We start from the raw sequence: 53,861 nt of genomic DNA on the forward strand, positions 1-53,861 counted from the left end.
GCAGCTCGGTGAGAAGCATGCCCTTGCCGAATGGCTGGATGATAACCTCGCGGCCACGCTGGAAGAGGACGACACAGGATCGCGCCGCCACCCGTTTGTTCTTCATGGCTTCTCGAAGGACGTTGAACGCCTCGGCTGAGGCTTTGTCCGCAGGGATGAGGTAATAAGGCTTTTCGAGATAGCGCGTGTCGATCTCGGAGACCGGCACGAACTCGTCGATCTCTAACGTATGTTGTGAGGTCAGTTTCAGCGCCTTGATCTCGTCGGGCTCGATCTGAATAAATTCGTTCTTGCCGGTCTCGAGACCTTTGACCTGGCCCTCGGCTTCCACCGTTTCGCCGGTCTCCTCATCGACATAGGCACTTTTCACCGGCAGGCCGTCCTTCCGGTTCAATATCCTGAAATGGATTTTCGACGCCTCGCTGATGGCGCCAACGATCTTGACGCCACAGGAGACCGAACCGACCTTCATGAAGCCTTTCCAGACGGCGCGCGGCGCTGCCATCGACCTCACTCCGCCGTCCGGCCACGCTTAGCATGCACCGGCGGGTCGTCATTTTCGTCCTGATTGGGTCGCGGCGCCTCGCCGGGCAGTTCATCCGGATCCGGCTCCTTCACCGGCTCCGGCTTCCAATTTGGGGCGGGCATCGGCGTATCGCGATCTGGATCGGGTTGTCTGGGATGGGGCATCGAAGCCTAATTCCGTTGATATCCGCACAACTCATGTCCACAAGCATGGTTCCGAAACCCCACACCCAGTCCGCGACGCTGTGGCTTAGATTTCGAGCAGCGCGTAGGGACGGCCTGTCGGCTTCGCAACATGCATGGCGACGTTGTAGACCCTTGCCCCGCCGGGGGTCTGCCCTTCGTACGAACCGCGATGGGCATGCCCGTGCACCACGGCGCTCACCTTGAAGCGATCGATCGTTTCGGCCAGGCGCGAGGAGCCGAGGAACGGAAAAATTTCCGGCGGCTCTCCCGCCACGGTCTCCAGCACCGGGGCGTAGTGGAGGACGACGAGCGTGCGCTTGGCGCGGACCTGCCGCATGGCATTCTCGAGCCGCATTGCCTCGTTGACGCTCTCTGCCACCATGGCCTTGATGGCCGGCTCGCCGAAGGAGCCGAGCATCCTTGGACCGAACCCCCCGACAAAACCCTTCACGCCGACGAAGCCGACATCGTTCAGTTCTACTGCCTGGCCATCGAGAAGATGGATCCCCGCCTGTCGGAGCGTTCCAGCGATCTGCTCGACACAGCCGGATTCGTAGTCATGGTTGCCGAGAACCGCGACCACGGGAATCGAGCACGCGCGCAGATCCTCGGCGAGAAGTTCCGCCTCACGCGGTTTTCCGAGATTGGTGAGGTCGCCTGGAAGAACCAGGACGTCGGCTTCGCGCGATATCTCGCCGAAGAGGTCGCGGTAGGAGGTCTGGGCATCCTCCTGGACATGCAGGTCGCCCATGGCGGCGACCTTGATGAGCCCGTTGTCGTTCGGTTTCGCCGGTTGAGTTCGCTCAGGCATCGCGCATTTCTCCAACACCGCCGACGCCGGCAAACCCCCATTCCTTGACGTCGATCTCATAGTCGACCTGCGACAGCAGCCGGCCGCGGCAGATCTTCATTCTGGGTGATGGCAACTGCCTTTGTCGCGCAAGGCGGGCGAGCAGTTCGTCAAGCAGCCAGTCGGGAACGCGATCCCGCTCGCTGGGATAAATCCATCGGAAGCTGAGCAATTGCATGAGCAGCACTTCCCAATGGATATCGAGATAGGAAAGCAGCCTTTGCCAGTCGATCTGATCATGCGCCTTGAGGATGGTGTGGGCGATGTCGGCTCCGTCGTGGCGGCCTCTGTCCTGGATGAAGCATTTCGACCAGATGAGCTCCGTCGGGCCGATGATCCTCACCCGGCTACCCAGAAGCTCGACTTGACGGGCATGCTCCAGCCACTGGTCCCCGACTTGCATCGTGCTGCTTGCCGACGCGAAGATCACGTCGAAAAAGTGCTTTCCCTCGAAGACCTTGCCAAGCCACCGGTCATCTCGGATCTCGACCGCATGGCCGAGATCCTTGAAATGAGCGAGTATGCGTGCGCAGTCCCCCGCCTTGCAAAAGATGTCCAAGTCCTTGGTTTGGCGAACGACGCCGGTATAGGCACTCACGGCGTAGGTTCCCGCGACGAGGAAGGGAATGTCGGTGGCAGCGAGCTCACGGATTGCATGCGTGTAGAAAGCTTCCGCCTCGGCGCTTTTCAACGTCGGCTCGGCTTTCGCATCAATCACGGGAAGCGATGCCGGCAGACCCTGCATCTCGTCATTGGTCATGAACCGCTGCTCCGATTTCGGACCTTGTCCGCCTGGTTCGATAACAGTCGGCAGCCCTGTCGTGTTCCTCCGTCGGAGATGTGCGAGATGACTCGGCAAGCCCCACCAATGCCGAAAATCAGAAAGGGCGCTGTGCTCGCCCCCTCCGAATTGCGTAAAACAGTGGCTTGGCAGACAGCTATTCTGACGCACTAGTCCTTTTGCTCGCGATACAGGCGCTCGGTCGCCCGGTCGCTCTCGCGCCGTTCGACCGGACGCTTATTGCGGCGGGCGGCAAGCGCGTAGACAATCACAAGCAAAAGTATGACCGGTCCGCCAATCACTGCGAACGTCCATAAATCGGTTCCGAACATGGCCGCCCCTTCCTGATTTGAAGATACTCTTGGAGCTTCGTTGCCGGTCTTTGGCTAACCGGTGAGGCCGACAAACGTTCCACTCTCCAGGTTGCCTACATGCGCTCAGGCGAGCTGCGACCTTGACCGACCGATAGCTCTACTGTCGATGCCACTCACAGGCTGCAAGTTCCCTGGCCAGCTGTTTTCGCTCTCGGGATGACACTATTTGGTGCGTCTCCACGGTCGCGGATCGCAAGCAGGCTCTGCCGCGTGGACGATCTCAAACCGGCGTGACGCTCCAATCAAAGTGTCCTCCGAACCGTACATTCCAATGATCGTAATTTCGAACTGATGGATTTTCTGGCTCAAGCTTGCTCCGCCGAAGTTCTCGTCACCGGTCTCTTCATGGAGCGCGTAGTCAAGAATGCCTTCGAAGCTTCCCATGTCGATGAGTTCTCCGGTGCCAAGCGGGCCCTGGCGCGTCGTGTATTTCCAGCCAGACGGTCGCTTGGAATTCCTGAGATCTTCGGCGTCTGAGATGAATATCCGATGTCGGCCGAGCGGTGCTCCCAGATCGACCATCACGCTTTGAATAAAGACCGCGCCTTCGCTCATGTTGGTGACGAAGCATCGCGCCGATAGCTCCCGCCCTTCACCCCAGTTGATCAACAGTTTGGGCGTTCTTCGTCGCTGGTGACTTCGCCAGAAGATGTGCAGATAGATGGACCAGATCACAAGCATGCCTATGCTGGCAAACGCGGAGATAAGGGGCGCCTTGCTTGCCAGCCATCCAAACGTCTCGTACAACTGAAGTCGAATAGTGAGTTGCCATTTTTGTTCCATGCCGGCGCGGCCGACGCTGGCAAACTCTGCGGCTGGGTGTCACCGGAATGAGCGCAAGCTCCGGAGACGGCAGAGCTGTAGCTGGCTGCACCAGCGGGGCGTTTCGGTACCAGCGGCTTTCCTGGACGCCACCGAGCTCGGATGCGCCAATCAAAGACAGATCTTGTAGGCGCATGCCTCTATGGCACGGGCTCCTGGACGACGCGTCCGTTCTCCAGACGGTCCAAGATCCCATCGTAGAGCGCGATCGGCGGATGTCCGCCGGGATCCGTCAACACATCGAGCAGTGCCACGGTCTCCGACTTCGCCGCGCAATCGAAGGCGGTTTCAAGGTCGCGCGCTCGTTCAACGCGTACACCATAAGCGCCGCAGGCGCGCGCGATGGCGGCGTGGTCTACGCTACTGAGATGCCCGGCTGCGGTGTAGCGGCCGAACTTGGCCGTTTCGGCATCCTTCTGATAACCGAGAACGCCGTTGTTGAGCACCACGACGGTCACCTTGATTCCGATTCGCACGGCCGTTTCGATCTCCGCCCAAGCATGGGCGAAGCCGCCATCGCCAACGACGCAAAAGACGTCCGCATCGGGACGCGCCAATTTGGCGCCTAGCGCGAGCGGCAGACCCCACCCGAGGCCGGCAAGTCCGCGTGGCGAGATTACCCGCGTCGTCGGACGGCGTGTGCGAAGCTGACCGGCAACCCAGTTCGACGAGTAGCTGGCATCCGCCGCCACCACAGTCTGGGGCCCTAGTCGCTTCTGTATCGCCGCGAGGACGCGTTCCGCACGGATCGGCTCAGCGTCGGCCAGGAAGGGCGCACGTTCACGCTCGAATGCTTCCCAAGAACCTGCCACACGACGCTCGATGGAGTCACGATCTCGGGTGTGGCCGCCGAGCGCATCTGTGAGCGCATCAAGAGTTGCGCGAGCGTCTCCGACGAGCCGCACCGCTTCGTAGTTGCGGCCGATCTCCTGCGGATCGATGTCGATATGGAGCACCCGTGCGCTTCCAGAGATAAGCGACCAGCGGTCGGTGCCGTCCTCATTGGTGCGATTGCCGACCAGCAGCACAAGGTCCGATTGCTGTACGAGTGGCTTGGTTTGGCTCCCAAGCCCACCCGGGCCAGTGAGGTTGCCTATCACGCCCATGGCGAGCGGATGCGTCTCGGGAATCGCGCCCTTTCCCATGTTCGTCGTGGCGACCGGCGCGGCGGCTTTCTCGGCGAAGCGGAGCAGCGCCTCGCCCGCGCCTGAACCGTGCACCCCACCACCGGCGATCACCACGGGAAATCGGGCATTGTCGATGAGTGCCGCCGCTTCGGCGATCATGCGGTCCTCAGGGCGCGGCCGATCGAGCGGCGAATTCCCGAGCCGCAATTCGCGCCGCCCCGGCTTGCCACCACGGGCCTCGTGCAGATCGGTGGGCAACATCAGCACCGCGGGTCCGGGTTTGCCGCTGGCGGCCGCAATGAAAGCTCGATCGAGATGATCCTCGACCCCGTCCACACTCTCCAAGAGGTGAAACCACTTGGTAACCGGGCCGAACAGCGCTCTATGATCATATTCCTGAAAAGCGTTCTTGCCGATGTGCGCACGGTCCACTTCCTGCATAATGGCGACAATGGGCGTGCCCGCCTTCATGGCTTCGCCGAAGGGGGCGACGGCGAGCGTCGCGGCCGGTCCGTTTTGGCAGATCATCACCGGCACTCGGCAGGAGACGCGAGCGTAACCGTCCGCGATCGCCCCGCCCGTATTCTCCTGGCGATACGTGATGTTGCGGATACCACGGTCTTCACAGGCGAGCGCCAGCGCGGTCGGAACGCTTTGTCCCAGAATGAACTCGACGTCGTGCCGGATCAGCCCGTCGGCGATTATGTCGACTATCTTGCGTTGCGTATCCAGTGTCATGACACATGCTCCACGATTGCGCACGCATCGATCCCAAGAACCTCCATAGGATCGAGTGCATTCCGAAGTTATGGGCCGAGCCGTTCGCAGGCCGAAGCCGAAAGCGAAAGGAAGTAGGTCGTTATCAAGGCGCGACGCCTCGGCAGTTGATCCTGCTCTCGGCGGAAGAGGCATTCCCGGCTATCGTGCGGAGCGCTGAGAATGGGGCTTTCGCCATCAAGAGCTAACTTCGATCGCCAACGCATGTTCCCCCGGACAAGGGACTATCCAACTGTAACGTTGTCACGTTATCGCGAACAGCTGACCGATATTCAGGATCTGTCTTTTATAACGGTCGAGCGTGGCCGGTGGCTTCTCCCTACGGTCCGGACGCTTGCGCCGCTCGACCATCGCTTACTCCTCCCGGCAGCCGACGCGCGAACTGCGCGCGGCTGCCATTGGAACAAAGCCGTGAGACGGTTGTTCGGCTCCAGTCCATCGAGAGAGGAGCTTCAATAATGAACGCGCGGACACTTCTCGGGCTGGTGGCCTTTGCCATAGTCTCGCTGGCTTTTCCGGCAGCCGCTGCCGACAACGCGCAGACCTTTGTCAACAAGGCCGCCGTCGGCGGATTGTTCGAGGTGGATTCGAGCAAGCTGGCCCAGGACAGGGCCAAGGACCGGCAGGTCAAGAATTTTGCTGAGAAAATGGTTGCCGATCATGGCGCAGCGAATGAGAAGCTGAAAAAGCTCGCCACGGAGCAGAAGCTGCAGGTGCCGGCTGAGCTCGACGCCGCGCGTAAAGGCGACGTGGAAAAACTGCAGAACACCACGACAGGTTTTGACCAACCTTACGTCGAGATGCAGCGCAGTGCGCACGCCGATGCGGTCAATCTCTTCCAGTCCTATGCCAAGGATGGCGACAACCCCCGTCTTAAGGCGTTCGCGGCGGAAACTCTGCCGACCCTAAAGATGCACCAGGATATGATCGAGAAGATCGCGGCAGCGAATGCAGCCATGCCGGCGGTCAAGTCGGCATCGACACCCAAGCCGCCTGCGCCGGTTCCGGGCGCCAACAGCTTCACCGAATCCCAGGCAAAAAACCGCATCCAAGACGCCGGCTACACCGACATCTCGTCACTCGCCAAGGACGGCCAGGGCATCTGGCGCGGTCAGGCGAAGAAGGACGGCAAGAGCATCTCCGTCGCGCTCGACTATCAGGGCAACGTCTTTGCCGGCCAGCAGTAATCATTACAGGAGTCACCAAGATGCAAACGATCACCGCGCTGTTCGACGATTATGACGATGCCGCCGATGCCGTGGGGGAACTGGAATCCATGGGCGTGCCGACATCCAATCTCAGCATCATCGCAAACAATGCCGATGGCCGGCATTCCACTGCGGCGGAAGATGCGGCCAGCGGAGCCGGCATCGGGGCGGTCGTGGGGGGCGCCGGTGGCTTGGCGACCGGTCTCGGCGCCATGGCGATACCTGGCGTCGGCCCAGTTGTCGCGGCCGGTTGGCTGGCGGCGACCGCCGCGGGCGCGGCCGCCGGAGCCGTCGTGGGTGGAGCGGCCGGCGGCATCATCGGCAGCCTTATGGATGGTGCCGATGTGTCGGAACGCGATGCCCATGTTTATGCCGAAGGCGTTCGCCGCGGCGGCACGCTAGTCACGGCTCGCGTCGAGGACGACCTCGCTCCGCAGGCACAAGCGATCCTCAACGACTCCAGATCCGTGGATGTCACCGCGCGACGGAACGAATACCAAGCAGACGGCTGGACACGATTTGACCCGGCGGCCGGCGATTACCGCCAGCAGAACAAATAGGGTCGGCGTGAAACGAGTGCTGTGGCCCCTCATACTGACTGTCGTGGTCCTGCTGGCGTGCTACGGGGCGTTTATCTACGTCGAACGAGGCTGGCCTACGGCACCGCTGAAGCGCACGCCCGAGCAGAACTAGGGTGGTAACGCGCCGCAAGATACTTCTCCGGCGGCCGGCATAAACAAGAACCCGCAAGACAGCAACAAAATGCCAGGCAATCAATGAGCTTCAGGCGAGCGAGTGCGTTCGCCTCAGCGCCTGGCCGTTCGGTCATCCGCGCTCGACGAATTTGTTGAAACGGCTGGGGACACCCTCCGGGGTTATATCCTGATGCAGGAAGGCAAGCTCGTTATCGTCCAGAATGGTGAAGAACTCTTCCCATCCGACGGGTTCCAGATCGTCTTCGCGCTCACCGAAGTCCACACGCAGCATCGCGCCCTGTCCTGCAGTCCGCGCGACCGCAGGTCTGCCTCCGCGGGCTTCAATCCACGCCCGGATCACCTCGTGATTTGTGGTTTTCAATGGCTCGCTCATAGCGAATCCTTTCCGACCTTGAACCCCATTCCCGCCGCTCTCCTCGTCAGCGAGTAAGACTCAATCCGTGTCGGGCTGGCTCGTTCCCGGCGGGTCGTTTAAAGCCCTGTTGCGGCAGGCAACAATGGGTCACGGCGGGCTCGAAATGAGCCCGGATGTCACGGCTATTCGGAGGTTCGGACCTTTGGCGGGCACCTATTCTCTCGAGCATTATTGGCTCGAAGCAATCAAAAACTCCTCTAGCATTTCGCCTACCTGCCTTGGTGCCTCACGCGCTGGGAAATGACCGACGCCAGGGAGAAGCCGACGGTCATAGCCGGCGATAAAATGGCGCTCCTTACCTTCCGAACTTTTGGCGAGTACAACATGATCGTCCTCGCCGTGGAGCGTCAGCGTCGGCACCGAGATGGTCTTAGCGGCGATCTGTCTGCGGGCCAGTTCTGCGTAGCGCGGATCAGGCTCCGCCTCACCCCACCGGACGCGGTAGGAATGCAGCGTCACGTCGGCCCAGTCAGGATTTTCGAAGGATATCGCCACCTTGTCGAAAAGCACGTCGTCAAACCATCCGGGAGGGCTCCAGCTCTCCCACTGGAAGCGTGCGAACGCGCGACCGTCTTGCCGGACAATTTCCTCGCCGCGGTTCGTCGCCATGAACCACTGGTACCAAAATGCCCTTGCCTGTTCCAAGGGCGGCGTCGCGGCTGCGCCGGGCTGCCATCCCAACGACATCGCCGCGCAACATGTGATCCTCTCGGGAAAAACCGAGGCCAGCAAATAAGCAATCCGGGCACCCCAATCGTGACCGACGACAGCGAAGCGCCTGATGCCCAGCGCGTCAGCCAGATCGAGCGCGTCCTGCGCCATCGCAGCGATCTCGCCGGAGCGCATCGTCTCCTTGGAATGGAAAGCGGTTTGCCCGAATCCACGCAGCCAGGGCGCGAAGGTGCGGAACCCGGCGACCTGAAGGACCGGTGCTACATCCGCAAAGGTGGTTGCGTCATCCGGCCAACCATGAAGAAGCAGGACGGGCTGACCGTCCTCTGGGCCACCGGCTAGATAGGCAACCCGCAGAAGCGGTGTGTCGCAGAAGGAAAGCCTATTCATGAAATGCTCGCGAAGCCTCGGACTGCCATACGATACGGCTTTGCCACGCAGCACAACCCAATGCGGACGGGATTGTTCCAAACGCCGATCGCAGGGTTGCGTGACTAAGGGAACCAACTGCCGACCTGCTGGTTCGGGGGCATTCAGCGGAGCCTTGCCATGCCAAATGCAGCGGAAATTCTCGTCGATACTCTAATTGATTGGAACGTCGGGGTCATATTCGGCCTGCCTGGCGACGGCATCAACGGCATCATGGAGGCGCTGCGGAAAAAGCAGGACCGAATTTCCTTTATCCAGGTGCGTCATGAGGAATCCGCTGCGTTCATGGCCTGCGCCTACGCCAAATGGACCGGAAAGCTTGGCGTATGCCTTGCGACGTCCGGACCCGGCGGTGCCCACCTTCTGACCGGGCTCTATGACGCCAAGTTGGATCAGGCTCCAGTGCTCGCAATTACCGGGATGCAGTTCCATGATCTCATCGAGACATTCACGCAGCAGGATGTCGACCTCACCCGTGTCTTCAATGATGTCGCCGTCTACAACGTCCAGGTTTCGGATGCGGCGCATATGGAGAACGTGGCAAGCCTTGCCTGCCGCACCGCGCTTGCCCGAAGGGGTGTCGCCCATCTTTCGATCGCCAGCGATATCCAGGAGCAGCCTTCCGAAGCGGCCAAGCGTTCAAAGCGCAACCGCCCGGCGCATACGCCGCAAGACATGTTCGTTCCTCATTGCGTCGCCGACGAAGAGGAATTGAACAAGGCAGCAGCCATCCTGAACGGCGCTAAGCGCGTGGCCATCCTCGCGGGACGCGGCGCGATGGGAGCCGCGTCCGAGCTCGAGGAAACCGCAGGACTGCTGCAGGCGCCGATCATCAAGGCGCTGCTCGGCAAAGCCGTGCTCCCGGACGACCACCCCTACACCACCGGCGGCATCGGCATCCTGGGGACCTTGCCGTCGCAGGAAGCAATGGAAACCTGCGATGCCGTTCTCATCGTCGGCTCGACGTTTCCTTACATCGAATATTATCCGAAGCCGGGGCAGGCGCGCGGCGTTCAGATAGACTGCGACGCGCAGCGTATCGGTTTGCGGTTCCCTGTCGAGGCCGGCCTGGTTGGAGATGCAGCGGAAACGCTTCGTGCACTTAACCGCAGGCTCACGCCGAAGGCCGACGGCGCTTTCCTCGCCGCGGCGCGAACCGCGATGCAGGAATGGCGGGCGATGATGCGTCAGTCCGAGGACGGCGAAGGCCATCCGCTTAAACCGCAACTGATCGCCCGCGCATTCGGCGAACGGCTGGCCGACAACACGATATTGGCTGCCGACTCCGGTCAGAATACCGAACTTGCTGCGCGCCATGTCGACCTCCACGACGGCCAGGCCTTCGGCGTCTCCGGCGCGCTGGCGTCCATGGCCTGCGGCCTGAGCTACGCGATAGCCGCCGGCATTGCATTTCCCGGCAGGCCGATCGCTGCAATAGTGGGGGACGGCGGCTTTGCCATGCAGCTCGGTGAGTTCTCGACAGCCGTGCGCTATGGCATTCCGCTAAAGCTGCTGGTCATCAAGAACAACATGCTGAACCAGATCGCCTGGGAGCAGATGATGTTTCTCGGTAATCCGCAATTCGGCTGCGAATTGCAGCCGATCGACTTTGCCAAAGCCGCCGAGGCGATGGGTGGCAAAGGTTTCAGCATCGAGCGGGCCGACGAGGTCGAGCGCGTTCTCGAGCAAGCCTTCGCCGCCGATGGGCCGGTCGTCATCCAGGCGCTCGTCGATGCATATGAGCCGATGATGCCGCCGAAGATGCCGCCCGATTACGCCAAGAATTTCCGCAAGGCGCTGCCAAAGACCCCGGGGCGCGAGCGAATTGAGGAGAACGTCGCGCGGGAGCCTGCCAAGACGATGATGGAGGCCGAGAAATGAGGTTGCCGCAGCCGCTTGCGATTCCAAATTTCTGCTGAGGATGAACATGCTCGACTCGGGCCGGAGCATACTGCGAAGGGCGTCCCAGAGACCTACCCTTCGGCGTCCAGCTCAATGGATGCGTTCGACTTCGGGCCGCTGCGGAACCTTCGGCGCATCTCCCGGTTCGTCAAGCATATGCAGCGAGGAACGGCCATGATCAAAAACCAACACCCGAAATCGAAAAAACCTAGCGACGCCGATATCGGCAGCGACCCCGGCATCGGAACCTCCAAGGGCACCTTCAAGGAAGGCGACGAACTGGAGCGAGGCGAGAACACGATCGAAGGCGACGTCGAGAACGACACCACCGATACCGGCGGAATCAACCCGCGGCAAAAGGTGCGGACGAATAAGTGATGCGGCAGGCGAGCACTACGACTTTTTCACATAAGCGCCCTGCTGGCGGCCGCCCTTGGGCGCTTTTGCATCATTCGACCGCTCGGCGACCGCTGGGCCGGCTCCGGAACTTTTTTCGGCGGCCGGACTGGGTGTAGCCCGCCCCGGCGGATTTTGGCTTTCGGACTGCAAGGTCTCGTCTTCCACCTCGCCCTGCTTGCGGGTGAGGCCAAATCGATCCTGTGGCTTTTCGTTGTTGGCCGCGGCCTGCGAAAACTGGTCTGAAGGGTCTGGATCGGAGTTAGGCGGGTACTTCCTGGCACCGGTCTCGCGGCGATTATCTTCCTTGCTCATGGCTTCCTCCGGGTGATCTGAAGGATAACAAGATCATCGCAAGAGCGTTCCTCGGCGAGGCAATCTGTACCCAGTCATATCCGATGGAACAAACACGTAGCTTCTCAATTAGGCGCCAGTAAGCGGCGGGTCAGGCGCGTGGAGCAAGCAGCCATGGACAGGGAAGAACGCATCAGACGTCGCGCCCACGAAATCTGGGAGCGGGAGGGGCGACCGGAAGGGCGGCAACAGGAGCATTGGGATCAGGCGGTTCAGGAGATCGAATCTGAAGGCTCGGAAGCCGAGCGAGGTCCCGTTGTACCCGACCCGACCGTCGGCGCAGCCTCGGACCCAAACAAGCCGGGTGGCTAGCGGCCCCCAAACGGAAGGACCTCCGATGTCGCGGATCGTTGCATGGGCTACAGCCGTAGCAGTCGTGCTTGTACTGATAGCCGTCTGGGCTTGGGTGGCTCGTGACTCCAGACACGCGCCCGGCCAGCAGCCTTCGCCCCACTCGATCAACCAGAGCGGTTGATGCCGGCCTCAATGCGACCGCGGGCTTCCTCAGCGTGTTGCCGTCTCACCTGCTTTGTTTCGCCTAGCTTTAGGAGGAACCAGCCGGCCGGAGTTGGCCCGCAGGCCTCTGAAAAACTCCTCCACATAAGGAAGCAGTTCGAACAGCAGAATCACGGTCATCACCGTTGCAATATATGCCACGGGCAGTTGCTGCTCCTTCCAGGCGAGGCCGAAGCGAGCCCTGTCAGGCCCAAATCCGAACAGCGCCAGGAATTGGCCCCAGTGCAACGAAACCACGCTGACCAGCCCCATCAGCGGGATCATCTCGAGGAAACTGTGAACGTGCTGTTCGACCGGGCTTACCGTGCGCGCGGTGGTCGCGTAACGAACGTCCCATATGGCGGTCGCTTCATGGACGAGAAAAACGATCATCATCACGGCGATGATCAAGGCATTAACCTCCAAGAACATCGCGGCGAGCAAAGGAATGCCGACTTCGACGAACATCAGCAGATGAATCAGTGATTCCTTCGCGCCAGTCGTCGATTCGATATGCGTCGCCCGATGGCAGAGCCAATCGGCAAATCCAGCAATCAGCCAGACAGGCAGTACGAAATACATCAGAATCACCACCACAGGATCGCTCAGCATTGAGCTGCGCTCCGTCTCTGACCCATTCGCTTTTTTTCATGAGCTCTCATGCTGGCGTCATTGCGTGCCTGTCTTGTAGATAAATGGTCTAAGGCTGCGAGCTCGCACACTGGACTGCTTCGGAGACTAGTCGACCCCACGATGACAAGGTCGATCAGCAATCGGAACCGTCCTCATCGGGCTTGCGGCACAATTGAAAACACCGCTGCCGGGATCAGTTTGCGGCATTAAGGTCGAAGCACCGCTGGCGACGGCGGTGGGCGATCGCCTACCGATAGCTTTTGGACAGTCAACGCACGAAGCGGCTTCGCAGCCAAGCCAAAATCCGGTTGCCGACGGCGATCCGGCGGACGCGCCCGGCAGCCCAACTGGCTTGCATGGTGGCGCCGGCATGGCAGCTGCAAACGATTTCATGCAATTCCCAATCCGAAAGTTGGAAAAAGCTCTTCGCTTCGCCGTAAGTGTCCGATTGTAGGCCGGAGGCGCGCAGCAGCGGGTCCTCAAATGCGACCGTAAGCGGGGATCCGGCCGCTCGCGCTTCGGCCCGGACTCCTGGATAAAGGTGCTCCGTACCGACGAGCGCTGCGAGACAGCGTAAGGGATTCTGGTCAAGCAGTTCCGCCCAGCGCTCCAGCCGCTGTGCTCTTGTTGTGAGCGGTGCTGGCGCGAAAGGACTGATACCCGCGACGGAGTGTAGTTCGTTGAGCGTCTGGTGCTTCATGATCGGCTCCTGTTCATCTCTGCGGTTCTAGTCCGCGCCGCTCAAAGGGACTGCGGCGCGGCCGGATCGACGTTGCCACCGATCTCCCACAGCTACCGTGCAGCAAATGCCTGCATCGACACGAACTAGCAGTCTTCTTCAATGTTCCCGAGATGTCGCAATTTATGTCGCGCCTTGGGCTACGGCGGCACTTGCGTCATCGATGGCGCGTACGGAGATTCGAATGGATTTAAGTTCGGGGTTGACCTTCAATCATCTGAATTGCGAGCGTGACCAGATCCTGGATCGACGTCGGCTTCGGCAGATATGGCGCGTCGTGAAAGGCGGGCGCCTGGAATTCAGGGTCATAGCCCGAATGCACGATGAAGGGCACATTCAGCGCTTTGAGACGGTTGGCGGCAATGCCTCGCTGGCCGTCCAGCAGCTGTATATCGATAATGGCCAAATCCGGCCGATGGTCGGCCAACCAGGTTTCGGCTGCTCGCTCCGAGGCCACGCAGGCGACGTCGAAGCCGCCGTCCATTAGTCCATTCGCCACGTCCGAAGCGATCAGATATTCGTCTTCCACGATCAGTGCCAAGGGCGCGCTCATGTCGCCCTCCTTAGCGTTCACTGCTTCCTGCGGCCCTAACAAAACAAAGACCGGCCGGTTCCATGAAGGTGGACGTGCGGCCGACTCGCGGTCGCGGAGCGGGCAATCTCTAACCCTTCCGACGCCGGGCTTCGAGGGTTTGCCGGGCGCGGAAACGGAGTACACCCTGTTGCGACGCTTCATCGGCCTTGCCTACCGGATTAGGGCCGGCCTGAATCGGGGCGCCATCCCGGGCCTGGCGGAGCACAACCACTCCAGACGCGGCCGAAGCAAGCCGTGTCCTGAGCAGGCGGGCAAGCTTGGGGTGCAGCCCGTCGCCTCTGGGAGCGGCCATCGCGTTCAGCGAGAGGAAGGGAAGCATCCTTTGTCCTTTCTTCAGCTATGCAGCCCGGTCCTCATTCCGCCGCCGCCTTTTCACGTCTTGCCTCATCGAAGTCGACCGATGACACTATCTTGCCGCTTCCGTCCGGAATCCCGACGGCCCAGCCCTCCTGCCCGCCTACGGCAGTGTCATCGAGCAGATCGATTGCCGACCGCAGCGCCTCGTCATGCGCAGCCTCAAGGCTCGCCAGTTCCACGCCCTGGAGCCGCCGCACGCTGCCGTTGTCGCGATATTCGACCGTGAAGGCACCCTCGGTCCTGGCCGGTAAGGCAGGCTCGCCGAGGTGGCGGCGGCTGCTGTTCCTCACCGATCGGTCATCGGTGTTATCGAAGACCGCACACTGGACCATCATCTCTCTGGCTCGGGCGATAAGCGCGGCTCCATCAAGCGCTGGGCGCCGGTTGGATACGACTATCGTAACCGCAATCTTTTCGCCGCCCTCGCCGAGAAATTCGACCATCATACCTTCCGGTTCAGCATGTATTTCGGTTCCGAGAACCTGCATCGCCGCTCGTCATCTTTATATCATCAAGGTTAAAGCGGGCTCATCCAAATGGTTCCGGCCGCGCTTAAGATGGTCGCCCGCAAACTGGCAGATAAGCTAGAAAGCGAGTTCCTGCGCGACAGCACTTTCGTTGGCTCTCAGACCGCCATTGGAACAGCGAAGCCGCACAGTTGTTTGGTTAGGAAGGAGAGCTTCCGATGACGAGCAAGCGAACACCTGCGGAGGATCGAGGCCAAATCCAGGCAGGCATGACTGGAGACAAGACGCCTGGGTTCGATCCGGCAGCCGCGCCTCAGGAAACGGATGCCGAGGCCGGCGACGCCGCCGATACGACTGGTCCCGCTACGCAGCATGAACCGAAATTCACAAACCAGGCGAGCTTCGCCAACGCGATGCGGCGCCCGGAGAATGCGTCAGGCCTTCAGCCTGGAACGAAGGGACCTGTGCTGGTGATTGCGGCGCTCGTGATCTTGGCGGCCGCCGCGTTCCTGCTCGCTGCACTGCTCGGGTAGTTTATGCGGGTGGCTCGCCAAAAGGACGTGGCGCTCAAACAGCGAAGTATCATCTTGCGACTTTGGTGGCTGAGGAAAGGTGATTTTAATGTCAATAGTGAAAAAGCTCCTTCGTCATCTATGGCGACGGAAAGTCCAACGGTCGGCTGACCCTTCTCCGGTCGACGCGATCGTGCGGCTGTTGCGCGAAACAAAGGACAAGGAGTTGCACGGCGACGAAGGATAGAAACTTCGATCCTTGTTGCGTGCTGGCGTTCGGAACAACGGCCCGCCGAGCAAGTTGGACAACAATGATTCACTTCTGGAACGACCGTGACCGCGCGGAAGATCGACAAGAAAGGCGGTGAGCGCACATCGGCTGCAGCGCGCGAGTTGTTGGAAGCAGACGACGAATAACGCATCAGGCAATGGCGGCTCGGCTGCAGCGTCTGGCAACGCCGGCGACAATCGGTAAAATTGTCGGGAACCGTGGCTGTGGCGAGACGTTGGTATGCAGCAGTCCATTCTCTCCTGGTAGGATGTAGCCGCTCCTTCAGATCTCAGGACAGCCCGTCGCCAATCTCTCCCGAGTGGCGGCGGGCTTTCATTAACTAGACCTAAAGTCCTTAATGCAGGAGCCCAAAGAAGGGGCATATTCATCGGTTGTCCCCTTATCAAAGAGGGCAAGGTGCTCGGCCTGCCAAGCCCACCCCACCGCAGGAAGATTTGAGCAGCAACCTCTCTCATTTCTCGGCCGCTGGATCTCCCGGTCCAATCTCGGCCTCGTCAAAGATATGCTCGAGGATGATCCCTAGGATTTGCAACCTCACCGACTCGCGCGCATCCGGCTGGATGAACGGCATGAGGAGATCAACTGTCTCTGTGACTCGCCGTGGCAGATCAGCCTTCGGGTCGGTCAAGCGACTCCCATGGTCGTAGATGTTTTCGGTGAGCTTCTTGTCCAGATCCGAAAAGGTGCCCATGGATGTAGCTCCGCGTTAACGGCGGAACGGCCGGGGCTGAAAACGGTTCCCGCCCATCAACGGGCCGCCTCTGGCGGACATCTCAGTCTTCGAGAAGGCGGTTGGCTCGAAGTCGAGCAAGGTCGATCCCGCTTGATGCACTGCAGCAGCAGCCGATGCGAGGTCAAGAGCTCCGGCTGCGCTCGACGAATTTGTTGAAACGGCTCTTTCCTCCACCGCCAGCTTCGTCCTGATGGAGAAAGGCGAGGTCGTTCTCGTCGAATATCCGGAAGAACTCATCCCACTCGATCGATTCAAGCGCTTCCTCCGGTTCGCCGAAGTCGATGCGCAGGATGCCGCCCTCGCCTTTCGTGCGAACCACAGCAGGTTGGCCGGCCCTTTCCTCAACCCATTTGCGTATCTCGTCGTGATTGGTCGTCGTCTTCGCTTCGGACATGGCTTTGCCTTTCTCGCTGCGGGATCGATGCGGTCCTAACAGCTCGCCGAAGGCAATGTTCCAAGGTGTGCGCCAGCACGGTGGTCTCCGGTTGCGTGGGGAACTTTGTTGAAGCAGGGAACAAACCTTTTGTACCGCAGTTCGGTAGCCCAACGCCAAGTCCGCAAGGAGTTCTCGTGAAACGTGTATTGGTTACGGGGGGCTGCGGTTTTATCGGCCGGCATGTCGCCCAGGAACTTATCGAACATGGCTATGACGTGCGCATCCTGGACGCGCTCCTGGAGCAGGTGCACGGCAGCGAAGCCATCAGCATCCCACCCGGCGCCGAGCTGATAAGGGGTGACGTGCGCGATCGAGACGCGATTGCCGAAGCGGTTTCCGATGCTGATGCCGTCATCCACCTCGCCGCCGAGGTCGGTGTCGGCCAATCCATGTACGAGATCGCCCGTTATGTCGGCACCAATGACCTCGGCACTGCCACGCTACTAGAGGCATTGATCAAAAACCCGGTCGAACGGATCGTCGTCGCGTCGTCGATGAGTATCTACGGTGAGGGGCTGTACGAGACCCCGGACGGCCAGCGCATCGAGGATGCCCGTCGCAGGCCGCTCGACGTCCGGGCCGGCCAATGGGATCTGCTGTCGCCGACGGGCGAAACGCTGTCGCCGATCGCCACCGACGAGGAGAAGCAGCCCGATCTCGCCTCGATCTACGCGCTGACCAAATATGCACAGGAGCGCGCCGTGCTGATCTTCGGCCAGGCCTACAATGTGGATGCCGTGGCCTTGCGCCTGTTCAACGTCTTCGGCGCCGGACAGGCGCTCGCCAATCCCTACACCGGCGTGCTCGCTAACTTCGCCTCGCGCCTTGCCAATGGTAAACGACCGATGGTGTTCGAGGACGGCAAGCAAAGACGCGACTTCGTCCATGTGCGCGATGTCGCTCGGGCTTTCCGGCTGGCGCTGGAGCAGCGACAGGCGGCCAGCCACGCCATCAATATCGGCAGCGGGCGATCCTACACAATCAGCGATGTCGCCCGCCTGCTTGCCGAGGCGATGGGCATTCCGAATCGGCCGCCCGAAATCCTTGAGAAGGCCCGCTCCGGCGACATCCGAAACTGCTTCGCCGACATCGGCAAAGCGCGCGAGCTGCTCGGCTTCGAACCCAGCCACAGGCTAGAGAACTCGCTCGGTGAATTCGCGGCATGGGTTCGCAACAGTGTCGCCATCGATCGGGGCGGCGACATGAAGCGCGAGCTTGAAGAACGGGGGTTGGTATCATGAGCCGACCGCATCACGACAACGCCCCCGTGGCCGTTATCGGCGGCAGCGGGTTCATAGGCTCAAATCTGGCCGACAGCCTATTGTCGGATGGCGAATCGGTGCTGGTCATCGACAATTTCAGCCGTCCCGGCGTCAAGCAGAACCTTGAATGGTTGGCGCAGAAACACCGCAGCCTTGTTAGCGTGCAGACCGTCGATATACGCGACCGCAGCAAGTTGGCTTCGGCGCTGGCGCCGGCCAGGGCGATCTTCCATTTGGCCGCTCAGACCGCCGTAACCACGAGCCTGCTCGATCCCACGGAAGACCTCGACATCAATCTGAACGGCACGTTCAACGTGCTCGAAGCTGCTCGCCAGGGGAGCACACCGGTGGTCTTCGCCAGCACCAACAAGGTCTATGGCAGCTTGCCCCAGATCGCTGTGCGGGAAGCGGATAATCACTACGAGCCTGCCGACGCTGCCATCCGCGCCAATGGCGTGGACGAGACGATCGGGCTCGATTTCTGCACGCCATACGGCTGCTCAAAGGGCGCGGCGGATCAGTATGTCCTCGACTATGCGAAGTCCTACAGCCTGCCGACAGCGGTGCTGCGCATGAGCTGCATCTATGGACCTCGCCAATTCGGCACCGAGGACCAAGGCTGGGTCGCGCATTTCCTGCTGAGCGCGCTCAACGGCCGGCGCATCACAATCTATGGCAACGGCAAACAGGTGCGCGACATCCTGCATGTGTCCGATGCGGTTGCCGCCTATCGCGGCGTGCTGGCCAAGATCGACGATCTCAAGGGCCAGGCGTTCAACCTCGGCGGCGGGCCACATAACGCCGTCAGCCTGCGCGCGCTGCTGTCGGAGATCGCGGCCATGACCGGGCGCGACATCGTGCTCCGCCACGATGTCGAACGCACCGGCGACCAGCCCTTTTTCGTTGCCAACACCCGTAAGCTGGAGACTGCCCTCGGCTGGCGGGCGCGTGTTCCATGGCGCGAAGGTATCTGCGAATTGGCCAACTGGCTGCTGCGGCACCGTCTCCCGCCGCGCCCCGAAGCCGCGAGGAACGTCGCATGAAAGTCGCACTGGTAAACCCGCACTGGACGTATGAGCACAGCATCTATTTCGGCTGTCGCCAGCCGCATCTGCCGTTGGAGCTCGGTTACTGCAAAGCCCTGCTCGAAGCACGGCACCACGAGGTGCTGATGCTGGATGGGCAGTTGCAGGATCTCGACAACGCGGCGCTTGCGGAGCGGGTGGCGGCCTTTGGGCCTGACATGACTGTGGTGACGACTGCGCCGACCTACCTCTTTTGGCGCTGCGCGCCGCCGGAACTGCGGGTTCCGGCCGAGTTCCTGAGGAATCTCGACGGGCGCGGCGGCCGCACCGTCGCCGTTGGCCCGCACGGTTCGGCAACGCCCGCCCCTACATTGCGCAAGCTTAACGTCGACATCGTCGTGCGTGGCGAATGCGAGGAGGTAGTGGTGGAGCTTGCCGGACAGAGGGATTGGAGCGGCGTTTCCCACACCAGCCGGATCGAGGGCGGCGTGCCGGCCAGCAACGGAGGGGTGAGTGTCAGCCGCTTTGTCGACCACCCAGCGCTGCATTGGCCGCTCGACTGGATCGCTGCCCACGCTCATCACCATCATCGGTTCGACGCCAACCAGAAAGGTGCCGGCGCGGAAGTCGAGGCGTCCCGCGGCTGCCCTTACAATTGCAGCTTCTGCGCCAAGATCGATTTTCGCGACGCCTATCGCCGCAGGAACCATGATGCCGTCGTCGCCGAGATCGACGGCCTGCTCGCGCAGGGCGTCGGCTACATTTATTTCATCGACGAGATCTTCCTGCCGCAGAAGGCGCTGCTCCAGGCGTTGATCGACCGTGACGTTCAATTCGGTGTTCAGACACGCATCGATCTCTGGAAACCGGAGCTGCTGGAATTGCTGGGCAAGGCCGGCTGCGTCTCGATCGAAGCCGGCCTCGAAAGCCTGACTGTCGAAGGCCGCGAGATGCTGGCCAAACGCTGCCGGCTGGGCACCGAGGAACTGGCCGCGCTGCTGGTCGATGCTCGTCGTCATGTTCCTTTCGTCCAGGCCAATCTGATCGGCGTGGTCGAGGACGACCCGGGATTGGTGGACTACTGGCGCAAACATCTCATCGACAACGGCGTCTGGGCCAATGAACCGGTGCCGCTCTACCCCTATCCGAGTTCACCGAGCTACCGCGAACTATGGGGAGAGCCCGACGATTTCGCGTGGGAGCGTGCGCATGAGCATTATCTCGCGTCGTTCCGGACATTCAGCGACATCCAGGACCAGCGCCCGCGCGCGCTCGCCGAGTTGGAGTCGTCATGCTGCAACCATTGACCCATCATCCAAGGCGTATCCTGATGACCACCGACGCGATCGGTGGGGTCTGGTGCTATTCGCTCGATCTGGCGCGCGAATTGGCTGCAGGTGGCGACAGCATCATGCTGGCCGGCCTGGGGCCTCGGCCTTCCGCGGAGCAGGTTCGGGAAGCACAATCCTTCGCCACGCTCGCGTGGCTTGAAACCCCGCCGGACTGGATGACGCGCGTCGAGAGCGCTCTCGACCGTTTTCCCGACGAACTCCAAGCTCTTGCAACAGCCTTTGCCCCCGACCTCGTTCATTTCAACGCACCGGCGCAGGCGGCCAGAATCCATCTGCCCTGCCCTTTCGTGGTGGTCTCCCATTCCTGTGTCGTGACGTGGCTGCACGCGGTGCGCAGCCAAGTCGTGGGCGCCGATTGGGCCTGGCAGAAGGATCGCAACAGAGCCGGATTCGACGGTGCCCGGGCGGTTGTCGCACCAAGCCAAAGCCATGCCGCCATGCTTGAGGCCTGCTATGGACCAATCGCTCGCCTGAGCGTTGTCCACAACGGCGCCCTGCCGGGCCCAGTGGGATCGAACCGCGAATCGTTCGTCCTCGCTGCCGCTCGCTGGTGGGACGAGGGCAAGAACGCAAAGGTGCTCGATGCCGCCGCAGCAATCACCGAATGGCCGGTCTATACGGCCGGCCCTCTCATGGGAACGAATGGACAGCGGGCTTGCCTCGATCATTGCGTCTCGCTTGGCCCGCTCGGCCATGCCGAGGCGCGTCGGCTGATGGCTCGAGCAGGCATTTTCGTTTCGCCATCCATCTACGAGCCTTTTGGGCTTGCCGCCTTGGAGGCCGCGTTGTCGGGCACGCCATTGGTGCTCGCCGACATTGCGACCTACCGCGAGATCTGGGAAGGCGCGGCCATGTTCTTCGACAAGCGCGATCCCTACGCACTTGCCCAATGTATCTCCCGCCTGGCCCGCGACGCGGACCTGCGACGCCAATTCGGCCGGCGTGCCACTCGGCGCGCGCGCCAATTTTCGCTGCCGGCTCAGGCAGCGGCGATGCGCGAAATCTACGATCAGGCGGCGATGGCCGTCGCGGGACACTGACCATGCGGTTCGTATTCTACACCCATTCCGTCGTTTCCGACTGGAACCATGGCAATGCGCATTTCCAGCGCGGCATCATGCGCGAGCTCATCGCACGCGGGCATCACGCATTCGCGCTCGAGCCGGCGGACGGGTGGAGCCGTTCGAACCTGATGACCGAACAAGGCTCCTTCGCCATCGAACGTTTCCGAAAGGATTTCCCCGAGCTCGTCCCCGTAACCTACGATGCCTCTTTCAATCACGAGGCATGGCTTGCCGACGCGGATGTGGTGATCGTTCACGAGTGGACAGATGCAGACATCGTCGCCCGTATCGGGCGAGCCAAGCTCAACGGTGGCAACTTCACACTGCTGTTCCACGACACGCATCACCGCGCCGTATCGGCCGCGCAGTGGATCTCGGCACTCAGTCTTGAATACTATGACGGCGTCTTGGTGTTCGGCGAGGCATTGCGGGAGAGCTATCTTCGCGCCGGCTGGGGCGGACGGGTTTTCACCTGGCACGAAGCAGCCGACGAACGGTTGTTCAAACCTTCTCCCGATGTCGATCGCGAGTCGGATCTAGTCTGGGTCGGCAACTGGGGCGATGACGAACGCAGCGCGGAAATCCAGGAGTTCCTTGTCGAGCCGGCGCGTGCGCTTAGCCTGTCGGGAACAGTTCACGGCGTGCGATACCCTGCCCAAGCACGGGCAGCACTGGCCGACGCTGGTCTCAACTTCCAGGGTTGGCTCGCCAATGCCGACGTCCCGAAGGTATTCGCGCAGCATCGTGTCACGGTGCACATTCCGCGCCGCCCCTATCGGGAACAACTGGCCGGAATTCCGACGATCCGCATGTTCGAGGCGCTGGCTTGCGGCATTCCTTTGATCTCGGCGCCCTGGCCGGACGTCGAAGGGCTGTTCCGTCCAGGCCAGGATTTCCTCTGTGCCCGCGACGGCGCCGAGATGCGGCAACGCCTGCGCGAAGTGCTGAATGATGCCGGACTGGCGAAGGCATTGGCGGCCGCCGGGCTGGAAACCATTTTCGTGCGGCACACGTGCCGGCACCGCGTCAACGAACTGTTCGACATACTCGCCGCGTGCGGCAATCGCTCCGCGATCGACAGCACGACAGCAAAGGAGGCTGCCGCATGAAAATCGCCTTTTACGGATCCAGCCTGTTATCATCCTACTGGAACGGCGCCGCCACCTATTATCGGGGCCTGCTGAAGGCGCTTTCCCGGCACGGCTACGACATCGTCTTTTATGAGCCGGATGCCTTCGACCGTCAGAAGCACCGCGATATCGAGATCCCCGACTGGTGCGACGTCGTTGTCTACGAAGCCACTCCGCATGCGCTGATGCAGGTTGCCTCCCGCGCCGCGCAGGCCGATATCGTCGTCAAGGCGAGCGGCGTCGGCTTCGAAGACGAGGCCCTGTTGCGCGCCGTGCTAGACCACTCCCGCAGAGACGCACTGACGGTGTTCTGGGACGTCGACGCCCCTGCAACTCTTGGCGAACTTCGGAACGATCCCGATCACTCTCTCCACGAGGCGATGAAAAGAATTGGCCTCGTGCTGACCTATGGTGGCGGCGATCCCGTAGTGCGCGATTATCGTGCGCTTGGCGCGGCAGCATGCGTGCCGATCTACAACGCGCTTGATCCCGAAACACATCACCCTGTCGCCGGGAATCCGCGTTTTGCCTGCGATCTCGCCTTTCTCGGCAATCGCCTGCCGGACCGCGAGGCGCGGGTCGGGTCCTTCTTTCTCGAACCCGCTTGCGCCTTGGCCGATCACCGTTTCCTGCTCGGCGGGTCGGGTTGGGATGACAAGCCGCTGCCTGCGAACGTTTCCTGGCTCGGCCATGTCGGCACGCGAGATCACAACGCGTTCAACGTCACGCCAAAGGCAGTGCTGAACATCAGCCGCGACAGCATGGCCAGCAACGGCTTTTCGCCGGCAACGCGGGTCTTCGAGGCGGCCGGCGCGGGCGCGTGCCTCATCACCGACGCCTGGGCCGGCATAGAGATGTTCCTGACCCCTGGCGAGGAAATCCTGGTCGCGCGGGACGGCGCCGATGTCGCCGCGATCATGCGCACCCTGACACCACAGCAAGCGAAGGCGATTGGCGCGGCGGCACTCGCTCGGGTTCTCGCAGAACACACCTACACGTTGAGAGCTGAGCTGGTTGACGCCATCTTCAGGGCGCATTTCGAGCGTCGAGCCGTGGAGGCTGCGGAATGACGAACCCGCTCGACATCGTTTTCCTAGGCCTTTCGCTATCCTCCTCCTGGGGCAACGGTCATGCAACAACGTTTCGGGGACTGCTGCGCGCGCTCAACAAGCTCGGCCATCGCATCATATTCCTCGAACGCGATGTACCCTGGTATGCGCATCATCGCGATCTGCGCGACCCCGATTTCTGTGACTTGCGCTATTACGACACGGTCGATGAGCTCCGGCGCAACCATCAGCGAGAGCTTCAACTTGCCGATGTTGTGGCCATTGGCTCGTTCGTACCCGAAGGCAGGGCGATCATCGACGATCTGGCGTCGTTGTGCACCGGGCAATTATGCTTCTACGACATCGACACGCCGGTGACGCTGGCAAAAGTCGCCGAAGACAACTGCGACTATCTCGCGCGACGGCAGATCCCCTATTTCGACGTCTATTTCTCGTTCACGGGGGGACCGACGCTCGATCGCCTGAGGCTCGAATTCGGTGCGCGCCGGGCGGAGCCGCTCTACTGCTCGGTCGACCCCGAGCGGCATCATCGGACCGTAAGCAAGATCGTATGGGATCTGGGCTATCTCGGCACTTACAGTGCGGACCGGCAGCCGATGTTGGAAACGCTGCTGTTCGAGCCGGCGCGAAGGCTGCCGGAGCGACGGTTCGTGGTCGCCGGTTCGCAATACCCGCCCGAGATCGCTTGGCCTTCCAATGTCGAGCGGATTGAGCACCTGCCGCCTACCGACCACGCAGCCTTCTATAGCAGGCAGCGTTACACGCTGAACTTGACACGCACTTCAATGATCGCAGCAGGGTGGTCGCCCAGCGTGCGGCTTTTCGAAGCCGCGGCGTGCAGGACGCCGATCATAAGCGACCGCTGGCCCGGCCTTGAGCGCTTCTTTCCACCCTCAGCGATCCAGACGGCTGCGAGTGCGGACGATGTGAAGGAAATCCTTCTGGGACAGTCGGAGCGCGCCAGGCTCAACATGGCCAGGCAGGCTTGTTCGCTGGTCCTGGCCGGACACACCGGAGATGCTCGGGCACGCGAGTTCACGTCCGTGCTCGTGGAGCCAAGACAGACACGTCCGGTGCTCGATCTGGACGTCGAAAGTGCAGCATGACAGGCATACAGGAGAACATAGCGATGCGGCGCTCAAGAAAGGCTCAACAGACACGGACGGTGCTCGTCGCCGGCGGTGCCGGTTTCCTCGGTTCGCACCTATGCGAGGCCCTGTTTGGCGACGGCCATCGCGTGATCTGTGTCGACAACTTCCTCACCGGGCGTATGAAAAACATCACAACCCTTATCGGCCAATCGCGGTTCCGGCTGATCGAGCAGGATATCTGCACTCCACTCCAGCTCGGTGAGCCGGTCGACCATATTTTCAACCTGGCATGCGCCGCGTCGCCGCCCCGCTACCAAGCCGATCCGGTTCACACCACGCGCACCTGCGTGATCGGTACGCTCAACCTGCTCGAGCTTGCCGTGCGCGACGGCGCAAGGTTCCTGCAGGCCTCGACGAGCGAAATCTACGGCGATCCCGAACGGCATCCGCAGCGTGAGGATTATCTCGGCCACGTGAACTGCATCGGTCCGCGCGCCTGTTATGACGAAGGCAAGCGCACCGCGGAGACGCTTTGCTTCGACTATTTGCGGGCCGAGATGGCCGACGTCCGTGTCGCTCGCATCTTCAACACATACGGCCCGAGAATGGACCCTGCCGACGGCCGCATCGTCTCGAACCTAGTCATGCAGGCACTGCAAAGGCGGCCGCTGACCATATTTGGCGATGGCCGACAGACGCGATCTTTCTGTTACGTCACCGACCTTGTCGAAGGGCTGCTGCGGCTCATGGCCATTGAGCCTAATCCGCGCCAACCGCTCAATCTCGGAAACCCGGGGGAATTTACCGTCCTGGAATTGGCCGGTGTGGTCAGGGAATTGACCGGCACCCAATCGCCTATGAAATTCCTACCTTTACCGGAAGACGATCCTCGCCGGCGGCGGCCAGACATAGACCGTGCGAAGGCGCTTCTCGGGTGGTCGCCCAAGGTGCCGCTCAGGCAGGGCCTGCTGCGGACAGTCGTTTACTTTGCCGATCTCGACGACACGGCGACGGTGCCGCCGCTCGCATCGAACGCCACGCCGGACGCGGGCGGATCGGGATCTTTCAGCTCCAAGGACGCTGATCCGGCGAGCGTTCTTTTCGCCCGGACGGAACATCCGACCAAGGTTCTGGTTGGACCTGACAACCAGTTAGGAGAACATAGCCGTGCAGTCGAAGCGACCAGCCAAGGACATCGAGCAGATGGCGGACGCGGAAACCGCCGCCTTCCTGCGACGAGCCTCCATCACGTATCTCGAATGCTGCGTCAGCCTGATGATGACGCATCTCCAACGCGAAGAAGTAGCCAGCATCCTCGAACAGGAGGCTGACATGCTGCGCAGTCTGGACTGAAGCCGTGAGGCCCTAGCCACCGTTCCATTTTCGCGACTACGGCCCGGCGTTGCGCAAACCAAGAAAGGAGAACCGATATGGGTCTCAGTACAATCCTCTTCATTATTCTTATCTTGGTGCTGATCGGCGCGATCCCGGCTTGGCCGTATTCGTCAGGTTGGGGCTACGGGCCTTCAGGCCTCGTCGGCGTCATACTTATCGTCCTGGTAGTCCTGGCCCTCATGGGCCGGATTTGAGGCCGTAGCCCCGGGGCACGCCCGGTCGGAATCCTGACGAAAACGAAGTGCCGTCCTCTCTTCGCCACTTCCAGAAGATTGCCGTTGCATTAATTTTGAACAGAACTCGGAGTGCCGGCGGCCTTCTTCTCAGTATACGGACCGGTTTCGATCCAAAACGCCGCCAGAATCAGCGCAGCAGCCAAATAGAACGCGGCGGCACCCACCCACATGATCAGGCCCCCAAGCTGCTGGTCTTCCAGCGCCGTCAGACTCCATTGCGCGGCTGCCGAGTGCCTTGGAACGAACATTTCATTTTTTGAAAGAGCCAGGATCGCGCCGAGCAGCCCGGAATGCGTGGAGGTGAAGAACAGATAAAACACCGATGCACCGTAGCCTCTCCGGCGCGCTCGGCCATTGAGCAAGGCCCACCAGAAGAGCAGCGCGCTTGCCAGGAAGCTGAAATGCTGCAGCCAGTGCACCGGCTCGCTCGCAATTGCGGCATCGAAGAGAACCGGTATGTGCCATGACCAGATCGCGAGGCCGTGCAGGATCGTCGCGGACGCTGGCTCGGTCAGACCTCGCCACGCCATTCGCACAACCGGCCATCGCGCCCCGCGCGCAAGGCGCCGCCGCATGGCGTGCGGGAAGGCCCACAACATGGCGCCGAGTGGTCGCGACAACACAAGCGGAGGAGCCGCGGCGACCATCAGGACCTCGTGCTCGATCATGTGTGCCGTAAAGAGCCGCTCGCCCAATTCGTGCAGCGGCGACACGAGGGCCGCGGCAAGCGCTGCCCAACCCGTCGCGAAGCAGGCCAGTTGCCACCATGCGACTCCGCGCCCCACTCCCGCCCGCTGCCAAAGCCGCGCCATGCCACCGAGGTAGAGTAGCAACGCTAGGCCAAGCGGGATGGCGGTGATGCCGGAGAGGGACCAACCGCCAGGTACTTGATCCGCGCCATGTGCGAGCGCTACGGCTGGCGCCAGCGGCATGCATGCTGCCGAAGCAAGCGCTCTGAGCAACTGTGCTCTTCTAACGCGGAGGACGACCCGCATCAGAGCCTCGGCAGCCAATAGAGCACCGCGTAGAGCGGCAGCCACGACAGGACGACAAAATACCAGTAGAAAGCATTGTCTTCGGCATCGCTGAAGCGTTTGCCCGTTCCGTGTCGCGTGAACATAAGCACGGTCAGCACGAGCGTGTCGGCGACGTCCGTCAGCACGTGCACGCCGTGCAGACCGAGCAGAAGCCAGACAAACGAACCGTACGCGTTGTCGCTCCAGCGTACCGGCAAGACCGAAAATTCCATGATTCGCAGCCAGACAAGCGCCAGACCGACCGCGCTCATGACCAGCAAAAACAACCGCACCGAGCGCAAGCTCTCCTGCATCGCTGCTCGCTTGATCAGGAAATTCGGCAGTGCGCTGAGAACAAGGACGAGCGTGAAGAGCCCGGACCAGAACAGGTTCAAAGGAACCGCATCCTTCGCCCAATGCGTGTTGGTGACGGCCAGGTAAAGATAGCCGCCGATGCCGAGGGCGAAGCCGGTTCCCTCCAGCAGACAGAACGAGAAGGTTCCCCACCAGGGCGTGACACGCGACCCGAAGGCATAGGTCGGTAAACCGGAGACATCGATGACGCTGCGGGCCATCTAGACGTTCTCCTCGGTGGTTTTCGGCCAGAACCAGGCGACCAGCACGAGGGCGACGACGGGCGACCCCCAGGTAATCGCCCACGGTGTGTAGATCGAACCGATAAAGGCGACGGCGGTGGCGAACGCCGCCAGAAAAGGCCAGATCGATGGCGCCGGCGATTCCTCGCGAATGTCGGGATTGGCTTCGGTGACGCTAGTCACGACCAGCTCGCGCTCATCGACCTTGAGGCCGCTGACCACCGACGTGTCACTGTCCCGGTCCCATAGCGGACAGCCGCTTGCGACAGCGGGGATGCGGTCGAAATTTTGCGGCTGGGGCGGCGAGGTGGTCGCCCATTCCAGTGTGTCGGCGCCCCAGGGATTGTCGCCGGCAAGGGCACCCGAGCGGGCGCTGACGACCATGTTCCAGAGCATCAGCAGGAAGCTTGCGAAGAACAGCAGTGCACCGGCGCTGGCGAGAAGGTTGAGCCCGCCCCAACCCAACTCCGCCGGATAGGTATAGACCCTGCGTGGCATGCCGCGCAGGCCGAGCAGATGCATCGGGAAGAAGGCGACGTTGAAGCCGATGAAGGCAAGGGCGAACTGCCATTTGCCGAGTCGCTCGTCCATCAGCCGGCCTATCACCTTCGGGAACCAATAATAGACGGCCGCGACAAGCGGAAAGACAGTGCCGCCAATCAGCACATAGTGGAAATGGGCGACGACGAAGTAGGTGTCGTGCACCTGGGTATCGATTGGCACCGAGGCCAGCATCACACCCGAGAGCCCGCCGGCGACAAAGATGAAGAAGAAACCGAGCACGAAGATCAGCGGCGTCTTGAGCACCGGCTTGCCGTCCCACAGCGTCGCGATCCAGCAGAATATCTGGACGCCGTTCGGAATGGCGATCGCCATGCTGGAGGCGGTGAAGAATGCGGCGCCTACCTCGGGCAGGCCCGTCACGAACATGTGGTGGACCCACAAGCCAAACGACAGAAAGCCGATTGCAATCAGCGACAGCACCATCGGCAGATAACCGAAGACCGGCCGCCGAGAGAATGTTGCGACGATCGCGGAAACGAAGGCGGTTCCAGGCAGGAAGATGATGTAGACTTCGGGGTGGCCGAAGAACCAGAAAAGATGCTGCCAAAGCAGCGGATCGCCGCCTGTATCGGCATTGAAAAACTGCGTGCTGACCAGCCGGTCCATAATCAGCATCGATGAAGCGAGCATGACCGCCGGCATGGCGAAAATGATGATGAAGGAATGGACAAGCATGGTCCACACGAAGAGCGGAATGCGGTCGAGTGTCATGCCCGGCGCACGCTGCTTCAGCACAGTGACGACGATCTCCACCGACACCGCAAGCGCGGCGACTTCGGTAAAGGTGATCATCTGCGCCCAGTAGTCTGGCCCCTTGCCTGGAGTGAAATCCAGGTTTGCGAGGGGCACATAAGAAAACCAGCCGACGTCCGGGCGGATGCTCAACGCGAAACCGCCCCATAACATCAGCCCGCCAAACAGGTAGACATAGTAGGAGAAAGCGTTGAGACGGGGAAAGGCGATGTTGCGGGTGCCGACCATGAGCGGCACCAGATAGACGGCAAACGCCTCGCCGACCGGCACCCCGAACAGAAACATCATCGTTGTGCCGTGCATGGTGAAAAGCTGGTTGTAGAGCTCGGCGCCGACGAGATGACTGTCTGGCCGCGCAAGCTGCAGCCGCATAACGATCGCCAGGATGCCGCCGGCCAACAGGAAGGCGAAGGCCGTCACGGCATAGCGGATGCCGATAGTCTTATGATCAACCGTCGAGAGAATGCCAACCAGACCACGCGGCGTGCCCCAGGTCTTGTTCAATCTTGCGCGCAGTTCCTCGTCGCCCAGATCGATATCATGGACTTCGTGACGTTCTTCGACCGCCGGACTCATTGCGAATTCTCCGACGCGGTCGCGGATCGAGCCGACCCGGCCGAGGCAACGGCGCGTTGCTTCGCAAGATGAGCGATCGACTTGGCTGGCGCCGCTTGACCAGTGCGCCAGCGTTCGAACTCGTGCGGCTCCATTGCCACCATGAAGATCGCCATATGCGCATGCTGCTGACCGCAGAATTCGGCACATTGGCCGCGATATATGCCTGGCTTATCCGCTTCGATCCTGAGTTCGTTGCTTTTGCCAGGAATGAGATCGAGCTTGCCGGCGAGGCTTGGTATCCAGAAAGAGTGGATGACATCCGCGGTGGCGAGTTTGATGTCGACGGGGGCGCCAACCGGAATACGAATCTCGTTTGCCGTCTCGAAGCCATCCTTTCCTTCGTAGCGGACCTGCCACCACCATTGATGCCCTATGACGGAGATTGTCAGCGCCGCCCCTGCCCCGCTCCTGAAAACCGCCTTTTGTCCGCCGAAACTGAGCACGGTCAGCCCTGCGAGAATGATGGTGCTCAACGCCAGCATCGCAGCGAAGGCGACCTGCATTTGTGGTTTTACTGCTGGACGGGTCTCAGCGGGCCCGCCGCGACCGCCGCGCCTGTGTACCAGCGCGAGGAGCAGCCCCGCCATGGTGAAGAGCCAGACAGCACCGAGTACTGCCGTGAACGTCCAGAACAGAGCGGCCAGATCGTCGGCCTGCTCGCCGTGGGGATCGAGGGCCGACTGCACGCCGGTACAGCCCGAGGCGAGAGCGAAGCTGCAAATGGCACCCAGGCTGCCCAGCGGCATCGCATCGCCTTTGGGTGCTTTCGGACACAAATGAAAAAAGCGGCCCGGAACTCTGCGATGCCCTTCCGTGTTTTTGGCTTCATAGAGTGCCGAGGAAGCCGAGCGGTGAGTCTGAAACGCGATACCAGGATTTTCCGCGAACCCGGGTTTTACGTTGCGACGTTCCTCGCATTCTGCCTTGTCGGTGGCGTTCTTCTGTTTTGCGGCATCTACGCGCCATAAGTTCAGCAGATGCCGGGGGCCATCGCCCACCCCGGAATTCCGCGTCTCATGAGCGTGCCAGAAATCCATTCAGCGTGGTTCACCCGGAGAAGATGCATCAGTCGGCTATCAATCCGAATGAGCCGGCTGGGCGCTGTTTGAACTGGCAGAAGATAATAAAGTTCCTTGAGCTGACCTCTACCTGCCTGCGAAGATCGTCCTTCCATGGCTTAGCAAGGGTCCCGGTGTGGTCATTGAAGACCCCGAGATCGATTGGAGAAATAGGCCGTTACCGCGCGTATATCGTCGTCCGTGAGCCGTTGGGCCGCGGTCGCCATTATACGCCAGAATGGCGTGCCGCCTCGGCTCTCGGACCGGAACAGCTTCAGTTGCCGTTCGAGATATGGGGCATGCTGACCATCAAGGCGCGGATAGACCGGATTTTTGTCAGAGCCGATGTGACAGCCGGAACAGGCAGGTACGTTCCGCTCCGGAATTCCGGCTTTCGCGATTTGCCTCCCCTTGTCGATTAGTTCCGCCGGCGTCTGATCGCGGTCCCCTGAGATCGGTGGCTGCGCCGCAAAATGCCGGGCAAGCGCAGCCATCTCGGCAGAAGCGACGCCCGTCACCGGCAAAGCCATGAAGCCACTCGCGCGATCGCCTCTGGCAAAGGCCTCTAGGCTGCCGAGCAGGTAAGCTTCTTTCTGCCCGGCCAGCGCGGGCACGAGATCGCCCCTGCCCCCGGCGTCGTTTCCGTGGCAACGCGTGCAGTCGGCGAGGGCATCTGGAGTGGCAAGCGGCCGATCCTCGCCGATTGCGTCTCCAGCATCAAAGGCAAGCGCTCGAAATTCATTCGCATCAAGCTTCGGAAGTTCCCGTAGGAAGGCAACCATCGCCCAAACCTCATCGTCCCGGTCGCGGGCCGGCCAGGCGGGCATGCCGGTGAAACGTATTCCATGCTTGACGATCCGAAACAGCTGAGCGTCGGTCCAGTCGCCGACTGTCAGCGCAAGGTCCGGCGGTTGCGGAAGCATCCGCAGCACCGCCGGCGAGCGGAGCTCGCCAGGTGCGCCGTGGCAGATCGCGCAGGCTCGCGCAAAATGCCCAGCTGCCGCCGGGAGCCCCCGCCGGTCGAGAGTCTTCGGGGCATCCACCGCCAATGCATAGGTGCGCACGGCCGAGCGCATGGCGAGTTGAAGGAACCAGGCTGTCACTTTCCAATGGCCGCTGCTGGCACCGACGTTGAAAAAGCCGATCCACGCTCCAAGCAATATGACGACAGGCAGACCGATGGCGCCGAACACGACATGCTTCAGGCGGATCATTGTCGGCTGATCCTTCACCCGGTTAACGGCATCTTGACCGGAGGCAGCATTGGACGGCTTGGACCAGGAACGGGGTCGAGACCCGGACATCACTGCAAGGCCTTCAGATATCGCGCGATCGTCTGGATTTCGGTTTGCGGTAGCATATCGAATGCCGGCATTTTCACGCCTGGCTTCAACAGATCGGGTCGAGCGATGAATCTCGCGATGGCTTCATCGGTATTGGGCAGAACGCCGGCACCGATCGCCCTTCGCGATCCGAGGTGGGACAGGTCCGGGCCAATCGTCCCGTCAGCCTCGGTGCCTCTTATGGTGTGGCATGCGCCGCAACCGTTGCGCAGGAACAGAAATAACCCACCGGCGGGCGAGTCTTGAGATGCAGTGGGACCCTGAAGCTGGGGGGCAGTCAGAGCTATCGGCGCGATCGGAGGCGTGACGATCTGCGCCCGTTGATGGCCGAGTTCCTCGGCTGCGACCCAGCTGCCGCCCTTGGCAAGAAGCCAAAACGCGCAACCGGCCAGAAGGCCGATATTTGCGGACATGACAATCGCCCTCGCGCTTTAACTTCGCAGGATGGGCGAGGTTCCATTCCGGCATTCCAGATGCCGCTCCCCTTCTCAGGTTCGACATTAGCGCGCCATCGGAAGTGTTGACCGGCGACCAGCACAATTTTTCAGACGGCAAGGAACATTCCTGGCCGATCCTAGTTCGGCGGCGAGGAACTTACCTCCAACAGCAGAGGCGGCGGTTTCGTGACATCCAAAAAAGTTCGCATCGGCATCGTCGGCGTTGGCAATTGCGCATCCTCCCTTGTGCAAGGCCTCACCTACTATCGCCAGGCAAAAAGCAACGAGCCGATACCCGGGCTGATGCATGCCGATCTCGGCGGCTATCATGTCGAGGACATCGAGGTCGTCTGCGCCTTTGACATCGCAAAGAGCAAGGTAGGGCGCGATGTATCCGAAGCGATCTATAGCGCCCCGAACAACACCTTCCGGTTTGCCGATGTGGCTCCGATTGGCGTACGTGTGGAACGAGGCCCGACGCTCGACGGCATCGGCAAATATCTGCGCGATGAAATCGAGGAAGCTGATGAACCCGTCGCCGATGTGACCGCGAGCCTCCGAGAAAGCGGAACCGAGGTACTGGTTTCGTACCTGCCGGTCGGCTCTGAGGCGGCGACCTGTTTCTATGCCGAATGCGCGCTGGCAGCCGGTTGCGCTTTCATCAACTGTATACCGGTCTTCATCGCCTCGCGGCCCGAATGGCGGCGGCGTTTCGAGGAGCGTGGGCTCCCCCTCGTCGGCGACGACATCAAGAGCCAGGTAGGCGCCACCATTATTCACCGGCTGCTCGCCAATCTGTTCCGGGAGCGCGGGGTGCGTATCGACCGCACCTATCAGCTCAATTTCGGCGGCAACACAGATTTCCTCAATATGCTGGAGCGGGAGCGGCTGGAATCCAAGAAGATTTCCAAGACGCAATCGGTCACCAGCCAGATCGATGTTCCGCTCGAACCGGACAACATCCATGTCGGGCCTAGCGACCATGTACCTTGGCTCACCGATCGCAAATGGGCCTACATTCGCGTCGAAGGTACGACTTTTGGCGGTGTGCCACTGAATGCCGAGCTCAAGCTGGAAGTGTGGGACTCGCCTAACTCAGCAGGCGTGGTGATCGATGCCGTGCGCTGCGCCAAACTTGCCCTCGATCGCGGCATTGCGGGGGCGCTCACGGGGCCTTGCAGTTATTTCATGAAGTCGCCGCCGGAGCAGTTCACCGACGCCGAGGCCCGCCTGCGCACGCTCGCCTTCATCGCCGGCAGGGACGAGCCGATGCTCGATGCCGCCGAATGACCACGATCTTCTTTCTTATCCGGCATGCCGAGCACGATGATGTCGGCCGCTCCCTGCCCGGCCGCCTGCTCGATGTCAATCTCGGCCGCGCCGGTGAATCACAGGCGCTGCAACTCGCGGGCCGCATGGCGAAAGAGCCGCTCGCCGGGATCTTGAGCAGCCCACGCAAGCGCACCTTGGAAACCGCGAAACCTATCGCGGTCGCGTGTAGCATCGAGCAGATCTCGATCCGTCAGGAATTGGATGAGATCGACTACGGGGCGTGGTCCGGCAAAACGTTCGAAGAATTGAATGGCGATGCCGCCTGGCGAATGTGGAACGACCAACGGCAAAATGCGCGCACACCGAACGGCGAGACCATGCAGGATACGCAGCAGCGGGTCATCGGGCTGATGGATGCGCTTCGCCAACGAAACCCAAACCGATGCGTTGCACTGATCAGCCATGCGGACGTCATCAAGGCCGCGGTGTGCAAAGTCCTTGGTCTTCAGCTCGGCGACTGTTTCCGTTTCGACATTGAGCCTGCCTCGATCACCACCATTGTCCATGGCGACTGGGGTTCAAAGCTCATTCGCCTGAACGAAATCGCGTGACGGGGAGCTGTCCGGTGCGGATGGTGATCTTCGGCCTCACTGTCACCTCCTCCTGGGGAAACGGGCATGCCACGCTCTGGCGCGGGCTGATACGCGCATTGGCGCCACTCGGCTGGAGCATCGGCTTCTTCGAACACGACACGCCCTACTACGCCGGGGCAAGGGATCTCCATCAACTCGATGGCGGTGACGTCCTGCTCTATCCGTGCTGGAGTGACATTGCGCAGACCGCGGCCATCGCAGTCCGCGAAGCTGACGTTGTGATCGTTACCTCCTACTGCCCGGATGCCGTTGAAGCCTCACGCCTTGCGCAAGAGGGCTGCCGCGGGCTGAAAGTGTTCTACGATCTCGACACCGCTGTGACGCTGGCACGCATCGAACAAGGCGACCAGCCATCCTATTTCGGCTCCGAGGGCCTTCGCGGTTTCGACCTGGTACTGAGCTACACCGGTGGCCCGGCGCTCGATGCGCTTAAGATCATGCTGGGCGCGCGTCTCGTCGTGCCGCTCTACGGCCATGTCGACCCCGACCACCACCGGCCGGCACGGCCCAAGCCCGAGTTCGCCGGCGATCTGTCCTATCTCGGAACCTATGCCGAAGATCGTCAGGCGGGCGTCGAGACATTGCTGGTCGCGCCAGCTGCGCGGATGCCGGGTTGCCGCTTCGTAATCGGCGGCGCGCAATACCCGCAGGATTTCCCGTGGAGCGATAACATCTTCTTTGTCAGGCATCTGCCGCCTGCCGACCATCCGGCCTTCTTCTGCTCGTCACGGCTGACCCTGAACGTCACCCGCGAAGCGATGGCGCGCAAAGGCTGGTGTCCCTCGGGCCGACTGTTCGAAGCGGCAGCCTGCGGCGCAGCGATCGTTTCCGATGATTGGCCGGGCATCGACAGCTTCTTCAAGCCCGGCAGCGAAATTGTGCTTGCACATTCTACGGACGACGTGGTCGCGGCGCTCGGTTTGTCGGACGGAGAGCTCGAGGCGCTGCGCCGCCAAGCCCGCGAGCGCGTCCTTGATGAACACACGTCGACGCGCCGCGCCGCGGAGCTAGACCGGATCCTGAACGAGGCCGTTCGGGCGCAAGCGAGCGAATCTATGAAGGAAGCTGTCTGATGTTGGGTATCGTGCCTGCCGCCGGGCGGGGCAGCCGCATTCAGCCGCTTGGCTTTTCCAAGGAACTGCTGCCGGTGGGCAGCCGAATGGACGGGCAAACCGAACGTCCCTGCGCGGTCAGCGAATATCTGGTGCGCAGGATGGTGCGCAACGGCGTCGACAGGATCTGTTTCATCATCGGCTCGGGAAAGTCGGATATCCTCGAATATTATGCCGCCGGCTATGACAGCGCCGCCGCCATCTTCGTGGCGCAACCTTCTCCGGTCGGCCTTTGCGATGCGATCTTCCGTGCAGCGCCGATCGTCGCACCGGACGAGACGGTGCTGATCGGTCTCCCAGACACGATCTGGTTCCCCGAGGACGGCTTCTGCCATCTTCCGGATAACCAGCTGTCCTTTCTCCTGTTTCCTGTAGAGCAGCCGCAGCTTTTCGACGCCGTGGTCATCGATCAGCATGGCCGTGTCGAGCAGATCCAGGTCAAACAGCGGGACGCAGCCACGAACTGGATCTGGGGAGCATTCAAGATGCCGGCTCGCATCTTTCACCGGCTTGCCACGCTCTGGCGCGAACGGGACGGCTGTGACGAATATTTTGGAACACTGGTCAATGCCTATCTTGCCGCCGGAGGTGAAGCCTGGGGCGCCAAGGCGGGGTCGGCCTACGTCGATGTCGGGACATTCAATGGCTACCGAACGGCGCTCCGGCTGCTCGAAAATAACGACGCCTCGGACGAAGGCGCGCCGATATTCATGCCGTCGAGCCGCTCGCAAGTACCATCCTTGCCAGGCGAAGGAGGCTGATCATGCCGCATTCCGACGCGGAGATACGTCGTCGCATCGATGCGCTAGGCCCCTGGTTCCACAACATGGAGCTGGCGGGCGTGCAAACAGCGCCCGACCATTTCCTGGGCAACTATCCGTTGATCAAATGGCAGAAGTTCGCGGACGCGATCCCGGCGGATCTCTCGGGCAAGTCCGTGCTCGATATCGGCTGCAATGCCGGCTTCTATTCGATCGAAATGAAGAGACGAGGCGCCGATCGCGTGCTCGGGATCGATTTCGACCCGGCTTATCTGACGCAGGCGCGCTTCGCCGCCGAAATCGCGGATTGCGACATCGAATTCCGTGAGCTGTCGGTCTACGATGTCGCCGCTCTCGGCGAGAGTTTCGATATCGTACTATTCATGGGCGTCTTCTATCACCTGCGCCACCCGTTGCTGGCGCTGGACCTGATCCGCCAGCACGTCGCGCCGGACCTGATGATTTTCCAATCGATGCAACGCGGGAGCGGCGAGGTCCCCGCGCTCGAACAAAACTACCATTTCTGGACGCACGAGCTGTTCGATCGGCCAGAATTCCCGAAGCTGCACTTCGTCGAGCACCGCTATGCGGATGATCCGACCAATTGGTGGATCCCGAACCGCGGCTGCATCGAGGCAATGCTGCGCAGCGCCGGCTTCGAGATCCTGCTTCACCCGGAGGACGAGGTCTATTTTTGCCGTGCCTCAGGCGAGCCGGCGGGCGGAGGTGCAGTCTATCCCGCGAAAGGACGAAACGATGATTGAAGCCGCCATGATCTGGAACGAGCCCAACAACAAGTCGCATTGGGATCCCGAGCTCGATCCGGACTGGAGCCGCTTCGCCAGCATGGCGATCCAGGCAGCCGATGCGATCGGCCTCGAGAACCCGGCAATCACCCGAGTCCTTGGCGGCATTTCGCCTATAGATGCCGGCTTCATGTCGTTGATGAAGGGGTTCGGCGTACTCGATCACGTCGACGCCGTCGCCGTGCACGGCTTCCCGCTCGACTGGAATCTTTGGCAGATGCATGAATGGCCGCAAAAGCTCGGCGAGATCGCCGAAGTCACCGATCTGCCGATCTGGATCAGCGAAGCCGGCGTGTCGAGTTTCGGCGCCGAGGAGATTCAGGTCTGGGGTCTGCGCCGGACGGCGGAGTTGCTGCGCGGCAACGCGCCCCGCGTGCAATGGTATAGCCTTTATGACTTGCCTCACGCTTGGGGAGCGACGACGCGGCATCGTGAGGTGGAAGGCTCCTCCTACTACCGTCATTTCTACATGGGTCTGCTGCGCGAGGATGGCACGCCCAAGCCGGCTCTCGATGAATTCCTGCGCCACACTCCAGAGATGGGGTTGGTCCAGTGGTTCCATTTCGAAGACCACCGGCTGGACGACGCGGTCGCCTGGATGAAGCGCCTGGGCGTCACCAATCTGCGCACCGGCCTTTCCTGGGCCGACAGCTTCAGGCCGAATGCTCTCGACTGGTTCGACCGCCAGATGGAAGCGCTCGCCGACTTCGACGTCACCGTCACCTTTTGCTTCACGCCCGAACATCGGGGGCTGCAACCTCATCACACCAGCCCACCACAGATGCCCGAAGAATTCGCCGAGTTCTGTGCCACGATGATCCGCCGTTATGCGCCTGCCGTGCGCGATGCCACCATGCCGGTGCGGCGGGCCTCGGCCGCGTGAGATTATCATGCCGTCCGCCGGTTACCCATTAAATGCGCTGGCCGAGTTCGCTACCTTGCTAACCTGCAAGGACATCGCTCCGGGTTCCGGCATAATGATTGTGGTGGCGCATCCAGATGACGAAGCAATCGGAATCGGCGGCCATCTTGCCAGGCTGTCTGGATGTCGGATCGTGCACGTAACGGACGGTGCGCCGCGCAATCTTGTTGACGCAAGAGCCTGTGGCTTCGAGACGCGGAAAGACTACGCTTATGCCCGTCGCGCAGAATTGGAGGCCGCGTTGTCTATCGCGGGCTTGTCGTCAGCGAACCTGGTCTCCCTCGACTATCCCGATACCGAAGCGGCCATGCATCTCGCCCACCTGGCACAGGAGCTGGCCTGCCTCTTTGCCGCTGGCGAAATCAGCTTTGTCTGCACGCACCCCTTCGAAGGAGGACATCCCGATCACGACGCCACGGCCTTTGCAGTGCACGCGGCCTGCCACTTGCTGCGCCGCGACCGGTACCCGGCGCCTGCCATCATTGAAATGGCGTTCTATGCCGCTGGGGAAGACGGCCCGATTTTCCAGAATTTCGTCACCAGTATCGGGGCAGATGGCCTCGAGGTTTGCCTGACCGAACCGGCCTTTCGGCAAAAGCAAGCCATGCTGGCCTGCCACAAGACGCAGCAGTCGACGCTGGCGCCATTCTTCAGTTCGACCGAGCGCTTTCGGCTGGCACCCGCCTACGACTTCCGCGCGCTGCCTAATAACGGGAGGCTCTACTATCAATCGCTGCCGTTGGGATTCGACCCAGCAACGTGGCTGAGCGCAGCGGCCGCCGCGCATCAGGGGCTTCGGCTTGATCAGCCATGACGCTCACCGTGCTCAATGTCGCTTATCCGCTTGCGCCCGTCGGCCTCGATGCGGTCGGCGGCGCCGAGCAGGTGCTGTCTTGTCTGGATCGCGCGCTGGTGCAGCAAGGCCATCGTTCCATCGTCGTCGCCTGCACAGGTTCCAGCGCAGCCGGCACCCTAGTGGAGACGCCTGCCGAAACAGGTGCGCTCGACGAGACGGCGAAGGGCCGCGCCCAGCGCGCGCATCGCGCTGCTATCGCTGCCGCCCGGGCGCGCTGGCCGATTGACGTGGTGCACCTGCACGGCATCGATTTCGACGCCTACCTGCCTGACGACGGTCCGACACTCGTGACACTACACCTGCCGCTCGCCTGGTACCGGCAAGAAGTCCTGATGCCGACCCGTGAAGACCTGTGGCTGCATGCGGTATCAGACGCGCAGCAAAGAACCGCGCCGGCTGGTTCCAGGCTGATTGCTCCCATTCCAAATGGCGTCGACATTGATGCGCTGTACAAGCCGCGATTGCGTCGCGATTTCGCGCTCGTGCTGAGCCGAGTTTGCCCGGAAAAGGGCATCCATCTGGCGATTGAAGCTGCCAAGCGCGCCAGAGCGCCGCTTGCCATCGGCGGCCAAATATATCCCTACGCCACGCATATCCAGTATTTCACCGACGAAGTGAGGCCGCGCCTCGACAGGCGGCGGCGCTTCCTGGGACCGCTCGGGTTTTCTGCCAAGCGGCGGCTTCTCAATTCAGCCCGGTGCCTGCTCATTCCGAGCCTTGCAGCGGAAACGAGCTCGCTCGTCGCCATGGAGGCGCTCGCCTGCGGCACCCCAGTCGTCGCCTTTCCGAACGGGGCTTTACCCAATGTCGTCGAGCACGGCACGACCGGATTTCTCGTCAACGACATCGATGAGATGGCGGCAGCCATCAACAACTCGGCCGGCCTTGACAACGAGAGGTGTCGGGCGGACGCGCAGCGCCGGTTCACGCTCGATAGCATGGTTGCGGCCTATATGGATGCCTATCGGGCGCTGGCAAAGCTCGGCGCTTCCCGCGCCGGGTTGAGGGCAGCCCAGTGAGCGGCCTGCGCGCCGATGTGATCCGAGACCAAGCCGCGTTCGATGATCTCGAGCCGCATTGGTGGCCACTTTGGTCCCGAAGCACCTCCGCGACGCCTTTCCAGTCACCCGCTTGGCTATTGCCGTGGTGGCGGACATTCTCGCCGGGTGATCTCTCGGCGATCGCAGTCTGGAGCAGAAACGATCTCGTCGGTCTGGCGCCCCTCTATCGCGAACCACGTGCCTCCGGCTGGCTGCTGCTGCCGGTCGGAATCTCGCTGAGTGACTATCTCGATATTTTATGCGCGCCCGGTCGAGAAGCGGAGGTAAGCTATGTTATCGCCGAGGCGGCACTCTCGCTGGAATGGTCGAAATGGGTCCTTCCGGACCTGCCGGCTGAGGCTGCTTCCCTCCGCTTTGATCTGCCGAACGTCGCTGAGAGCCGATTCCCGAACCATGCCGCTTGTCCGGTGCTCTCGCTTGCCCGCGATGAGACACTTGCACGCTCGATACCTTCGCGGCGACGGCGCCAACTGCGCCGCGCCGAAAGAGCCGCGCAACGGCGAGGACGAGTAGCCATTGAGCGATACGAGGCCGATCCACGGACATTCATCGATCAGTTGGCCCGGCTGCACAACGCCCGTTGGGCCGGACAAGGTGTACTCACGCACATCGCACAGGATTTCCATAGGATGGCACTGCCTCGCCTCGCCGCGAATGGAATGGCGAGATGCTGGCTGATCGAGATCGGCGACACTGTCGTTGGTGCGTACTACGGGTTCCATCACCGCTGTCGCGCCTATGCGTATCTCGGTGGTTTCGACCCTGCCTATGCCGCGGAGAGCCCTGGCGCGATCCTAATCGGCACGGCCATTACCGAAGCCGTTCGAGAGGGGGCACGGGAGTTCGATTTTCTGCGCGGCCGGGAGAGCTACAAATATGGCTGGGGAGCAGTGGACCAATGGACGACACAAAGGGTCTGGAGCCGGAGCGCGCCACCATGACAGTCGCAGAACAAGAGAGAACCGTGCGGCGCGTTCTCGAGAATTGCATGGCGAGCGACATCTCCGCCGAAGTCGCAATTGCCAGATTAGCTCTCTACCTACGGACGGGTATCGACGCGGCAGAGCTGGCCGATATCGCACTGGACATGCGTTCATCGGCCCCCTGCCGGAGAGGCTGGCTCGAGGAGGTAGCTGTGCTTCTGTCTCGCAAGGGAGATGTCTTTGACAGTCTGCGATTAACGGCAGCTTCCGTGAGTCATGACCGCAGTGACGACGAAACGCGTGAGATGACTGTCAGCCGGCTGGCCAGTGGCTTTGATCAGGCGGCCGTCATTTCGCCAGCTGCAAGCGTCCAGCTCTCGTCCCTCGGCGATGAGGAAAGGCTTTCAGCTGCGACGGCCGAGATCGCCTCTTGGCTTGAGCAACAAGGCTTTTTGGGCACAGGCAAGGCGATACTCGACATCGGTTGTGGCATAGGCCGGTTCGAATGCGCGCTCCACGCGAGGGCAAAACATATTGTCGGCATCGACGTCTCCTCCAAGATGCTCGCGATTGCGCGCCGGCGGTGCGCAGGCCTCGTCAACGTGAAGTTCCGCCGGACCTCAGGCCTCGACCTTGGCGAATTTGCCGCCGGCCGCTTTGATGGTGTGCTGGCGGTAGACAGTTTCCCCTATCTGATGCTCGCCGGTGTCGCCGAGCGGCACTTCAACGAAATGGCACGCGTGTTGCGGCCAGGAGGGATGGCAATAATTCTCAACTACTCGTATCGGATGTCACCGGCCCTCGATTCTTCCGATATCCAGCGTCTTGCCCACACATGCGTCATGGACGTCATCGTCGATGGCGAGAAGCCTTTCCGTCGCTGGGACGGCACGGCGTTTCTTGTTCGCCGTTCCGGCGGAACATAACCGGGATACCGAAGTTGGGATGCCAAACAACGCTCGACAGGCTGACACGCCCAGGAGAAGAAGATGGCATCCGGTGGCAAGAAACATATTGGTCGCGGCAGTCAGGGCAAGGGTTCCGGGACGGGAGCAAAGACCGAGCTTCCGAAAGACAGGGTTGGCGAAAACGACGTGCTGTCGAACCGGGATAAGAAGCAACACACGAAAGAGCGCGGCCTCGACAGCAATCGCATCAAGTCCGATCAATATCAGGACAACGCGGCGAACCGGCTCCCAAAAGATTGAGCTCGCAGTGGCTCTCATCTCTTAGGATCCGGCAGGCGCGCAAAGGGATCAGGTAAAGGTTTCCGCTTCGCCCACAGCCTGTGCGGAGCCGAAGCTGACCGGCGGCTGGGAGCGCCTTGCAAACTCCGGCCGTCTATGGTCTCAAGTGAATTAAGGGATACCTGTTTGCTAAGAGAATGCCATGTCTCGTCCGAGCCAGCGCGATTTCGGTCCCCAGGAAAACCTGGACCAAGAGATTGCGTCGCTGCTGAAAGCCATCGAGCAGGAGAAAGTTCCTGATCGCCTCACCAAGCTCGCCATCGAGTTGCAGAATGCGCTGATTCAGAAGCGCCGCTGCAAACTAGAGAGCTGACAACTGCGCTTATCGAAGCTTGTCGGCCCCTCGATCCCACCGGTCTTCCAACAGATGGTCATGCCTTTCGACCAGCGCTTGCGATGAGCTTTCATGCAGAAGTTCCAGAACGCGTGCACGTGCACGGTTGAGGCGGCTCTTCACGGTTCCGATCGCACAATCGCATATCTCAGCCGTTTCTTCATAGCTGACGCCCAGCACACCGATCAGCATCAATACCTCACGCTGATGTGCGGGAAGCTTCTGGATCGCTCGATAAACTTCCTTGCTTCGAATGGACCAGTCCTGGGAGGCTTCCGAAATCGGCCGGCTGGAGGCACAATCAAGTAGCCCTGGTGCTTCCCTCGCCGCAGCCCTGACCCGCGTGTAGTGGGTGTTGCGCATGATGGTAAAAAGCCAGGACTTCAAACGCGTTCCCGGCTCGAACTTGTCCAGATTGGCAAGCCCTTTAATCAAGGTTTCCTGCACCAGATCGTCCGCATCGTCGGGCACACGGCAAAAGGTACGAGCAAAGGCACGCAAGGCAGGGATGAGGTCAACGACGGAGATTTCACCCGGTGCACAATCTGGCGCGGCATGACCATTGGGTAACACGGTTCGACCCCAGCAGATAGAGTTGAGGAACATTGATTAGGGAAAATGCGTGACATTGATGATCGTTCCTGTTGGAAACGAACTTGCCCGAAGGCCCTTGCCAGCGCGCCTAGAGGAACCAACTCGCCACCAATCCAATCGAGGCCGCAAAGATTGCCACCGTCGTGATGCCTCCCAAGATATTCGTGCTCCGGCTGTTGACTTGGTCGCCCATAATCCTGCGATTGTTCGTCATCAAAAGAATCAACAGCAGGAGCTGAGGAGTGGAAAAGCCTTGCACGGTGCCAGCCCAGATCAGCGCCTGCATCGGATTGAACCCAAAGAAATTGAGGCCGACCGCGATCAGCGTGAATGCCCCGGTTGCAAGATAGAAGCCCGCCGCATCCTGCGGCTTCGCGTTCATGCCGTGCTTCCAGCCCATTGTTTGCGCGAGATCGAAGGCCGCACCGGTTGTCATGACGGGGACGGCCAGAAAACCAACGCCGATCAAACCGGCGGCGAAGATTACGCCTGCCGCATCGCCGGCAAGCGGCCGGAGTGCTTCAGCTGCCTGGGCCGCCGTTTCAATCCGGGTCTGCCCGGCCTTGTGGAGCGTCGATCCGGTTGAAAGAATAATGAAATACATGATCAGGTTGGAAAACGTCATACCGATCAGAATGTCGTGGCGCGATCGGCGCAATTCTTCCGTTGTCGCGCCTTTCCGTTTCTCAAGCGTGGTTCTACCCAGCGCTTTCTCCTCTTCCACCTCCTGGTTGGATTGCCAGGTATAGAGGTAGGCTGAAAGGGTGGTGCCTATGATCGCAACGAGGATCGACAAATACTCGCGGCTGAAGTGTAGCTTTGGCAGGAACGTACCACTCAGCACCTGCATCAGTTCGGGCCGGGCGAGGACAGCCGAGACAACATAAGCGAGCAGCGCCAATGCCAGCACCCGGAATAGATTCCTGAGAAGATCGTAAGAACCGAAGACCTGAAGAGCGAACATGAACGCCGCAATCAAAGCGACAACGATCGGGATCGGTACCGGCACAAACAGGTTGATCGCCGCCGCCATGGCGCCGAGATCCGCCGCAGCTTCAATGGTGTTGCCGATCAGGACACCAATCAGAACAGACCACAGCAGCCATCGCGGATAGAAGTCCGCCATGACCTGGAACAACCCCCGCCCTGATACTTGGCCGAGCTTCGATGATAGGTACACGACCGTGTACATCATCGGCAGTGTCACGGGCGCGGTCCAAAGCAGGTCCGGCCCGAACCTTGCTCCCGCGCTGGCATAGGTTCCGATTGCCGAGCAGTCGTCGTCAGCAGCACCGGCGATCAGCGCCAGGCCAACAGTTCTTCCGATGCCTTTGCTCGTCCGCCTGTCTGCCTCTGTATCGGCTTGCTCGGTCATCACCTGCGCTCGACGCCATCGAAAAGGATCGGCTGAACGTGCGGGTGCCGCCTTTGCTTGCCGGACCGAACTGCCGCATCAAGCGTTTTGTTCCGCCTCGACCGTATCCGGACGACGAAAACGGAAGCGCTATGCGGCGAGCGCGGGAAGCGCGTCGTGACGAAACAGATTTTCCGGCGACACTTTGGCGCTGGCCCGACCGGACATATTCACCTGTCGTCGCGCCATAATCTCGACGGCAAGCGGAATACTGCTGGCGATCCTCAGTTGGGAATTGCTTTGGAGGAAGATCGGAGCGGCCCGGCATTTCGAGCCACTGCAGACAGCCAAGCTCTGGCGTGGTTGTCAGCCGCGAACGAACCGCGCTTCGTCTTCATCGCGCTGCTTGCCGCCGAGCACGGCCGCGATACTTGCGATAAAAGCACCCACGATCATCGACAGGGCTCCGACCAGCGCAAAAGTGGCGCTTGCCTTCCTGGCTGTGTCGGCGACCGCCTTCGCCTTGTTCTTGGCATCTTCCATGCCCGCGAGGACACTGTCGACGCGCTTCTCTGCATCGGCCTGCGAAAGCCCGGCGCGAGAGGCGACAAGTTTCGCAAGGTAGGTCTTGTCCTCGGCCGAGACTTCGCCCCTGGCGGCGCTCGCTACCAGAATGCGCGATGCCTGTGCGGTCACACCGGCATCGTTCTGCCCAGCCGGAGCAACCGTGCTGGTATCGGCCGGACGGAACAGCGTATCGACGAAGTAGCCCAGAGTGTTGCCGTCGGTCGTGCCGCTTGCGGCATTTGTGGCTGCAGACGTGGCGCCTGCCGCCGCGCCTGAAGCGACGTTGGACGCGGCCTGAACCCCTGCACCCACTGTTGCCGACAGAGCGGAGCCAAGGACGCCGGCAACCAGCAGCGTTGCTAGCGCCCAGGCAAGGAAGCCATGAGCCGTGTCGCGAAAATAGACTTCGTCGTCATGAATGCCGACCCATTTTGTGCGCAGGCGGCCGGCCAGATAGCCGCCGAGGCCGGACGAGAGCCACTGCACGACGACCAGCCAAACCGCAGCCGAAACAGCGAAAGTGGCGGCCGAGGCGCTTGCACCCGTCCAAGGTGAAACCATGGTCAGCCCCAGGCCGGAGCCGATGAGCATCAGGATCACCGTCAGCGTGGAAGCAGCGAAAGCCCCCGCCACGATTGGGCCCCAGCTTACGGCGGACAACGAAGATTCCCTTGCCCCGGAAACTTCAACATCAGTAACAGGCGAGACCATGGTGAAGCTCCTACCGTGCGAACAACAACAGGAGGATAATAATCGGAATCGGAACTCCGAGCAGCCAAAGCAATATACCGCGTCCCATAGCGATCTCCTATATTTCGATATGAAATATCAATTCCTGAAACAAGCTTTCGTTCCAATGGTCAAACGACAGAATTTTGAAATAGAATGCACTGGATTTATTCATCGAATGCGGCGCACAACTGGGTGCTTTGCTTGCCCATCCATGGTTGGGGAGCCCGGTCAGTCTTATCACTGATCTGCGGCGCCCTAACGTCGGTGCCGCTGCAAGGACCAAACGTCAAAACGGCGTATTAGTTTCACCTTAATGAACTGACGGACTCCAGCGTGGTGACCAGAGCGGCAACTCAGCCCCCCTCTGCCGCCACAGTTGCAAGGCCCACAAGCCTGCCGCTCGCTGTCCGAAATCGCGGACAGCGTGGCGAACCGAGATCTAATACCGATTGAGTCGGATTGTTCCGAATTCTACGTCGGCGCCTGCCCCCGGACGCCGGCCCCCCGGCCACAGGCATGTCTCTATTGCGCGATTGGAGGTCACTGCAGGTTGTCCGCAGCTTTGCCGCTCCTTCCGGGTCGTGTTCAGTAACCCCCGATGATCGGCAGGATCTCGCCGGTGATGTAGCTTGAGCATTGCGGCGAGGCCAGAAACACATAGGCCGGCGCGATCTCCTCCGGCTGCGCGGGCCGTTTCATCGGCGTCTGGGCGCCGAAGCGCGAAACGTCCTCGGACTCCTTCTCCGATGGGTTGAGCGGAGTCCATACCGGGCCTGGCGCCACCGCGTTGACGCGGATGCCCCTGCCGATGAGGCTGCCGGAGAGCGCCCGGGTGAAGGCGTGGATGCCGCCCTTGGTCATCGAATAGTCGACCAGCTCCTTCGAGCCCTCGATGCCGGTGACGGAGCCGGTGTTGACGATCGCCGAGCCCGGCTTCATGTGCGGCACCGCTTCCTGCGCCATGTGGAAATAGCCGTAGAGATTGGTTTTCAGCGTGGTGTCGAAATGCTGCTCGGTGAGGTCGGCGAAATCGGTCGAGTGCACCTGGAAGGCGGCGTTGTTGACCAGCACGTCGATCCTGCCGAAGGTCTTAACCGTCTGCTCAACCACCTTGCGACAAAAGTTTCTTCTGGCGACGTCGCCGCGAAGAATGATGCAGCGTCTACCTTCGGCCTCGACCGCTTGCTTCGTCACCTTGGCGTCGCGGTCCTCGCTGAGATAAACAACCGCGACGTCCGCCCCTTCGCGCGCGAAGAGCACGGCCACGGCGCGGCCGATGCCGGAATCGCCGCCGGTGATCAGCGCCACCTTGCCCTCCAGCTTGCCCGAGCCCAGCCAGAACGGCGCGTCATAGAGCGGTGCCGGGTCGATCGCCCATTCCTCTCCGGGCTTCGGATGATGCTGCTTCGGGAATGGCGGTACTGGATATTGCCTAGCGCCGGCCTGCATGGCGCCTTGCGATTTGGATTTGCCGTTTGACTTGGCGCGATCGGCCGCATCGACCTTGCGCTGCACGCTCCGCTGCCGGCTCGCCGCCTGCTCGGTGGCGGATTTGGTCGGCGAGGCGGATCTCATCAGCGCAGCTGATTTTCTTGCTCTTGCGGATTTCGTCAGCATTGCACTCTCCTTCGATACTCTCGGGACAACGCAGACGAACGGAAAAAGTTGGCAACGCCGCGCAAGCTGGCGATCCTCGGCTTCCCAAGACGCTCGGCTCGCGCCTCGAACTCGCTTTTGGCTGATTGGACGCAACCGGGCGGCGGCGATTTCGTTATGGCGATCTCATCCATGTGGTGGCACACCATGAAATTCTTCCACACGAACAAAGCGGAGGCCGCCCTGATAGCGGCGCCCTTTTCCGGGTTGGCCTGGCCTGCCAGCGAATGGGTTGGTGACGAGGCATGAGCAGTTTCCTGCCGCTCACCATCCGCTTCGTCCATGGTGGCACGATGGTGGTTTCCTCGATTGCCGACGCCAAGAAAGCGCTTGGCGGGACATGGAAGGACAAGGACTCACCAGCCTATCTCAAAGCGGCTCGCTTAGTGGACGACGCAGCCAATGGGATCTGTCGACCTGCAATCGCTTTTGCCGCCTTCAAGAAGGCGGCCACCGAGCAGGGCCTGCTGCAGCCTGCCGAACCAAGTGCCGCGCTCGACATGCTGGACCAGCTCTCGTCGCGCAATGGCAAGGGCCCGCCGAGATGACTCCGGCCCGGGCCAGCCCATGCTGAGTTGTCGAACACGACGGTCACAAAATATTTCGTCGGGAACATCGCTTGATCCTGTCAGTTTTGCTGGCTCAGGGAATGGCGAACGCCTTTCTTGAATTCGCTTAGGACAATGGGGCGGGAGCCGCTCCTTTTAGGGAACAGCACCCCCAACCGAAGGAGACGTCGATGGTGAAGAAAAGTTCGTCCGGCGCGGCGAACGGCCTGGAAAGCCTGTTCGTGGATGGCCTGAAAGATATCTACTACGCGGAAAAGAAAATTCTGAAGACGCTGCCGAAGATGGCCAAGGCGGCACAGTCGGAAGAGGTAAGCGCAGCCTTTGAAAAACATCGCAACGAGACGGAAGGCCAGGTCGACCGGCTCGAACAGGTTTTCGAGATGTTGGGCAAGCCGGCGCGGGGCAAGACCTGCCCAGCGATCGACGGCATCATCGAAGAAGGTTCGGAAATCCTCGAGGAGTACAAGGACGCGCCGGCGCTCGACGCAGGCCTTGTGGCGGCCGCCCAGTCGGTTGAGCATTATGAAATAGCGCGCTACGGCACGCTAATCGCCTGGGCGGAGCAACTGGGCCTGAAAGACGCCCTGCCCTTGCTGCGCCAGACCCTCAAGGAAGAATCCGCTACCGACGAGACGCTTACCAAGCTCGGCGAAAGCGGTGCGAACGAGCGGGCCCTGCAGGCGGCCGCGTGAGGTGCCTAGTATACGCTGGCTATGCATGCCAAAGGCCAAGCTTGCAATGTGGCCCCGGTCTTTCGGCCGGGGCCGTGTTGCGTGACGTCGATGAACGGCACCTGGCGACGCGGACGCCGTCACCGCGTTCATCATTGGCAGCGTGGAGACGCTCCCGCCAGATAGGCGTCTGGACGGAGTTCGGCATGGAACAAGCGTTCAATCGGCTTGCGGAAATTGTCGCTCACGCCGCGGGACGTGCATGGGTCTTCGCACTGTGCTTGGCTTTACTAGTCCTTTGGGGCCTCACCGGTTGGGTTTTCCAGTACTCCGGGACTTGGCAGCTCATCATCAACACCGGCACCACGATCGTGACTTTCCTTATGGTGTTTCTTATCCAAAACACCCAGAACCGCGATGGCGCAGCCATCCAGGGCAAACTCGATGAGCTCATTCGATCGGGCCGTGGCAAAAACGACCTCATCGGCATCGACCACCTTACGGAATCTGAGGTTCAAGAATTCAGGGACAAATTTGCAGAGGCCAAAGCCGCCAGGGAAAGCGTGGCCGCGCGCTCCTAGAACCCTATAGCGTTCGACCGTCGAATTCGATCCGAAAGCTGCTTCGCAATTTCCTGGAATGGCCCCTATGGCTCCTTCGGACGGCGGGTCCTACTTGGAGCCTCGATTCTTGTTATGGGCGCTTTCCTGATTCTTGCCGCGAAGGATATTGCGGTCATCTCGATCGACGCGTGTCGCGCCCCTGAGGCTCGATCCCTTCCGCCTTGCCTCGCGCTCCCCAGCCGACCGCTTCAGCTCCGCCTTGGCGTCGAACTTCTTGGGCGCGTTCTTCGTATTCTCACGCTCTTCGATGATGCGCATCTGCTGATCGTGGGTTGTGCGTCCAGTCATTGCCTGCTCCTTTTTGTCGGTAACGGCAATTCGACTCGATCGTTCCGCCATGTGCGCGGGTTTCGGCCGTTCCGGAAGTCTTCACAGGTGCTTAGGCGCCCGCCGGAGTTGGATGGGGCGAGTTATGCCGCCCAGGCAAAGTCCCGCTCCCTTCGAACGCATTGCCATCTTGCTGTTCGAATGCCGAGTTCTCGGAAGCGGTTATGCGCTTTTCACGGGTCAACCCTTGCCTCGCTTCGGGCTTGTCGAGTTACGACGATGCAACTCATTGCCAGTACGGCTCGACATGCCAGTAGCCGAAGGAGGCTTCTCGAGCCGGCCTTCCGTCGTCGATTGTCAGTTCGTCAATCGAATACGCCGGCGCCGCCTTAAGCTGCTCGACGCTAAACGACACGACATAGGCTCCGCGATTGGGATCGAAGTCCAGCAGAGACCAGGGGATCGCATGATACTTCTCGCCGATGCCTAGAAAACCGCCAAACGAAATGACGGCAAACATGATGCCGTTGGCGGTTTTTTCAAGCATCACGTCTTCGATCGTTCCTATGTTTTCTCCAGCCGAATTGTAAACGTTGGTGCCGATCACTCGCGAGGCTCGGATGGCGTTGGTATGTCCACTGGGTGTTGGCATGGCCTGCACTCCTGATTGATTGCGGGTTATGGCACCAAACGGTCGGGCGGAAGGCGATGTTCCAAAAAATAATGTTCCATGAGGTCGGCATGACGAAGCGCATAAACCGGACTCGCGACACGGATCACGAAGCAGGAGGAGCCGGGCGGCCGCTCCATCGCCGGCTCGTCTGTGGCTTCACGAACAGGGTTGTGACTTCCTGACGCTCGGCGGCCAGCCTCGTCTCCAACCGTTCGACGCAATCTTCTATATCGTCGGCATTCGCCGCATCGTGAAATTGCGCGCTGAGCGCGGCCACTACCTGATCCGGCGCCATATGAACCGTAATCACGCCGTTGACTTGCTGAATGGCTGGATCCTCCCTTGCCATCCTTAGAATGGCGGCCTCGACAGCTGGCGCTGCGCGCTCTCCGATCAGCAGTCCTTTGCACTCCCGTGCCAAAAACCCAGCGGTCAGCGCGAGCAAAATGCCTATGCATATCGAGCCAGCCCCATCCAGCGTGGGCATTTCAAAGTGTCGCGAGAGCGCGATGCTGACAAAAGCGATGGCAATACCCGCCAATGCCGCACTGTCTTCGAGCAGAACGGTGAAAGTGGACGGATCCTTGCTTCGGCGGAGAGCCTCCAGATAATTGCTTTTGCCTTTGGATGATCTGAAGTTCTTGAAGGCGAGCTGCCAAGAATAGCCTTCGAATATCGCGGAAAGAGCCAGGACAACGAAATTCGCGCCGGCGTTCTCAATGGGTATCGGGGCGAGAATGTGAACCACGCCCTCGTAGAAGGAAACGCCGGCACCGAGCGCAAAGACAAGCAACGCGACGACGAAGCTCCAGAAATAAAGCTCGCGCCCGTGCCCAAGGGGGTGATTCTCATCCGGTGGCTTCGCCGAACGATTGAGGCCGTGCAGAAGCAGCAATTCGTTGCTGGTATCGATTAGCGAGTGCACTCCTTCGCTGACCATTGCAGAACTATTGGTGAGTGCAGCAGCAATGAACTTCGATATCGCAATCAGCAGATTGCCGATGAGAGCGGCGTAGATAGTCTTCCTAGACGGATGAGCGATCGCAGGCCGATCCGTGTCATCGTGGGTTTCGGTCACGTTCGGAATTTCCTCAACCGCTGGAGAAATATCGCGACGTTGTAAACGGCATCGCCGTATCGCGAACAAACTTCTACGAACTCATGTTGTTCCGCTTTCGCGGTCCTCAAGCGCTTCGGACCGGTTTGCGACCCATTGGCAACGAGGCCCTATCGGTGTTGAGAAAGCTATGGCCGAGCCTGCCTAGCCGCGGGCTCAAACTGTCTAGCTTCAGGCGCGTCCTGGACTAGGGCTTGTCCTCCAGGGGCCTTTCGGAACTGGAAAAGTTCCGGCGCACCGCCTCGTCTGTTCTGTCGGCGGTGGACTTGACGACGTCGCTAACTTTGTCGGCCAGCGTGCCTTCGCTCGATGCCTGCCGGCCTGCTTCGTCGCTGGCCGTCTCGTAGGCTTCGGCTGCAACCTGCTTCACTTGGTCGATGCCTTTTTCGAGCACGTCCTCTGCTTTGTCGCGAAGCTGTTCGCTATAGTCGCCGAGCCGCTCGTCCTCGACCTGCGTGCGAGGCATCATGACGCCGATCGCTGCCCCGACAGCGAGGCCGACAGCTGCCACTGCAAGAGGCTGATCCTCCATCAGCTGCTGTGCGGAGCGGCTGGCCCTCGATGCCACGTCGGCTGTAGCTGCTGCCGAGTTCGTCAGCGTCTGCGCGGCGCCGCTTGCCATATCGGACATTGTGTCAGCCGCGCTGCCGGCCATTCCTGAAACAGTTACAGCCGCCCCTCCGGCTGCGTCGAAAACCGAGGCCGCGGTGTCCGAGGTCATGGTGTCCATTTCAGCGGCCGATGTACCGTCATGTTGGCTGGGACCGCGACGTGTTGGATAGGCGCGCGCAGCGGCGGTGCCGGAAGTGCCGCTGCCCAGCATCAGCCACGCCAGCCCAGCCCCGATCACCGTCAGCGGCAACGGGTTTTCCCGTACCTGGGTCTTCAGGTTGCGGAGCATCTCTGAGCCTCCGCTGTTGGCAAAAAATCCAGCGAATTCGTCGAAGAGCTGCCCGGGCGTTATCTTGTCCCGAATGGAGTCGGCGGTCGCCACCACCCTGGCACGCGTGGCCTCGGCTTCGCGTTCGAGCTCGGCTGCGGATTTGTCGGTCATCTCGCTTGTTCCTTGATCACGTTCGCATCGCGTTTCAGCTGTTCCTGCGTGCGGTCCGGCGCCAGTTCAGAAGGCGCCATGCTTGCCATCCCGGTCCGCAACAGGAAAACGCCCAGCACAGCCACGATCACCCCGACGAGCAAAGCGGACCATCCGGTACCCAGCCCCAGACGTGCCAGAGCGATGACGAGCGCCTGCAGCAGAACCAGCAGCGCGGCGAGCAAGCATATCGCGCCGCCCAGAACCTCGACGGCACCGGCTTCGGCCTTGCTCACGTTTTCCGAGATCTCCGCCCGCAGGAGCCTGGCTTCCGTCTGCACGAGCGTGCTCACCTGATGGGCCAGATCACTGACCAGCGTGCCGAGGCTTGGATTGTCCTGATTGCTCATCTTTCCAGCTCCGCTGCCTGACCGGGAACACCGCCGTCGGAGCCCCAATTGGGACGCGTGTTGCCCCGGGGTTCGCCTGCTTTCACACCGGTTCGCCCGGCATTCCCCGACTCGGCCGACCTGTGCCCCTTGGGTGAGGTGGCCTTCATGAACCGTCCGAGCGCAAGTCCTGCCAGCACCGAACCGGCAATCAGCATACCGGGATTCTTGCGGCCGAAGGATTGAACGTCCTCGAGAACCTGCCTGAACGGTTTCTCTCTCAACGATGACGATAGCTCTTCCAGCCCGCCAGCGGCATCCAGCATGAATTTCGAAGCCGATTTTTGATCTTTGTCGGCCAGATGATCGCTTGCCACACGCATGGCGCCGCCGAGTGCCGCCAGGCTCGATCCCACATCGCGTTGCGTCTCTTCAGCTTTTTCCGACAGCGCTTGCTGGGCGTCGGCGGCGTACTGCCCGCTCCTGTGAACCACCTCGTCGCGCGCATCGTGGAGCGCCTCGCCAGCGCTTTGGGTTTCCTTCTGGAGTCGATCGGAAATTTCGTTCTTCGCGTTGGCGAACTCGGCCGGCTCGCGGCCCTGATCATTCTCGCGCTGCATAACGCCTCCTAGTGAAAGCCGAGGAAAGAGAGCACCGCGAGCACAACTACGATGAGACCGATGAGATAGATGACATTGTTCATGGCGCAGGTTCCTCCTTGCCTGTCCAACTTCGCGCCAGCCGCTATGTTCCCTCCTGTGATGGGTTTTTTTGTAAGTAGCTACTTACCTCGATCGGCACGTTCGAAGCCGGAAAGCTCGTCATCCGAACAGAGCAGCCGCGGCCGCGTCGGATCGGAAATGTCG

At 61.1% G+C, this 53,861-nt stretch carries 62 protein-coding genes and 1 pseudogene (2 of these 63 cut by a window edge); 30 read left to right on the top strand and 33 right to left on the bottom strand.

The features are described from left to right. From QAZ47_RS27375 to QAZ47_RS27405, 7 genes are all read right to left on the bottom strand, one after another. Nucleotides 1-505: the 5' portion of a Ku protein gene (locus QAZ47_RS27375; protein ID WP_278231441.1), read on the bottom strand. It extends 320 nt beyond the left edge of the window; the window shows 505 of its 825 coding nt (coding positions 1-505); it begins with the start codon at nt 503-505; its stop codon lies beyond the left edge, outside the window. Between the two features lie 5 nt (nt 506-510). Continuing rightward, the gene (locus tag QAZ47_RS27380; protein ID WP_278231442.1) at nt 511-690 is read right to left on the bottom strand and encodes a hypothetical protein; all 180 of its coding nucleotides are present in this window, start codon (nt 688-690) and stop codon (nt 511-513) included. A gap of 85 nt (nt 691-775) precedes the next feature. Further along, nucleotides 776-1,522 carry a metallophosphoesterase gene (locus tag QAZ47_RS27385; protein ID WP_278231444.1) on the bottom strand — a complete coding sequence of 249 codons (747 nt, stop codon included), beginning with the start codon at nt 1,520-1,522 and terminating at the stop codon, nt 776-778. Beyond that, nucleotides 1,515-2,321, bottom strand: a complete 807-nt coding sequence (locus QAZ47_RS27390; protein WP_278233886.1) for a hypothetical protein — start codon at nt 2,319-2,321, stop codon at nt 1,515-1,517. The genes QAZ47_RS27385 and QAZ47_RS27390 overlap by 8 nt, the downstream gene beginning before the upstream one ends. A 191-nt stretch (nt 2,322-2,512) precedes the next feature. After that, the gene (locus tag QAZ47_RS27395; protein WP_278203936.1) at nt 2,513-2,674 is read right to left on the bottom strand and encodes a hypothetical protein; all 162 of its coding nucleotides are present in this window, start codon (nt 2,672-2,674) and stop codon (nt 2,513-2,515) included. A 204-nt stretch (nt 2,675-2,878) separates the two neighbouring features. Next, nucleotides 2,879-3,499: a hypothetical protein gene (locus QAZ47_RS27400; RefSeq protein WP_278231445.1), complete on the bottom strand. Its 621-nt coding sequence runs from the start codon at nt 3,497-3,499 to the stop codon at nt 2,879-2,881. 179 nt (nt 3,500-3,678) lie between these two features. Next, on the bottom strand, nt 3,679-5,403 hold the full coding sequence (locus QAZ47_RS27405; protein WP_278231446.1) for an acetolactate synthase catalytic subunit: 1,725 nt from the start codon (nt 5,401-5,403) through the stop codon (nt 3,679-3,681). A gap of 497 nt (nt 5,404-5,900) precedes the next feature. On the opposite strand from QAZ47_RS27405, the gene QAZ47_RS27410 reads away from it, so the two are divergent. Together QAZ47_RS27410 and QAZ47_RS27415 are read left to right on the top strand one after the other, a co-directional pair. Then, nucleotides 5,901-6,629 carry a DUF4142 domain-containing protein gene (locus tag QAZ47_RS27410; protein ID WP_278207957.1) on the top strand — a complete coding sequence of 243 codons (729 nt, stop codon included), beginning with the start codon at nt 5,901-5,903 and terminating at the stop codon, nt 6,627-6,629. Between the two features lie 20 nt (nt 6,630-6,649). Then, on the top strand, nt 6,650-7,210 hold the full coding sequence (locus QAZ47_RS27415; RefSeq protein WP_278231447.1) for a hypothetical protein: 561 nt from the start codon (nt 6,650-6,652) through the stop codon (nt 7,208-7,210). 265 nt (nt 7,211-7,475) lie between these two features. Here QAZ47_RS27415 and QAZ47_RS27420 read toward each other — a convergent pair whose 3' ends face one another. Together QAZ47_RS27420 and QAZ47_RS27425 are read right to left on the bottom strand one after the other, a co-directional pair. Continuing rightward, the gene (locus QAZ47_RS27420) at nt 7,476-7,739 is read right to left on the bottom strand and encodes a hypothetical protein (protein ID WP_278203948.1); all 264 of its coding nucleotides are present in this window, start codon (nt 7,737-7,739) and stop codon (nt 7,476-7,478) included. A 210-nt stretch (nt 7,740-7,949) separates the two neighbouring features. After that, nucleotides 7,950-8,843: an alpha/beta hydrolase gene (locus tag QAZ47_RS27425; protein WP_278231448.1), complete on the bottom strand. Its 894-nt coding sequence runs from the start codon at nt 8,841-8,843 to the stop codon at nt 7,950-7,952. A 159-nt stretch (nt 8,844-9,002) separates the two neighbouring features. On the opposite strand from QAZ47_RS27425, the gene QAZ47_RS27430 reads away from it, so the two are divergent. Both QAZ47_RS27430 and QAZ47_RS27435 read left to right on the top strand, forming a co-directional pair. Further along, the gene (locus QAZ47_RS27430; protein WP_278231449.1) at nt 9,003-10,763 is read left to right on the top strand and encodes a thiamine pyrophosphate-dependent enzyme; all 1,761 of its coding nucleotides are present in this window, start codon (nt 9,003-9,005) and stop codon (nt 10,761-10,763) included. 195 nt (nt 10,764-10,958) lie between these two features. Beyond that, the gene (locus QAZ47_RS27435) at nt 10,959-11,162 is read left to right on the top strand and encodes a hypothetical protein (RefSeq protein ID WP_278233887.1); all 204 of its coding nucleotides are present in this window, start codon (nt 10,959-10,961) and stop codon (nt 11,160-11,162) included. 15 nt (nt 11,163-11,177) lie between these two features. Here QAZ47_RS27435 and QAZ47_RS27440 read toward each other — a convergent pair whose 3' ends face one another. Next, nucleotides 11,178-11,495, bottom strand: coding sequence for a hypothetical protein (locus QAZ47_RS27440; RefSeq protein ID WP_278231451.1), 318 nt, complete (start codon nt 11,493-11,495; stop codon nt 11,178-11,180). A 153-nt stretch (nt 11,496-11,648) separates the two neighbouring features. Between QAZ47_RS27440 and QAZ47_RS27445 the strand changes: the two genes are divergently transcribed. Next, nucleotides 11,649-11,846, top strand: a complete 198-nt coding sequence (locus QAZ47_RS27445; RefSeq protein ID WP_278203954.1) for a DUF2934 domain-containing protein — start codon at nt 11,649-11,651, stop codon at nt 11,844-11,846. A gap of 192 nt (nt 11,847-12,038) precedes the next feature. Here the strand turns inward: QAZ47_RS27445 and QAZ47_RS27450 are convergent, their stop codons facing one another. The 4 genes from QAZ47_RS27450 to QAZ47_RS27465 form a co-directional block, all read right to left on the bottom strand. Beyond that, on the bottom strand, nt 12,039-12,641 hold the full coding sequence (locus QAZ47_RS27450) for a diguanylate cyclase (protein WP_278231452.1): 603 nt from the start codon (nt 12,639-12,641) through the stop codon (nt 12,039-12,041). Between the two features lie 289 nt (nt 12,642-12,930). Beyond that, nucleotides 12,931-13,362 carry a hypothetical protein gene (locus QAZ47_RS27455; protein WP_278203956.1) on the bottom strand — a complete coding sequence of 144 codons (432 nt, stop codon included), beginning with the start codon at nt 13,360-13,362 and terminating at the stop codon, nt 12,931-12,933. A 229-nt stretch (nt 13,363-13,591) separates the two neighbouring features. Then, nucleotides 13,592-13,954: a response regulator gene (locus QAZ47_RS27460; protein ID WP_278203958.1), complete on the bottom strand. Its 363-nt coding sequence runs from the start codon at nt 13,952-13,954 to the stop codon at nt 13,592-13,594. Nucleotides 13,955-14,349: 395 nt separating this feature from the next. Next, a complete protein-coding gene (locus QAZ47_RS27465; RefSeq protein ID WP_278231453.1) occupies nt 14,350-14,796 on the bottom strand; it encodes a hypothetical protein in 447 nt (148 codons plus the stop codon). A gap of 242 nt (nt 14,797-15,038) precedes the next feature. On the opposite strand from QAZ47_RS27465, the gene QAZ47_RS27470 reads away from it, so the two are divergent. Then, the gene (locus QAZ47_RS27470) at nt 15,039-15,353 is read left to right on the top strand and encodes a hypothetical protein (RefSeq protein ID WP_278231454.1); all 315 of its coding nucleotides are present in this window, start codon (nt 15,039-15,041) and stop codon (nt 15,351-15,353) included. A 722-nt stretch (nt 15,354-16,075) separates the two neighbouring features. Here QAZ47_RS27470 and QAZ47_RS27475 read toward each other — a convergent pair. Both QAZ47_RS27475 and QAZ47_RS27480 read right to left on the bottom strand, forming a co-directional pair. Continuing rightward, on the bottom strand, nt 16,076-16,315 hold the full coding sequence (locus QAZ47_RS27475) for a hypothetical protein (protein ID WP_278231455.1): 240 nt from the start codon (nt 16,313-16,315) through the stop codon (nt 16,076-16,078). Nucleotides 16,316-16,478: 163 nt separating this feature from the next. Continuing rightward, a complete protein-coding gene (locus tag QAZ47_RS27480; protein ID WP_278231456.1) occupies nt 16,479-16,751 on the bottom strand; it encodes a hypothetical protein in 273 nt (90 codons plus the stop codon). A gap of 176 nt (nt 16,752-16,927) precedes the next feature. Between QAZ47_RS27480 and QAZ47_RS27485 the strand changes: the two genes are divergently transcribed. The 9 genes and pseudogenes from QAZ47_RS27485 (at nt 16,928) to QAZ47_RS27525 (ending at nt 26,376) form a co-directional block, all read left to right on the top strand. Continuing rightward, a complete protein-coding gene (locus tag QAZ47_RS27485; RefSeq protein ID WP_278207959.1) occupies nt 16,928-18,034 on the top strand; it encodes an SDR family NAD(P)-dependent oxidoreductase in 1,107 nt (368 codons plus the stop codon). A 26-nt stretch (nt 18,035-18,060) separates the two neighbouring features. Next, a complete protein-coding gene (locus QAZ47_RS27490; RefSeq protein ID WP_278231457.1) occupies nt 18,061-19,098 on the top strand; it encodes an NAD-dependent epimerase/dehydratase family protein in 1,038 nt (345 codons plus the stop codon). Beyond that, complete coding sequence (locus QAZ47_RS27495; RefSeq protein WP_278233888.1) at nt 19,095-20,387, top strand: TIGR04295 family B12-binding domain-containing radical SAM protein; 1,293 nt, start codon at nt 19,095-19,097, stop codon at nt 20,385-20,387. The genes QAZ47_RS27490 and QAZ47_RS27495 overlap by 4 nt, the downstream gene beginning before the upstream one ends. Before the next feature lie 23 nt (nt 20,388-20,410). Then, nucleotides 20,411-21,472, top strand: coding sequence for a glycosyltransferase family 4 protein (locus QAZ47_RS27500; RefSeq protein WP_347567167.1), 1,062 nt, complete (start codon nt 20,411-20,413; stop codon nt 21,470-21,472). A gap of 2 nt (nt 21,473-21,474) precedes the next feature. Then, complete coding sequence (locus tag QAZ47_RS27505) at nt 21,475-22,605, top strand: glycosyltransferase (protein ID WP_278231459.1); 1,131 nt, start codon at nt 21,475-21,477, stop codon at nt 22,603-22,605. After that, on the top strand, nt 22,602-23,696 hold the full coding sequence (locus QAZ47_RS27510) for a glycosyltransferase (protein WP_278233889.1): 1,095 nt from the start codon (nt 22,602-22,604) through the stop codon (nt 23,694-23,696). Before QAZ47_RS27505 ends, QAZ47_RS27510 begins: the two co-directional genes overlap by 4 nt. Continuing rightward, complete coding sequence (locus QAZ47_RS27515; protein ID WP_278231460.1) at nt 23,693-24,802, top strand: glycosyltransferase; 1,110 nt, start codon at nt 23,693-23,695, stop codon at nt 24,800-24,802. The genes QAZ47_RS27510 and QAZ47_RS27515 overlap by 4 nt, the downstream gene beginning before the upstream one ends. A 23-nt stretch (nt 24,803-24,825) precedes the next feature. Next, a pseudogene (locus tag QAZ47_RS27520) lies at nt 24,826-25,779 on the top strand (UDP-glucuronic acid decarboxylase family protein); the annotation flags it as partial. A gap of 438 nt (nt 25,780-26,217) precedes the next feature. After that, the gene (locus tag QAZ47_RS27525) at nt 26,218-26,376 is read left to right on the top strand and encodes a DUF3309 family protein (protein ID WP_278203968.1); all 159 of its coding nucleotides are present in this window, start codon (nt 26,218-26,220) and stop codon (nt 26,374-26,376) included. A gap of 89 nt (nt 26,377-26,465) precedes the next feature. Here QAZ47_RS27525 and QAZ47_RS27530 read toward each other — a convergent pair whose 3' ends face one another. From QAZ47_RS27530 to QAZ47_RS27555, 6 genes are all read right to left on the bottom strand, one after another. Next, nucleotides 26,466-27,350 (bottom strand): cytochrome c oxidase assembly protein, encoded by an 885-nt coding sequence (locus QAZ47_RS27530; protein ID WP_278231461.1) that lies wholly within the window; start codon nt 27,348-27,350, stop codon nt 26,466-26,468. Nucleotides 27,351-27,412: 62 nt separating this feature from the next. Next, entirely contained in the window at nt 27,413-28,009 is a 597-nt protein-coding gene (locus tag QAZ47_RS27535; RefSeq protein WP_278203972.1) for a cytochrome c oxidase subunit 3, read from the bottom strand. Further along, complete coding sequence (gene ctaD, locus QAZ47_RS27540; RefSeq protein ID WP_278231462.1) at nt 28,010-29,923, bottom strand: cytochrome c oxidase subunit I; 1,914 nt, start codon at nt 29,921-29,923, stop codon at nt 28,010-28,012. Next, the gene (coxB, locus tag QAZ47_RS27545) at nt 29,920-31,002 is read right to left on the bottom strand and encodes a cytochrome c oxidase subunit II (protein ID WP_278231463.1); all 1,083 of its coding nucleotides are present in this window, start codon (nt 31,000-31,002) and stop codon (nt 29,920-29,922) included. Before coxB ends, ctaD begins: the two co-directional genes overlap by 4 nt. 161 nt (nt 31,003-31,163) lie before the next feature. Beyond that, nucleotides 31,164-32,237 (bottom strand): c-type cytochrome, encoded by a 1,074-nt coding sequence (locus QAZ47_RS27550; protein WP_278231464.1) that lies wholly within the window; start codon nt 32,235-32,237, stop codon nt 31,164-31,166. An 89-nt stretch (nt 32,238-32,326) separates the two neighbouring features. Beyond that, entirely contained in the window at nt 32,327-32,779 is a 453-nt protein-coding gene (locus tag QAZ47_RS27555; protein WP_278203978.1) for a c-type cytochrome, read from the bottom strand. A gap of 210 nt (nt 32,780-32,989) precedes the next feature. Between QAZ47_RS27555 and QAZ47_RS27560 the strand changes: the two genes are divergently transcribed. The 12 genes from QAZ47_RS27560 to QAZ47_RS27615 all read left to right on the top strand — a co-directional run bounded on the left by QAZ47_RS27560 (nt 32,990) and on the right by QAZ47_RS27615 (nt 42,729). Further along, nucleotides 32,990-34,093: an inositol-3-phosphate synthase gene (locus tag QAZ47_RS27560; RefSeq protein WP_278231465.1), complete on the top strand. Its 1,104-nt coding sequence runs from the start codon at nt 32,990-32,992 to the stop codon at nt 34,091-34,093. Then, nucleotides 34,090-34,686: a histidine phosphatase family protein gene (locus QAZ47_RS27565; RefSeq protein WP_278203982.1), complete on the top strand. Its 597-nt coding sequence runs from the start codon at nt 34,090-34,092 to the stop codon at nt 34,684-34,686. The genes QAZ47_RS27560 and QAZ47_RS27565 overlap by 4 nt, the downstream gene beginning before the upstream one ends. A gap of 14 nt (nt 34,687-34,700) precedes the next feature. Next, nucleotides 34,701-35,801 (top strand): glycosyltransferase, encoded by a 1,101-nt coding sequence (locus QAZ47_RS27570; RefSeq protein WP_278231466.1) that lies wholly within the window; start codon nt 34,701-34,703, stop codon nt 35,799-35,801. Further along, on the top strand, nt 35,801-36,601 hold the full coding sequence (locus tag QAZ47_RS27575; RefSeq protein ID WP_278203986.1) for a nucleotidyltransferase family protein: 801 nt from the start codon (nt 35,801-35,803) through the stop codon (nt 36,599-36,601). Before QAZ47_RS27570 ends, QAZ47_RS27575 begins: the two co-directional genes overlap by 1 nt. Before the next feature lie 2 nt (nt 36,602-36,603). Further along, nucleotides 36,604-37,365, top strand: a complete 762-nt coding sequence (locus tag QAZ47_RS27580; RefSeq protein WP_278203988.1) for a TIGR04290 family methyltransferase — start codon at nt 36,604-36,606, stop codon at nt 37,363-37,365. Next, complete coding sequence (locus QAZ47_RS27585) at nt 37,358-38,290, top strand: beta-xylosidase (RefSeq protein ID WP_278203990.1); 933 nt, start codon at nt 37,358-37,360, stop codon at nt 38,288-38,290. Before QAZ47_RS27580 ends, QAZ47_RS27585 begins: the two co-directional genes overlap by 8 nt. Nucleotides 38,291-38,297: 7 nt before the next feature. Further along, the gene (locus QAZ47_RS27590; protein WP_278203991.1) at nt 38,298-39,143 is read left to right on the top strand and encodes a PIG-L deacetylase family protein; all 846 of its coding nucleotides are present in this window, start codon (nt 38,298-38,300) and stop codon (nt 39,141-39,143) included. Further along, a complete protein-coding gene (locus QAZ47_RS27595) occupies nt 39,140-40,204 on the top strand; it encodes a glycosyltransferase (protein ID WP_278231467.1) in 1,065 nt (354 codons plus the stop codon). The genes QAZ47_RS27590 and QAZ47_RS27595 overlap by 4 nt, the downstream gene beginning before the upstream one ends. Next, the gene (locus QAZ47_RS27600) at nt 40,201-41,187 is read left to right on the top strand and encodes a GNAT family N-acetyltransferase (protein ID WP_278231468.1); all 987 of its coding nucleotides are present in this window, start codon (nt 40,201-40,203) and stop codon (nt 41,185-41,187) included. The genes QAZ47_RS27595 and QAZ47_RS27600 overlap by 4 nt, the downstream gene beginning before the upstream one ends. Next, entirely contained in the window at nt 41,145-42,095 is a 951-nt protein-coding gene (locus tag QAZ47_RS27605; RefSeq protein WP_278231469.1) for a class I SAM-dependent methyltransferase, read from the top strand. Before QAZ47_RS27600 ends, QAZ47_RS27605 begins: the two co-directional genes overlap by 43 nt. Nucleotides 42,096-42,158: 63 nt before the next feature. After that, nucleotides 42,159-42,377, top strand: coding sequence for a hypothetical protein (locus tag QAZ47_RS27610; RefSeq protein ID WP_278203999.1), 219 nt, complete (start codon nt 42,159-42,161; stop codon nt 42,375-42,377). 181 nt (nt 42,378-42,558) lie between these two features. After that, entirely contained in the window at nt 42,559-42,729 is a 171-nt protein-coding gene (locus tag QAZ47_RS27615) for a hypothetical protein (RefSeq protein WP_278204001.1), read from the top strand. Nucleotides 42,730-42,738: 9 nt separating this feature from the next. On the opposite strand, the gene QAZ47_RS27620 is transcribed toward QAZ47_RS27615, so the two are convergent. The 4 genes from QAZ47_RS27620 to QAZ47_RS27635 all read right to left on the bottom strand — a co-directional run bounded on the left by QAZ47_RS27620 (nt 42,739) and on the right by QAZ47_RS27635 (nt 47,572). Then, nucleotides 42,739-43,323, bottom strand: coding sequence for a sigma-70 family RNA polymerase sigma factor (locus tag QAZ47_RS27620; protein WP_278231470.1), 585 nt, complete (start codon nt 43,321-43,323; stop codon nt 42,739-42,741). A 109-nt stretch (nt 43,324-43,432) separates the two neighbouring features. Further along, nucleotides 43,433-44,719 carry an Nramp family divalent metal transporter gene (locus QAZ47_RS27625; protein WP_278231471.1) on the bottom strand — a complete coding sequence of 429 codons (1,287 nt, stop codon included), beginning with the start codon at nt 44,717-44,719 and terminating at the stop codon, nt 43,433-43,435. A gap of 345 nt (nt 44,720-45,064) precedes the next feature. Continuing rightward, nucleotides 45,065-45,976, bottom strand: coding sequence for a hypothetical protein (locus QAZ47_RS27630; protein WP_278231472.1), 912 nt, complete (start codon nt 45,974-45,976; stop codon nt 45,065-45,067). 606 nt (nt 45,977-46,582) lie between these two features. Then, entirely contained in the window at nt 46,583-47,572 is a 990-nt protein-coding gene (locus QAZ47_RS27635) for an SDR family oxidoreductase (RefSeq protein WP_278233890.1), read from the bottom strand. Between the two features lie 326 nt (nt 47,573-47,898). Between QAZ47_RS27635 and QAZ47_RS27640 the strand changes: the two genes are divergently transcribed. The 3 genes from QAZ47_RS27640 (at nt 47,899) to QAZ47_RS27650 (ending at nt 49,474) form a co-directional block, all read left to right on the top strand. Then, the gene (locus tag QAZ47_RS27640) at nt 47,899-48,201 is read left to right on the top strand and encodes a DUF982 domain-containing protein (protein ID WP_278231473.1); all 303 of its coding nucleotides are present in this window, start codon (nt 47,899-47,901) and stop codon (nt 48,199-48,201) included. Nucleotides 48,202-48,392: 191 nt separating this feature from the next. Beyond that, nucleotides 48,393-48,914: a ferritin-like domain-containing protein gene (locus QAZ47_RS27645; RefSeq protein ID WP_278204007.1), complete on the top strand. Its 522-nt coding sequence runs from the start codon at nt 48,393-48,395 to the stop codon at nt 48,912-48,914. 185 nt (nt 48,915-49,099) lie between these two features. Next, on the top strand, nt 49,100-49,474 hold the full coding sequence (locus QAZ47_RS27650; protein WP_278204008.1) for a low affinity iron permease family protein: 375 nt from the start codon (nt 49,100-49,102) through the stop codon (nt 49,472-49,474). 90 nt (nt 49,475-49,564) lie between these two features. On the opposite strand, the gene QAZ47_RS27655 is transcribed toward QAZ47_RS27650, so the two are convergent. The 7 genes from QAZ47_RS27655 to QAZ47_RS27685 all read right to left on the bottom strand — a co-directional run. Then, nucleotides 49,565-49,804, bottom strand: coding sequence for a hypothetical protein (locus QAZ47_RS27655; RefSeq protein ID WP_278204009.1), 240 nt, complete (start codon nt 49,802-49,804; stop codon nt 49,565-49,567). Between the two features lie 265 nt (nt 49,805-50,069). Next, a complete protein-coding gene (locus tag QAZ47_RS27660; protein WP_278204011.1) occupies nt 50,070-50,435 on the bottom strand; it encodes a PRC-barrel domain-containing protein in 366 nt (121 codons plus the stop codon). Nucleotides 50,436-50,559: 124 nt separating this feature from the next. Beyond that, nucleotides 50,560-51,534 carry a cation diffusion facilitator family transporter gene (locus QAZ47_RS27665; RefSeq protein WP_278231474.1) on the bottom strand — a complete coding sequence of 325 codons (975 nt, stop codon included), beginning with the start codon at nt 51,532-51,534 and terminating at the stop codon, nt 50,560-50,562. A 226-nt stretch (nt 51,535-51,760) separates the two neighbouring features. Next, on the bottom strand, nt 51,761-52,627 hold the full coding sequence (locus QAZ47_RS27670) for a DUF3618 domain-containing protein (RefSeq protein ID WP_278231475.1): 867 nt from the start codon (nt 52,625-52,627) through the stop codon (nt 51,761-51,763). Beyond that, a complete protein-coding gene (locus QAZ47_RS27675; protein ID WP_278204015.1) occupies nt 52,624-53,016 on the bottom strand; it encodes a phage holin family protein in 393 nt (130 codons plus the stop codon). Before QAZ47_RS27675 ends, QAZ47_RS27670 begins: the two co-directional genes overlap by 4 nt. Then, nucleotides 53,013-53,615, bottom strand: a complete 603-nt coding sequence (locus QAZ47_RS27680; RefSeq protein WP_278231476.1) for a hypothetical protein — start codon at nt 53,613-53,615, stop codon at nt 53,013-53,015. The genes QAZ47_RS27675 and QAZ47_RS27680 overlap by 4 nt, the downstream gene beginning before the upstream one ends. 161 nt (nt 53,616-53,776) lie before the next feature. After that, on the bottom strand, nt 53,777-53,861 hold the 3' portion of the coding sequence (locus QAZ47_RS27685) for a hypothetical protein (protein WP_278231477.1). 245 nt of this gene lie beyond the right edge of the window; the window shows 85 of its 330 coding nt (coding positions 246-330); the start codon falls outside the window, past its right edge; its stop codon occupies nt 53,777-53,779.

It is taken from the genome of Mesorhizobium sp. WSM4904, from assembly GCF_029674545.1.
GTDB lineage: Bacteria > Pseudomonadota > Alphaproteobacteria > Rhizobiales > Rhizobiaceae > Mesorhizobium.

Excerpts from the sequence above, each read along its gene's own strand:
- QAZ47_RS27380 (WP_278231442.1), bottom strand. The coding sequence starts at position 690 with ATGCCCCATCCCAGACAACCCGATCCAGATCGCGATACGCCGATGCCC.
- QAZ47_RS27385 (WP_278231444.1), bottom strand. The coding sequence starts at position 1,522 with ATGCCTGAGCGAACTCAACCGGCGAAACCGAACGACAACGGGCTCATC.
- QAZ47_RS27390 (WP_278233886.1), bottom strand. The coding sequence starts at position 2,321 with ATGACCAATGACGAGATGCAGGGTCTGCCGGCATCGCTTCCCGTGATT.
- QAZ47_RS27395 (WP_278203936.1), bottom strand. The coding sequence starts at position 2,674 with ATGTTCGGAACCGATTTATGGACGTTCGCAGTGATTGGCGGACCGGTC.
- QAZ47_RS27400 (WP_278231445.1), bottom strand. The coding sequence starts at position 3,499 with ATGGAACAAAAATGGCAACTCACTATTCGACTTCAGTTGTACGAGACG.
- QAZ47_RS27405 (WP_278231446.1), bottom strand. The coding sequence starts at position 5,403 with ATGACACTGGATACGCAACGCAAGATAGTCGACATAATCGCCGACGGG.
- QAZ47_RS27410 (WP_278207957.1), top strand. The coding sequence starts at position 5,901 with ATGAACGCGCGGACACTTCTCGGGCTGGTGGCCTTTGCCATAGTCTCG.
- QAZ47_RS27415 (WP_278231447.1), top strand. The coding sequence starts at position 6,650 with ATGCAAACGATCACCGCGCTGTTCGACGATTATGACGATGCCGCCGAT.
- QAZ47_RS27420 (WP_278203948.1), bottom strand. The coding sequence starts at position 7,739 with ATGAGCGAGCCATTGAAAACCACAAATCACGAGGTGATCCGGGCGTGG.
- QAZ47_RS27425 (WP_278231448.1), bottom strand. The coding sequence starts at position 8,843 with ATGAATAGGCTTTCCTTCTGCGACACACCGCTTCTGCGGGTTGCCTAT.
- QAZ47_RS27430 (WP_278231449.1), top strand. The coding sequence starts at position 9,003 with ATGCCAAATGCAGCGGAAATTCTCGTCGATACTCTAATTGATTGGAAC.
- QAZ47_RS27435 (WP_278233887.1), top strand. The coding sequence starts at position 10,959 with ATGATCAAAAACCAACACCCGAAATCGAAAAAACCTAGCGACGCCGAT.
- QAZ47_RS27440 (WP_278231451.1), bottom strand. The coding sequence starts at position 11,495 with ATGAGCAAGGAAGATAATCGCCGCGAGACCGGTGCCAGGAAGTACCCG.
- QAZ47_RS27445 (WP_278203954.1), top strand. The coding sequence starts at position 11,649 with ATGGACAGGGAAGAACGCATCAGACGTCGCGCCCACGAAATCTGGGAG.
- QAZ47_RS27450 (WP_278231452.1), bottom strand. The coding sequence starts at position 12,641 with ATGCTGAGCGATCCTGTGGTGGTGATTCTGATGTATTTCGTACTGCCT.
- QAZ47_RS27455 (WP_278203956.1), bottom strand. The coding sequence starts at position 13,362 with ATGAAGCACCAGACGCTCAACGAACTACACTCCGTCGCGGGTATCAGT.
- QAZ47_RS27460 (WP_278203958.1), bottom strand. The coding sequence starts at position 13,954 with ATGAGCGCGCCCTTGGCACTGATCGTGGAAGACGAATATCTGATCGCT.
- QAZ47_RS27465 (WP_278231453.1), bottom strand. The coding sequence starts at position 14,796 with ATGGTCGAATTTCTCGGCGAGGGCGGCGAAAAGATTGCGGTTACGATA.
- QAZ47_RS27470 (WP_278231454.1), top strand. The coding sequence starts at position 15,039 with ATGACGAGCAAGCGAACACCTGCGGAGGATCGAGGCCAAATCCAGGCA.
- QAZ47_RS27475 (WP_278231455.1), bottom strand. The coding sequence starts at position 16,315 with ATGGGCACCTTTTCGGATCTGGACAAGAAGCTCACCGAAAACATCTAC.
- QAZ47_RS27480 (WP_278231456.1), bottom strand. The coding sequence starts at position 16,751 with ATGTCCGAAGCGAAGACGACGACCAATCACGACGAGATACGCAAATGG.
- QAZ47_RS27495 (WP_278233888.1), top strand. The coding sequence starts at position 19,095 with ATGAAAGTCGCACTGGTAAACCCGCACTGGACGTATGAGCACAGCATC.
- QAZ47_RS27500 (WP_347567167.1), top strand. The coding sequence starts at position 20,411 with ATGACCACCGACGCGATCGGTGGGGTCTGGTGCTATTCGCTCGATCTG.
- QAZ47_RS27505 (WP_278231459.1), top strand. The coding sequence starts at position 21,475 with ATGCGGTTCGTATTCTACACCCATTCCGTCGTTTCCGACTGGAACCAT.
- QAZ47_RS27510 (WP_278233889.1), top strand. The coding sequence starts at position 22,602 with ATGAAAATCGCCTTTTACGGATCCAGCCTGTTATCATCCTACTGGAAC.
- QAZ47_RS27515 (WP_278231460.1), top strand. The coding sequence starts at position 23,693 with ATGACGAACCCGCTCGACATCGTTTTCCTAGGCCTTTCGCTATCCTCC.
- QAZ47_RS27525 (WP_278203968.1), top strand. The coding sequence starts at position 26,218 with ATGGGTCTCAGTACAATCCTCTTCATTATTCTTATCTTGGTGCTGATC.
- QAZ47_RS27530 (WP_278231461.1), bottom strand. The coding sequence starts at position 27,350 with ATGCCGCTGGCGCCAGCCGTAGCGCTCGCACATGGCGCGGATCAAGTA.
- QAZ47_RS27535 (WP_278203972.1), bottom strand. The coding sequence starts at position 28,009 with ATGGCCCGCAGCGTCATCGATGTCTCCGGTTTACCGACCTATGCCTTC.
- ctaD (WP_278231462.1), bottom strand. The coding sequence starts at position 29,923 with ATGAGTCCGGCGGTCGAAGAACGTCACGAAGTCCATGATATCGATCTG.
- coxB (WP_278231463.1), bottom strand. The coding sequence starts at position 31,002 with ATGGATTTCTGGCACGCTCATGAGACGCGGAATTCCGGGGTGGGCGAT.
- QAZ47_RS27550 (WP_278231464.1), bottom strand. The coding sequence starts at position 32,237 with ATGATCCGCCTGAAGCATGTCGTGTTCGGCGCCATCGGTCTGCCTGTC.
- QAZ47_RS27555 (WP_278203978.1), bottom strand. The coding sequence starts at position 32,779 with ATGTCCGCAAATATCGGCCTTCTGGCCGGTTGCGCGTTTTGGCTTCTT.
- QAZ47_RS27565 (WP_278203982.1), top strand. The coding sequence starts at position 34,090 with ATGACCACGATCTTCTTTCTTATCCGGCATGCCGAGCACGATGATGTC.
- QAZ47_RS27575 (WP_278203986.1), top strand. The coding sequence starts at position 35,801 with ATGTTGGGTATCGTGCCTGCCGCCGGGCGGGGCAGCCGCATTCAGCCG.
- QAZ47_RS27580 (WP_278203988.1), top strand. The coding sequence starts at position 36,604 with ATGCCGCATTCCGACGCGGAGATACGTCGTCGCATCGATGCGCTAGGC.
- QAZ47_RS27585 (WP_278203990.1), top strand. The coding sequence starts at position 37,358 with ATGATTGAAGCCGCCATGATCTGGAACGAGCCCAACAACAAGTCGCAT.
- QAZ47_RS27590 (WP_278203991.1), top strand. The coding sequence starts at position 38,298 with ATGCCGTCCGCCGGTTACCCATTAAATGCGCTGGCCGAGTTCGCTACC.
- QAZ47_RS27595 (WP_278231467.1), top strand. The coding sequence starts at position 39,140 with ATGACGCTCACCGTGCTCAATGTCGCTTATCCGCTTGCGCCCGTCGGC.
- QAZ47_RS27605 (WP_278231469.1), top strand. The coding sequence starts at position 41,145 with ATGGACGACACAAAGGGTCTGGAGCCGGAGCGCGCCACCATGACAGTC.
- QAZ47_RS27610 (WP_278203999.1), top strand. The coding sequence starts at position 42,159 with ATGGCATCCGGTGGCAAGAAACATATTGGTCGCGGCAGTCAGGGCAAG.
- QAZ47_RS27615 (WP_278204001.1), top strand. The coding sequence starts at position 42,559 with ATGTCTCGTCCGAGCCAGCGCGATTTCGGTCCCCAGGAAAACCTGGAC.
- QAZ47_RS27625 (WP_278231471.1), bottom strand. The coding sequence starts at position 44,719 with ATGACCGAGCAAGCCGATACAGAGGCAGACAGGCGGACGAGCAAAGGC.
- QAZ47_RS27630 (WP_278231472.1), bottom strand. The coding sequence starts at position 45,976 with ATGGTCTCGCCTGTTACTGATGTTGAAGTTTCCGGGGCAAGGGAATCT.
- QAZ47_RS27635 (WP_278233890.1), bottom strand. The coding sequence starts at position 47,572 with ATGAGATCCGCCTCGCCGACCAAATCCGCCACCGAGCAGGCGGCGAGC.
- QAZ47_RS27640 (WP_278231473.1), top strand. The coding sequence starts at position 47,899 with ATGAGCAGTTTCCTGCCGCTCACCATCCGCTTCGTCCATGGTGGCACG.
- QAZ47_RS27645 (WP_278204007.1), top strand. The coding sequence starts at position 48,393 with ATGGTGAAGAAAAGTTCGTCCGGCGCGGCGAACGGCCTGGAAAGCCTG.
- QAZ47_RS27650 (WP_278204008.1), top strand. The coding sequence starts at position 49,100 with ATGGAACAAGCGTTCAATCGGCTTGCGGAAATTGTCGCTCACGCCGCG.
- QAZ47_RS27655 (WP_278204009.1), bottom strand. The coding sequence starts at position 49,804 with ATGACTGGACGCACAACCCACGATCAGCAGATGCGCATCATCGAAGAG.
- QAZ47_RS27660 (WP_278204011.1), bottom strand. The coding sequence starts at position 50,435 with ATGCCAACACCCAGTGGACATACCAACGCCATCCGAGCCTCGCGAGTG.
- QAZ47_RS27670 (WP_278231475.1), bottom strand. The coding sequence starts at position 52,627 with ATGACCGACAAATCCGCAGCCGAGCTCGAACGCGAAGCCGAGGCCACG.
- QAZ47_RS27675 (WP_278204015.1), bottom strand. The coding sequence starts at position 53,016 with ATGAGCAATCAGGACAATCCAAGCCTCGGCACGCTGGTCAGTGATCTG.
- QAZ47_RS27680 (WP_278231476.1), bottom strand. The coding sequence starts at position 53,615 with ATGCAGCGCGAGAATGATCAGGGCCGCGAGCCGGCCGAGTTCGCCAAC.